The sequence below is a fragment of the Aquitalea sp. FG25 genome, assembly GCF_057809375.1.
Window position 1 is genome coordinate 111337 of sequence record NZ_JBMDJV010000007.1, and the last position, 55178, is coordinate 166514.

Annotated in this window: 57 protein-coding genes and 1 other RNA gene (2 of these 58 only partly in view); 32 read left to right on the forward strand and 26 right to left on the reverse strand. The window is 59.9% G+C overall.

The window, feature by feature from the left end; all coding sequences use genetic code 11:
- Together ACODR9_RS08405 and ACODR9_RS08410 are read left to right on the forward strand one after the other, a co-directional pair.
- A protein-coding gene (locus ACODR9_RS08405) for a YkgJ family cysteine cluster protein (protein ID WP_488808763.1) crosses the window boundary here: on the forward strand, positions 1 to 603 show its 3' portion. It extends 54 nt beyond the left edge of the window; 603 of the gene's 657 nt are visible here — the last part of the coding sequence; the start codon falls outside the window, past its left edge; it ends in the stop codon at positions 601 to 603.
- A gap of 250 nt (positions 604 to 853) precedes the next feature.
- Positions 854 to 1279 carry an EamA family transporter gene (locus ACODR9_RS08410; RefSeq protein WP_488808765.1) on the forward strand — a complete coding sequence of 142 codons (426 nt, stop codon included), beginning with the start codon at positions 854 to 856 and terminating at the stop codon, positions 1277 to 1279.
- Positions 1280 to 1301: 22 nt separating this feature from the next.
- On the opposite strand, the gene ACODR9_RS08415 is transcribed toward ACODR9_RS08410, so the two are convergent.
- Both ACODR9_RS08415 and ACODR9_RS08420 read right to left on the reverse strand, forming a co-directional pair.
- Entirely contained in the window at positions 1302 to 1559 is a 258-nt protein-coding gene (locus tag ACODR9_RS08415; RefSeq protein ID WP_488808766.1) for a hypothetical protein, read from the reverse strand.
- A gap of 126 nt (positions 1560 to 1685) precedes the next feature.
- Positions 1686 to 2846 (reverse strand): alpha/beta fold hydrolase, encoded by a 1161-nt coding sequence (locus tag ACODR9_RS08420; protein WP_488808768.1) that lies wholly within the window; start codon positions 2844 to 2846, stop codon positions 1686 to 1688.
- 208 nt (positions 2847 to 3054) lie between these two features.
- Here ACODR9_RS08420 and ACODR9_RS08425 point away from each other — a divergent pair, with 208 nt between their 5' ends.
- Positions 3055 to 3996: a substrate-binding domain-containing protein gene (locus tag ACODR9_RS08425; RefSeq protein ID WP_488808769.1), complete on the forward strand. Its 942-nt coding sequence runs from the start codon at positions 3055 to 3057 to the stop codon at positions 3994 to 3996.
- Between the two features lie 18 nt (positions 3997 to 4014).
- Positions 4015 to 5196: a GGDEF domain-containing protein gene (locus ACODR9_RS08430; protein ID WP_488808771.1), complete on the forward strand. Its 1182-nt coding sequence runs from the start codon at positions 4015 to 4017 to the stop codon at positions 5194 to 5196.
- Between the two features lie 5 nt (positions 5197 to 5201).
- Here ACODR9_RS08430 and ACODR9_RS08435 read toward each other — a convergent pair whose 3' ends face one another.
- The 4 genes from ACODR9_RS08435 to ACODR9_RS08450 form a co-directional block, all read right to left on the reverse strand.
- Complete coding sequence (locus tag ACODR9_RS08435) at positions 5202 to 8030, reverse strand: EAL domain-containing protein (RefSeq protein WP_488808773.1); 2829 nt, start codon at positions 8028 to 8030, stop codon at positions 5202 to 5204.
- Between the two features lie 112 nt (positions 8031 to 8142).
- Positions 8143 to 9132 (reverse strand): L-threonylcarbamoyladenylate synthase, encoded by a 990-nt coding sequence (locus ACODR9_RS08440; protein ID WP_488808774.1) that lies wholly within the window; start codon positions 9130 to 9132, stop codon positions 8143 to 8145.
- A 51-nt stretch (positions 9133 to 9183) separates the two neighbouring features.
- Positions 9184 to 11541 carry a YbcC family protein gene (locus tag ACODR9_RS08445; RefSeq protein ID WP_488808775.1) on the reverse strand — a complete coding sequence of 786 codons (2358 nt, stop codon included), beginning with the start codon at positions 11539 to 11541 and terminating at the stop codon, positions 9184 to 9186.
- A complete protein-coding gene (locus tag ACODR9_RS08450; protein ID WP_488808776.1) occupies positions 11528 to 13003 on the reverse strand; it encodes an NADH-quinone oxidoreductase subunit L in 1476 nt (491 codons plus the stop codon). Before ACODR9_RS08450 ends, ACODR9_RS08445 begins: the two co-directional genes overlap by 14 nt.
- A 97-nt stretch (positions 13004 to 13100) precedes the next feature.
- Here ACODR9_RS08450 and ACODR9_RS08455 point away from each other — a divergent pair, with 97 nt between their 5' ends.
- The 10 genes from ACODR9_RS08455 to cobA all read left to right on the forward strand — a co-directional run bounded on the left by ACODR9_RS08455 (position 13101) and on the right by cobA (position 24990).
- Positions 13101 to 13991, forward strand: coding sequence for a LysR family transcriptional regulator (locus ACODR9_RS08455; protein ID WP_488808777.1), 891 nt, complete (start codon positions 13101 to 13103; stop codon positions 13989 to 13991).
- A gap of 241 nt (positions 13992 to 14232) precedes the next feature.
- Positions 14233 to 14652, forward strand: a complete 420-nt coding sequence (locus ACODR9_RS08460; RefSeq protein WP_488808779.1) for a hypothetical protein — start codon at positions 14233 to 14235, stop codon at positions 14650 to 14652.
- 266 nt (positions 14653 to 14918) lie between these two features.
- Positions 14919 to 15341, forward strand: coding sequence for a (R)-mandelonitrile lyase (locus ACODR9_RS08465; RefSeq protein ID WP_488808780.1), 423 nt, complete (start codon positions 14919 to 14921; stop codon positions 15339 to 15341).
- 150 nt (positions 15342 to 15491) lie between these two features.
- The gene (locus ACODR9_RS08470) at positions 15492 to 16082 is read left to right on the forward strand and encodes an ANTAR domain-containing response regulator (protein ID WP_488808781.1); all 591 of its coding nucleotides are present in this window, start codon (positions 15492 to 15494) and stop codon (positions 16080 to 16082) included.
- A gap of 9 nt (positions 16083 to 16091) precedes the next feature.
- Positions 16092 to 17195 (forward strand): CmpA/NrtA family ABC transporter substrate-binding protein, encoded by a 1104-nt coding sequence (locus ACODR9_RS08475; RefSeq protein ID WP_488808783.1) that lies wholly within the window; start codon positions 16092 to 16094, stop codon positions 17193 to 17195.
- 252 nt (positions 17196 to 17447) lie between these two features.
- Positions 17448 to 18650: a nitrate/nitrite transporter gene (locus tag ACODR9_RS08480; protein ID WP_488808784.1), complete on the forward strand. Its 1203-nt coding sequence runs from the start codon at positions 17448 to 17450 to the stop codon at positions 18648 to 18650.
- Between the two features lie 24 nt (positions 18651 to 18674).
- On the forward strand, positions 18675 to 21125 hold the full coding sequence (nirB, locus tag ACODR9_RS08485; protein WP_488808785.1) for a nitrite reductase large subunit NirB: 2451 nt from the start codon (positions 18675 to 18677) through the stop codon (positions 21123 to 21125).
- A 12-nt stretch (positions 21126 to 21137) separates the two neighbouring features.
- The gene (nirD, locus tag ACODR9_RS08490; protein ID WP_488808786.1) at positions 21138 to 21455 is read left to right on the forward strand and encodes a nitrite reductase small subunit NirD; all 318 of its coding nucleotides are present in this window, start codon (positions 21138 to 21140) and stop codon (positions 21453 to 21455) included.
- A gap of 48 nt (positions 21456 to 21503) precedes the next feature.
- Positions 21504 to 24212: a nitrate reductase gene (locus tag ACODR9_RS08495; protein ID WP_488808787.1), complete on the forward strand. Its 2709-nt coding sequence runs from the start codon at positions 21504 to 21506 to the stop codon at positions 24210 to 24212.
- Between the two features lie 16 nt (positions 24213 to 24228).
- Positions 24229 to 24990 (forward strand): uroporphyrinogen-III C-methyltransferase, encoded by a 762-nt coding sequence (gene cobA / locus ACODR9_RS08500; RefSeq protein ID WP_488808788.1) that lies wholly within the window; start codon positions 24229 to 24231, stop codon positions 24988 to 24990.
- 3 nt (positions 24991 to 24993) lie between these two features.
- Here the strand turns inward: cobA and ACODR9_RS08505 are convergent, their stop codons facing one another.
- On the reverse strand, positions 24994 to 25476 hold the full coding sequence (locus tag ACODR9_RS08505; RefSeq protein ID WP_488808789.1) for an OsmC family protein: 483 nt from the start codon (positions 25474 to 25476) through the stop codon (positions 24994 to 24996).
- A 12-nt stretch (positions 25477 to 25488) separates the two neighbouring features.
- Positions 25489 to 25971, reverse strand: a complete 483-nt coding sequence (locus ACODR9_RS08510) for a DinB family protein (RefSeq protein WP_488808790.1) — start codon at positions 25969 to 25971, stop codon at positions 25489 to 25491.
- A 93-nt stretch (positions 25972 to 26064) separates the two neighbouring features.
- Here ACODR9_RS08510 and ACODR9_RS08515 point away from each other — a divergent pair, with 93 nt between their 5' ends.
- Positions 26065 to 26967 (forward strand): LysR family transcriptional regulator, encoded by a 903-nt coding sequence (locus ACODR9_RS08515; protein WP_488808792.1) that lies wholly within the window; start codon positions 26065 to 26067, stop codon positions 26965 to 26967.
- Here the strand turns inward: ACODR9_RS08515 and ACODR9_RS08520 are convergent.
- Positions 26964 to 27218, reverse strand: coding sequence for a hypothetical protein (locus ACODR9_RS08520; protein WP_488808794.1), 255 nt, complete (start codon positions 27216 to 27218; stop codon positions 26964 to 26966). The genes ACODR9_RS08515 and ACODR9_RS08520 overlap by 4 nt on opposite strands.
- 175 nt (positions 27219 to 27393) lie before the next feature.
- Here ACODR9_RS08520 and ACODR9_RS08525 point away from each other — a divergent pair, with 175 nt between their 5' ends.
- Positions 27394 to 28815 carry an aminotransferase-like domain-containing protein gene (locus ACODR9_RS08525; RefSeq protein ID WP_488808795.1) on the forward strand — a complete coding sequence of 474 codons (1422 nt, stop codon included), beginning with the start codon at positions 27394 to 27396 and terminating at the stop codon, positions 28813 to 28815.
- A gap of 107 nt (positions 28816 to 28922) precedes the next feature.
- Here ACODR9_RS08525 and ACODR9_RS08530 read toward each other — a convergent pair whose 3' ends face one another.
- The gene (locus ACODR9_RS08530; RefSeq protein ID WP_488808796.1) at positions 28923 to 30197 is read right to left on the reverse strand and encodes a RidA family protein; all 1275 of its coding nucleotides are present in this window, start codon (positions 30195 to 30197) and stop codon (positions 28923 to 28925) included.
- A 463-nt stretch (positions 30198 to 30660) separates the two neighbouring features.
- On the opposite strand from ACODR9_RS08530, the gene ACODR9_RS08535 reads away from it, so the two are divergent.
- The 12 genes from ACODR9_RS08535 (at position 30661) to ACODR9_RS08590 (ending at position 39663) form a co-directional block, all read left to right on the forward strand.
- The gene (locus ACODR9_RS08535; RefSeq protein WP_488808797.1) at positions 30661 to 31197 is read left to right on the forward strand and encodes a hypothetical protein; all 537 of its coding nucleotides are present in this window, start codon (positions 30661 to 30663) and stop codon (positions 31195 to 31197) included.
- Positions 31127 to 31642 carry an AAA family ATPase gene (locus ACODR9_RS08540; protein ID WP_488808799.1) on the forward strand — a complete coding sequence of 172 codons (516 nt, stop codon included), beginning with the start codon at positions 31127 to 31129 and terminating at the stop codon, positions 31640 to 31642. Before ACODR9_RS08535 ends, ACODR9_RS08540 begins: the two co-directional genes overlap by 71 nt.
- A 58-nt stretch (positions 31643 to 31700) precedes the next feature.
- On the forward strand, positions 31701 to 32513 hold the full coding sequence (locus ACODR9_RS08545) for an ABC transporter permease (RefSeq protein WP_488808800.1): 813 nt from the start codon (positions 31701 to 31703) through the stop codon (positions 32511 to 32513).
- Positions 32510 to 33031, forward strand: coding sequence for a nitrous oxide reductase accessory protein NosL (locus tag ACODR9_RS08550; RefSeq protein WP_488808801.1), 522 nt, complete (start codon positions 32510 to 32512; stop codon positions 33029 to 33031). Before ACODR9_RS08545 ends, ACODR9_RS08550 begins: the two co-directional genes overlap by 4 nt.
- 11 nt (positions 33032 to 33042) lie before the next feature.
- Complete coding sequence (locus tag ACODR9_RS08555) at positions 33043 to 33336, forward strand: hypothetical protein (RefSeq protein ID WP_488808802.1); 294 nt, start codon at positions 33043 to 33045, stop codon at positions 33334 to 33336.
- Positions 33317 to 33670: a toxin-antitoxin system TumE family protein gene (locus tag ACODR9_RS08560; RefSeq protein ID WP_488808803.1), complete on the forward strand. Its 354-nt coding sequence runs from the start codon at positions 33317 to 33319 to the stop codon at positions 33668 to 33670. Before ACODR9_RS08555 ends, ACODR9_RS08560 begins: the two co-directional genes overlap by 20 nt.
- Positions 33671 to 33873: 203 nt before the next feature.
- Complete coding sequence (locus ACODR9_RS08565) at positions 33874 to 34275, forward strand: c-type cytochrome (protein ID WP_488808804.1); 402 nt, start codon at positions 33874 to 33876, stop codon at positions 34273 to 34275.
- 11 nt (positions 34276 to 34286) lie between these two features.
- The gene (locus tag ACODR9_RS08570; protein WP_488808805.1) at positions 34287 to 34892 is read left to right on the forward strand and encodes a hypothetical protein; all 606 of its coding nucleotides are present in this window, start codon (positions 34287 to 34289) and stop codon (positions 34890 to 34892) included.
- Between the two features lie 48 nt (positions 34893 to 34940).
- Positions 34941 to 37145 (forward strand): 4Fe-4S binding protein, encoded by a 2205-nt coding sequence (locus ACODR9_RS08575; RefSeq protein ID WP_488808806.1) that lies wholly within the window; start codon positions 34941 to 34943, stop codon positions 37143 to 37145.
- Positions 37132 to 38241, forward strand: a complete 1110-nt coding sequence (locus ACODR9_RS08580) for an FAD:protein FMN transferase (protein WP_488808807.1) — start codon at positions 37132 to 37134, stop codon at positions 38239 to 38241. Before ACODR9_RS08575 ends, ACODR9_RS08580 begins: the two co-directional genes overlap by 14 nt.
- A 1-nt stretch (position 38242) precedes the next feature.
- Positions 38243 to 38914 (forward strand): ABC transporter ATP-binding protein, encoded by a 672-nt coding sequence (locus ACODR9_RS08585; RefSeq protein WP_488808808.1) that lies wholly within the window; start codon positions 38243 to 38245, stop codon positions 38912 to 38914.
- Positions 38911 to 39663 carry an ABC transporter permease gene (locus ACODR9_RS08590; RefSeq protein WP_488808809.1) on the forward strand — a complete coding sequence of 251 codons (753 nt, stop codon included), beginning with the start codon at positions 38911 to 38913 and terminating at the stop codon, positions 39661 to 39663. The genes ACODR9_RS08585 and ACODR9_RS08590 overlap by 4 nt, the downstream gene beginning before the upstream one ends.
- A gap of 9 nt (positions 39664 to 39672) precedes the next feature.
- On the opposite strand, the gene ACODR9_RS08595 is transcribed toward ACODR9_RS08590, so the two are convergent.
- Positions 39673 to 40449 carry an amino acid ABC transporter permease gene (locus ACODR9_RS08595; RefSeq protein ID WP_488808810.1) on the reverse strand — a complete coding sequence of 259 codons (777 nt, stop codon included), beginning with the start codon at positions 40447 to 40449 and terminating at the stop codon, positions 39673 to 39675.
- A gap of 60 nt (positions 40450 to 40509) precedes the next feature.
- Positions 40510 to 41340 carry a transporter substrate-binding domain-containing protein gene (locus tag ACODR9_RS08600; protein WP_488808811.1) on the reverse strand — a complete coding sequence of 277 codons (831 nt, stop codon included), beginning with the start codon at positions 41338 to 41340 and terminating at the stop codon, positions 40510 to 40512.
- 145 nt (positions 41341 to 41485) lie between these two features.
- On the opposite strand from ACODR9_RS08600, the gene ACODR9_RS08605 reads away from it, so the two are divergent.
- Together ACODR9_RS08605 and ACODR9_RS08610 are read left to right on the forward strand one after the other, a co-directional pair.
- Positions 41486 to 42382, forward strand: a complete 897-nt coding sequence (locus ACODR9_RS08605) for a homocysteine S-methyltransferase family protein (RefSeq protein WP_488808812.1) — start codon at positions 41486 to 41488, stop codon at positions 42380 to 42382.
- Positions 42383 to 42729: 347 nt separating this feature from the next.
- Positions 42730 to 44343 (forward strand): methyl-accepting chemotaxis protein, encoded by a 1614-nt coding sequence (locus tag ACODR9_RS08610; RefSeq protein WP_488808813.1) that lies wholly within the window; start codon positions 42730 to 42732, stop codon positions 44341 to 44343.
- Positions 44344 to 44441: 98 nt separating this feature from the next.
- Here ACODR9_RS08610 and ACODR9_RS08615 read toward each other — a convergent pair whose 3' ends face one another.
- From ACODR9_RS08615 to ACODR9_RS08675, 13 genes are all read right to left on the reverse strand, one after another.
- A complete protein-coding gene (locus ACODR9_RS08615; RefSeq protein ID WP_488808814.1) occupies positions 44442 to 44966 on the reverse strand; it encodes a hypothetical protein in 525 nt (174 codons plus the stop codon).
- Between the two features lie 334 nt (positions 44967 to 45300).
- The gene (locus tag ACODR9_RS08620) at positions 45301 to 45696 is read right to left on the reverse strand and encodes a hypothetical protein (RefSeq protein ID WP_488808816.1); all 396 of its coding nucleotides are present in this window, start codon (positions 45694 to 45696) and stop codon (positions 45301 to 45303) included.
- Between the two features lie 445 nt (positions 45697 to 46141).
- Positions 46142 to 46360, reverse strand: a complete 219-nt coding sequence (locus ACODR9_RS08625) for a hypothetical protein (protein WP_488808817.1) — start codon at positions 46358 to 46360, stop codon at positions 46142 to 46144.
- A 62-nt stretch (positions 46361 to 46422) separates the two neighbouring features.
- On the reverse strand, positions 46423 to 46617 hold the full coding sequence (locus tag ACODR9_RS08630) for a hypothetical protein (protein WP_488808818.1): 195 nt from the start codon (positions 46615 to 46617) through the stop codon (positions 46423 to 46425).
- Between the two features lie 84 nt (positions 46618 to 46701).
- Positions 46702 to 47526 carry a hypothetical protein gene (locus ACODR9_RS08635; RefSeq protein ID WP_488808819.1) on the reverse strand — a complete coding sequence of 275 codons (825 nt, stop codon included), beginning with the start codon at positions 47524 to 47526 and terminating at the stop codon, positions 46702 to 46704.
- A gap of 211 nt (positions 47527 to 47737) precedes the next feature.
- The gene (locus ACODR9_RS08640; RefSeq protein WP_488808820.1) at positions 47738 to 48424 is read right to left on the reverse strand and encodes a Rha family transcriptional regulator; all 687 of its coding nucleotides are present in this window, start codon (positions 48422 to 48424) and stop codon (positions 47738 to 47740) included.
- Positions 48421 to 48741, reverse strand: coding sequence for a KilA-N domain-containing protein (locus tag ACODR9_RS08645; protein WP_488808821.1), 321 nt, complete (start codon positions 48739 to 48741; stop codon positions 48421 to 48423). The genes ACODR9_RS08640 and ACODR9_RS08645 overlap by 4 nt, the downstream gene beginning before the upstream one ends.
- Entirely contained in the window at positions 48738 to 49040 is a 303-nt protein-coding gene (locus ACODR9_RS08650) for a helix-turn-helix domain-containing protein (RefSeq protein ID WP_488808823.1), read from the reverse strand. The genes ACODR9_RS08645 and ACODR9_RS08650 overlap by 4 nt, the downstream gene beginning before the upstream one ends.
- A 9-nt stretch (positions 49041 to 49049) precedes the next feature.
- Positions 49050 to 49331 carry a helix-turn-helix transcriptional regulator gene (locus ACODR9_RS08655; RefSeq protein WP_488808824.1) on the reverse strand — a complete coding sequence of 94 codons (282 nt, stop codon included), beginning with the start codon at positions 49329 to 49331 and terminating at the stop codon, positions 49050 to 49052.
- Positions 49332 to 49661: 330 nt separating this feature from the next.
- Positions 49662 to 50516, reverse strand: a complete 855-nt coding sequence (locus ACODR9_RS08660; RefSeq protein WP_488808825.1) for a hypothetical protein — start codon at positions 50514 to 50516, stop codon at positions 49662 to 49664.
- Positions 50517 to 50624: 108 nt separating this feature from the next.
- The gene (locus ACODR9_RS08665; protein ID WP_488808827.1) at positions 50625 to 51845 is read right to left on the reverse strand and encodes a tyrosine-type recombinase/integrase; all 1221 of its coding nucleotides are present in this window, start codon (positions 51843 to 51845) and stop codon (positions 50625 to 50627) included.
- Between the two features lie 186 nt (positions 51846 to 52031).
- Positions 52032 to 52396, reverse strand: a transfer-messenger RNA (tmRNA) gene (gene ssrA, locus ACODR9_RS08670).
- 66 nt (positions 52397 to 52462) lie between these two features.
- Positions 52463 to 52921 (reverse strand): OmpA family protein, encoded by a 459-nt coding sequence (locus ACODR9_RS08675; protein WP_488808828.1) that lies wholly within the window; start codon positions 52919 to 52921, stop codon positions 52463 to 52465.
- Between the two features lie 426 nt (positions 52922 to 53347).
- Here ACODR9_RS08675 and ACODR9_RS08680 point away from each other — a divergent pair, with 426 nt between their 5' ends.
- Complete coding sequence (locus ACODR9_RS08680; RefSeq protein WP_488808829.1) at positions 53348 to 53920, forward strand: gamma-glutamylcyclotransferase family protein; 573 nt, start codon at positions 53348 to 53350, stop codon at positions 53918 to 53920.
- Between the two features lie 106 nt (positions 53921 to 54026).
- Here ACODR9_RS08680 and ACODR9_RS08685 read toward each other — a convergent pair whose 3' ends face one another.
- The gene (locus ACODR9_RS08685) at positions 54027 to 54491 is read right to left on the reverse strand and encodes a DUF2846 domain-containing protein (RefSeq protein ID WP_488808830.1); all 465 of its coding nucleotides are present in this window, start codon (positions 54489 to 54491) and stop codon (positions 54027 to 54029) included.
- Positions 54492 to 54680: 189 nt separating this feature from the next.
- On the opposite strand from ACODR9_RS08685, the gene yjjJ reads away from it, so the two are divergent.
- Positions 54681 to 55178: the beginning of a type II toxin-antitoxin system HipA family toxin YjjJ gene (gene yjjJ, locus ACODR9_RS08690; RefSeq protein ID WP_488808831.1), read on the forward strand. Its footprint extends 807 nt past the window's final position; the window shows 498 of its 1305 coding nt (coding positions 1–498); its start codon is at positions 54681 to 54683; its stop codon lies off the right edge, out of view.

Genomic DNA, 55178 nt, shown 5'->3' on the forward strand with positions numbered 1-55178 from the left:
GTCAGTCAGCGGGTGGAGGCCGAGCTGCAGGCCAGGCCGGGCGTGCAGCATGCCTTGCATTTCATCAGCCATCTGCACGCCGGCATCGACAAGATTGTGATGCAAGCGGAGCAGCGCGGTGTGGCACCTGCCTGTAAAGCGGCGTGCAATCGTTGTTGCTATCTGCGCGTGGAGGCCAGTCAGGCTGAAGTGCTGCTGATCGCCCGCCATCTGCGCCAGGCTACGTTGCCGCAGCTGCAGGCGGTGCGGCAGCGCCTGTTGCAGCGTCAGCAGCACATGCAGGCGGCTACTGCGCCATTTGCTCCGCTGGCTTGTGCATTCTTGCAGGATGACCTGTGCAGCATTTACCCCTTGCGCCCGGCCAGCTGTCGCAAGGCGCATTCGTTTTCTGCCCATGCATGCCACACCGGGGCCGCTGAAATCCCACAGGATTTGTCCATCACGCTGGCAGCAGAAGCCTTGCAGCGTGGTACGGCTGCCGGGTATCGCCAGGCTGGTCTGGCAGCGGACCCGCTGGAGCTGACTGTCGGTATGTTATGGGCGCTGGACGATGCCGATGCAGAGCAAGGCTGGTTGGCCGGGCAGGGGAGTCGGGCAGACTAGCGTACGCGCAGGATGTTTTTCACCAGCCGTGGCTGTGCCGGGTTGGGCAATTTGTTTTCCTGATGGTGTTCGGCCAACAGAAGCAGCATGAGCAGCAATCCCAACAGGCCGGCGATTTTTGCAGATGTCATGACAGAGGAGCGGGGAGCAGCGGTTTCTGCAAATGAGAAGCGGCTGATTGTACGCCTGATTTCATGCTAAGAGAATGCGGCCTGATCTGCCGATAGTACGCATACAAAGGAAGTCAACGATGGAAAGCTGGTTTGTCTGGGTCTTGTGTTCGGCAGTATTTGCGGCATTAACTGCGGTTCTGGCCAAGCTGGGGTTGCGCGGGGTGGATTCTGATCTGGCCACGCTGATACGTACCGGCATCATTGCCATGGTGCTGTCGCTGTTTGTCTGGCTGACCGGAAAATGGAGCAACCCACTGCAGCTTTCTGGCAAGACCTGGTTGTTTCTCGGCCTGTCCGGCCTGGCAACCGGCGCCTCCTGGACCTGCTATTTCCGCGCCCTGCAACTGGGCGAAGCCAGCAAGGTGGCACCGGTGGACAAGCTTAGCCTGGTACTGGTGGCGGTGTTTGCCGTGCTGTTTCTGGGTGAGCGTCCGGCCCCGCGCGAATGGCTGGGCATTACGCTGGTGGCGGTGGGTGTGCTGGTGCTGGCTATTCGTCGCTAGCAGCCACATGACCGGTGCTGGTTCAGGCCGGCTGACAGGCGCGGCAAGGCTGCGCAGGCTGGGCCTGCTGCTCTTGCAGCCATTCGTAGAAGGCCTGATCCAGCAACCAGGCATCGTTGCCATGACGCAGAACCCACATCGGTCCGCCACAGGGGCCGGTGCAACGACCGGCAATATCGTAAACACCAGCAGGCAGTCGTCTGACGGATTCGAACTCGGGCAAGGCCAGCCCAGGCAGGCTATTGCAGGCGTGTATGGTAAGTACGGGCATCGTGGACAAAGAAAACCCACGCCAAGCGTGGGAAAAGAGTCGTCTACAAAGGAGGAACGGCCACCTTACGCTGTTTGCATTGCGCTTGCCATCGGGGCTTCTACTTAGCTTGTGACTGGCTGCTTGGCCTGGTGATTACGGGCTGGGGCTGTTACCCAGCAGATGGCGCAATACCTGTTCGGCCACGTCTTGCCATTTGCTGCTGGAAATCACGGCATGGCCAGCATCTTCTATCATCACCGGTGTTGTGTCATAGGAGCGGGCCGTGGCGGCAACAACTTCTGGTGGAATCAGCTTGTCACGGCTGCCACCGATCACCTGCACCTGCGCGCTGACATTGTCCGGGTTGACGTAGGCCGGCTTGCCTTCCGCCGCCTGAATGGCAATGGCTTTGCCCAGGGGGTCGCCCATGAACTCCACTACCGTATCCAGCGTTCCAGGCAGCAGACCCCACGGCGGTACCGAACAGATCAGGCTGGCGCGCTGTAGCGCGTCATTGCCTTCCAGTACGCGCTGCGTCAGAAAGCCGCCCATGGAGTGGCCGACGATAAGACCGGGCTTGCCGGGCAGAGCGGCCAGTACCTGTTGAACATCTTCCTCGTAACCGCGCAGTGTCTGGTTTTGCCGCGCTGCGCTGCCGCCGTGACCGCGCAGTGACAGGGCGGAGCCGCTTAAACCGTGTGCAGCAAACCAGGGCAGGATGTTTTCCCGCCATTGCCAGCCATCGCCGGCCACGCCATGAATGAACAGCACATGGCCGTGGGGTTGGCGGGCATCGGCGTGAAACACTTCGATGCCATCCAGCATTTCGTAGCGGCAGGCATTGGCCGGATCGTCCTCGGCCAGGGTGATCTGGCAGGCGGTTTCTGCGCCTTCCTGCGCAAAATACGTGCTCAGTCCACGGCAGAGCGAGGCCATGCGGCCATTGCGGCGTAAATACTGGATGCGCAGCCGGTTTACCTTGCGGCGGCGGGCGTGTTCCAGCGCCTGTTCAAACAACAGGCGGCCAATACCCTTGCCCTGACAAAAGCTGTCCACGCTGATGCCCAGCTCACCGCAAGGGTAGGCTTCATGTTGAAAAACAGCGATGTGGACCACGCCGATCAGTAATGCCCGGTAATGCGCGCCAATCACGATGTCGCGGTTGAAGTTGATGCTGTCGACGTAGCTGGATAGTGCCGGTGGGGTCAGCTCCAGCCCAAAGCGGGTGAAGCGGTCATCCGCACTCAGTTCCGTCAGGTGTTCCAGGATGGCCGGTCTGGCAGTGGCCTGCAGACGGCTGAAAGTCAGTGTCATGATGCCTTCTTTATTGTGCAGTGCACAATAAGAGTGTAGCCCTTGTAACGGCAGACGCAAGGGGAAGCGCTGCTAAAACCGTCAGCATGACGAGAAAATATCAGCTATCAAACAGGATGAGCCGTATTGCACGGCCCGCACCGGGATGCTGCTGCAATGTGTGCAAGACAAGCAGGCGGGATAAACAATCACTAGGCACAGGAGTCTTGTGTTTAACCATCATCATGCATTTGGGCGTTTGCCGAAGGGGTGTGGCCTGCTGGGTATCGTGCTGCTTGGTGTGCTTACGTTGGCACAAGCGCGCGAATGTCTGTCATTTATCTATGCCAGCGGCGGGCGCGATTACTGGGCAAATTTGCAGGCAAACGTGGCCAAGGAGGGGGAGCGGCGGGGGTATTTCATCTATGACCGTGGCGCGGTGGATAGCGAGCATCTGATTGATGCTGCGCAGATCCAGCTGCTTAATATCGCCATTGCCCGGCGTTGCCGCGCCATCATTCTGGCCCCTAGCGCCACCATCGATAACTACAATGAAATCCTGCGTTTTCTGCCGGTGCCGGTGGTGCTGATCGACCGTAATCCTGGGCTGACCAGCCAGTACGGCTCGGTGGCGTCCGATAATGCCGCCATTGGCAGGCTGGCCTGGCGGCAGCTGAAAAAAAACAATCCGGCCATTCGCCGCATTCTGGTGTTCCCCAATCATGGCCACGTGCCATCCACCGAGCAGCGCATGGCGAGCTTTGCAGACGCTGCGCGCAAGGATGGTGCCACCTTGTTGTATGGCCCGGCAGTCGACCAGGCCATTGGTCAGGGGCGGCGGACAGTGATGGCTTATCTGGGCGGCAAGCCGCTCGTCTTTGATGCCATTTTCACCCCCAATGAATCCTCGACCACCGCCACCGTGCTGGCACTACGCCAGTTGCAACGCGCCGGGCGGTATGACTTTGTCGGTGTAGACCGCAACCCGGTGATTGTGGAGGCCGTGCGTAACGGTGAAATGCTGGCCACCCTGGTGCAGGATAGTGAAAAAATGGCAGCGCTGGCGGTGGAGATGGCTGATGCCGCCATCAAGGCCCCGGCAAGCACCGGCAGGAATATTTTGTTGCCGCCTTTTGTGATGGACCGGGAGGTGCTGCACCATGCCCGCTGAGCCAAAAAGAATCAGCGCATGAAAACGGCCAATGTTCGCCTGTGTCAGTACTATTTCGAACAGGAGCGCATGTCGATCCGGCTGTCGCTGGCTGTTGCACTGGCCGTCTACCTGGCGCACTGGAACAGCCATCCGGGCTGGACCGGCTTTTGCTGGCTGTTGTTGATAGCGGGCATTCAGCTAATGCGGCTGTGGCATCTGGGAAAAATGCGCAGCCTGCTGACTGACCCGGCCCGGCTGCAAAAATATTTCAGCACTTTTTATGTATCGGTATTTGCGGCGGCAGTTGCCTGGGGCGGCATGCTGTTTGCGTTTCCGCATCGCCAGTTTGATTTTCTCTACATGTTCAAGATCATTGCCCTGGCAGCCATCAACAGCGTCACCATCCTGTCGCACGGGCTGATTTTCCGCTTGTACGCACTGTTCAGTACGGTGATTACGGTGATGGTATTCATCCAGCTGCATGGCTTTGACCAGGCGATGTCCGCATCCGATCGTTATGCCTTTTCCGTGATTGCCTTGCTGTATCTGCTGTTTCTGTTATTGACCGACTGCAAATACGCCAGGCGCAATTTCGATTTTTTCGAGCAGCAAGTTGCCATGGAGTCGCTGGTGAGCAAGCTCAAGCGGCTGCATCACGAGGAAGTGGACCTGCGCTCCAGCCTGGAGGCCAAGTCTGCCGGGCTGGAAGAGGCGCGTAATGCGCTGCTGGTGATTGCCGCCACCGACAGCCTTACGCAAACCCTGAACCGGCGGGCCATTCTGGAACACCTGAATGCGCAGGTGGATAGGGTAAGTCATGCCGAAGGCTCGTTCTGCGTCATTACCTTTGATGTCGACAACTTCAAGCAAATCAACGATGTATTCGGCCACAATGTGGGCGATATCGTGTTGCGGGTACTGGCGGATGAAGTGAAATCGGTGCTGCGGGCGGATGATCTGTTCGGCCGCACCGGCGGCGAGGAATTTCTGGTGATTCTGCCCGGCCTTACCCTGAGCCGTGGGGTGGAGTGCGGCGAGCGTATCCGCCTGAAACTGATGCACAGCACGCGCATGCAGCAAGAAGCCGGCTTTGGGGTCACGTTATCGCTGGGCTGTTGTCTGGCATTTCCCGGTGAGTCGGCCATCGACATTCTGGGCAAGGCGGACAAGCTGATGTACGTCGCCAAGCGTGATGGCAAGAACCGTCTGTGCTACTAAGCGCTTCAGCCTACCGTGGTTTCGTCGGCGCTCCAGTCGGCAATCGGCACGGGTTTGCCAAACAGATAACCCTGATAGACATAGCAGCCGTAGCTTTCCAGATAATCACGCTGGGCGTGTGTTTCCACCCCTTCGGCAATCACCTCCAGCCCCAGCGAACGTGACATGGCCAGAATCGCCTTGACGATGGCGGTGGTACTGACGTCTTTGCCCAGTTCGCGGGTGAAGGATTGATCGATCTTGATCTGATCCAGCGGCAGGCGCTTGAGATAAGACAGCGAAGAGTAGCCGGTACCAAAGTCATCCAGCGAGAAACGTATGCCCAGCCTGCTGAGTTGGTGCATGCGCGCCACCACCAGGTCTACATTTTCCAGCACGATGCTTTCCGTCAGCTCCAGCTTGAGCCGGGCCGGGTTGGCACCGCTTTGCTGCAGGCTGTTTTGTACCGATGCCACAAAATCCGGCTGGTGAAACTGGCGTGCGCTGACGTTTACCGCGATATCCAGCATACGAAAATCCGGGTGTTGCTCCCATTCCTTCAGTTGCTGGCACGCGCTGTCTATCACCCAGCGCCCCAGTTCGATGATCAGCCCCATTTCCTCAGCCACCGGGATGAACTGGGCTGGCGACACCATGCCACGCTCGGCAGAGCACCAGCGCAGCAGCGCCTCGGCACCGATGCGGCTGCCATCCTGCCCAACCTGCGGCTGGTAGTAGAGCACAAATTCCTCGCGGGCAAATCCCAGTCGCAGTGCGTTTTCCAGCAGGCTGCGCGCTTCGATGCTGGCTTGCATGGTGGGGCTGAAGAAGCGCACCCGGTTGCGACCGGCATCCTTGGACTGGTACAGCGCAACATCAGCCTGTTTGAGCAGGTTTTCCATCGACGTTCCCAGGCCACGGAATAAAGTCAGTCCGATGCTGGTGGTGTAGACATGTTCGGTATCCTGATCCCCTTCCAGACAGTAGGGGCGGGATAGCTGGTCACGGATGTTCTCGGCAATCTGTTCGGCACGCTTGGCGGCAATGGTTTCATCGGGGCCCAGGTTTTCGATGATGGCGACAAATTCGTCCCCGCCAAGCCGGGCCACGGTATCAGCTTCGCCAATGGTGTCGCGCAGACGGCGGCCCACCTGAACCAGCAGCTTGTCACCCATTTCGTGGCCCAGGGTGTCGTTGAGCTTTTTGAACTGGTCCAGATCCAGCATCATCAGCACGCCATGTTCGCGCGAGCGTTCGCTGATTTTTTGTGCCTGCTGCAGACGGTCGAACAGCAGGCGGCGGTTGGGCAGCCAGGTAAGCGGGTCGTAGTGCGCCAGTTGGCGGATTTCGTCTTCCGCCTCCTTGCGCTCGGTGATGTCGTGCAGGGTGGCACGCTGGCCCAGATAGCTGCCATCCTCGCCGTAAATGGGGCGGCAGGTATAGTTTACCCAGCGGATATCGCCATCTTTGCGGCAGATGCGCAAATCCAGGCCCACCGTTTCCATTGCACTATCGTGCGTGTGTCGCCGGGCCAGCCATTGCTCACGGTCTTCCGGGTGGATGATGGCGTCCAGCAGGGCCGGATTGCGCTCGAACTCACTGGCGCGATAAGCGCTGACTTTTTCCGCAGACGGGGTCATGTAGTGGAATTGGCCGTCAGGCTTGATCCAGTACACCCAGTCGCTGGCCCAGTCCATCATGGTGTGGAATTTCAGCTCACTCTGGCGGATGGCCTCGATGGCGGCTTTCTTGTCGGTAATGTCATCCTTGATGGCTACATAGTGGCTAATCTTGCCATCCTGCTGGCGTAGCGGGGCAATCACCACGGCTTCGACATATTCGCTGCCATCCTTGCGCCGGTTGACGAATTCGCCTTCCCATACCTTGCCGGCCATCAGGGTGGACCACAAATCGGCATAGGTTGCCGCAGCGGTTTTACCGGCATGCAGAATACGCGGGTTCTGTCCCAGCACTTCATCCGGGCTGTAGCCGGTGTTCTTCAGGAACGCCTCGTTCACATATTCGATGCGGGCATCCATATTGGTAATGACGATGCTGGCTGGGCTTTGCTGTATCACCAGCGAAAACTTCTTTAGCTGCTCCTCGCGGCTGAGCAGTTCGGCTGTGCGTTTTTCGATTTCGGCTTCCAGCCGCAGCTGGTGGGATTGCAGATCCTGCTGATGGCGCTCCTGGGCTTGAATCACCCGGCGCATTTGGCGGGCAAAGGGCACAAAGATGAGCAGCGCCTCGCTCAGCAACAGCACAAGGGCCGCCAGCCAGGCAATGTTTTCTACCGTTTGCAGCTGATCGACGGCCGCTTCACCTTCCAACTGATAGCGTTGGACTGCGGCATCCAGTGCGTGCAGCAGGTTGCCCTCTGCCAGTGCCAGCAGTTGCTGCAGGGCCGGGTCTGCCATGTTCAGCCTGCCATCCGGCTGCGCCAGGATGTGTCTGGCCAGGGCCAGATAACGGTTTTCCAGGAAATGAATGGCTTGCGGATTGCCAAAGTACAGCGCATGCACCGCTGGTGACATTGTCTGCGGCAAGTGCAGCTGCGGCGCACCATTGATCAGGGCTTGATGACTGCTTGCCATCAGGCTGACCGCCTGCTGCAATTGCTGACGCAGACGGGCGGAACCACTCTGGGTTGTGGCCAGTTGCTGGCTGAACAGGGCGATGCGCTGGCTGAGCATGCGCTGGCGACCACTGACATTGACCAGGGCGGCTGTGCTTTGCTGCGCGGCAATCGCCAGCTTTTGCGACACAAAGGCGCTGGTTGCCAGTATTGCCATCAGGGATAGCGCAATGATGTAACGCAGCTTGAAGGAACGGAGCATTCGGTGTTCACGCGTCATGCCGGTATTTCCTGACAGATTCTGCAGGACATCATGCATGACAACGGGCTTTTGTGAAAAGCCCGTTTCTGCGTTGCCAGGTAAAAATGCAGTGGATTTACATCGGCTTGGCTCAGCGGTGACAGGCTTGGTCTGCAACGGGTGTGCTGGCACGCAACAGACGGTCACGCACATGCAACCAGGCGGGCGTATCCGGTGGCAGCTCGATCAGAATGCGGCTGCAGCCGCTGGCCTCAGCCTGATGCAGCACGGCATAGATCTGGCTGGCATAGGCAGCCGGATCGGCCGGCAGCAAATAGCTTTGTGTAACCGGCAGCGGGGTGGCCGGGCTGCCTGCCATGCTGATGAAGGCCAAGCCCTCCGCCCACATCTGCACCGGCAGTCTGCTGCGGTGTGCGGCTTCAACACGATGGCAGGGAATCCGGGGGGCATAGTGTGAAGCCAGTGCACCGGGCACACGCGGTACCTGGTGATGCTGGCCCTGATCCAGCGGCAGCACGCCAGCCAGCTGGGCGGCGCTGATGCTGCCAGGGCGCAGGATGCGCGCCTGCGGGCCGGACAGGTCGACAATGGTGGACTCCAGCCCGAAGCGGCAGTCCCCGCCGTCCAGCACTGCTTCGATACGGCCTTCCATCTGGCGCACCACATGGGCGGCACTGGTGGGGCTGATGTGACCGAAAGGGTTGGCCGACGGCGCAACCACGGCATGGCCCAGTTGGTCGAGCACGGCCTGGAATAGCGGGTGGGCCGGCCAACGCACGGCAACGGTATCCTGCCCGCCGGTAATCAGGCGTGATACTGCCGGTGCCGCTGGCAGCACCATGGTCAGCGGGCCGGGCCAGAAGGCTGCGGCCAGTTGCTGAGCGTGGGCGGGTATCTGGCTGACCCAGTGCTGCAGATGGGACAGGTTTGGCAGATGCACGATCAGCGGGTGATCGGCCGGCCTGCCCTTGGCGCTGAAAACCCGGCGGATGGCGGCAGGGTTCTGCGCACTGGCGGCCAGGCCGTACACGGTTTCGGTAGGCAGTGCCACCAACTGGCCATTTCCCAGCAGGCTGGCCGCGCGCTGGATGTCTGCGGTGTGCGGTTTTAGGTATTCCATCGGTGCTTTCTGTGGGGTGGCTCAGGCGTCATGCGGCAATCCGGCTGCCAGCTAGTTGCCGTTACGCCAGTATTCCATGCCGGTTTCGGCAAAACGGTACAGGTGCAGCCAGCGGCGCTTTACCAGCATGGCAACTTCCGGCTGTTGTTCCAGCGCCAGGCTGATCAGCCGGGCGGGTGCGTCGATGCAGGCAGCCAGCCGCAGCGGTGCATGACGCCATTGGCTGCCGTCATGCACAGACTGCTTGGACAGGCCGATGCGCAAATCACCGCTATTGCCCTCGAACACGCCAATGCGTCCACCTACTACGTTGTGCAGCAGCTTGTTGCCGCTGCCATAGCGCGCGGGGTCGGCAACGGCGGCGAAATACTGCATGTTGATCCAGTGCGCCACTACCAGCGGGCCGCCGAAAATGGCTGCCAGATGGTTGGCTTGCGGGTCTTGTCGCCAGTCGTATTCCTGCAGGAAGGCCCGGCCATGCAGATTGAGCGCGGCGGTGCGGCTGCGCGGTGCGGCAATGAAGCTGTGATTGCCGGCCAGCCCCCATTCGGGACGGGTTTCCGCCCAGTGATGGCCTTTTTGCCGCAGCAAGGACAGTAGCTTGTCAGGATGAATCTCTACGGGGATGCCGTCCTGGCCGGTGTGTCGGCTGCGCGCCAGGGCGGCGGCTTCCTCCAATAGCGGCTGCAGTTGCCGCCCCCGCTGTTGCAGGGCCGGGGATTGGCCATCGGCTTGCAGTACCTGCAGTTCATCACTATGGGTCAGGTGCAGCACCGGCAAAAACAGGGTGGCTGTTGGAATGACCCAGCCGCGTGCAGCCAGCCCGGCCCGTACCGCCGGGCGCTGCAGCCAGTCGCTGAGCAGCAGCACATGCAGGTGGCCGCCATGGCCGCCGCAGGCACCGCATTGTAAGGCCGATGCCTGCGGGTTGTTGCTGCTATGACTGGCATGGCCCACCAGCAATACCGTGCGGGGAAAGCGCTGCCCCAGCCCCATGGCAGGCAATAGCTGCTCCAGGCTTGCCACAATGTCATCGGTGTTCAGTTGGCGGCCAGCAGAAACCATGCTCTGGTCTTTGTCATTCAGCCAGGGGTCCAGCTCGGCCAGTGTTGCCCTGCGCTTGCCGGGAAAGGCCTTGCGCAGCAGTTTGCCCGCCTTGCCCAGCCCGGCGCTTTCCACCAGGGTGAAGGACGATAGCGGGGCGCGCTGGAAGGATCCCCACTCCTGCAGCCCCTTTTCCAGCGGCGGCATGATGGCTTCCCAGCTGGGGGCCAGCAGGCCGGGCAGGCGTGGCTGGCTGTGGTCTTCACCGGCAAAGCGGATCGCCAGCGGCAGGCCGAAGAAACCGGCAAATCCGGCGGTGGTGGCCGCAGGCAGCACTTGCTCCAGGGCGCGGCGCATCGGCTCCGAGCGCACATCAATACAGAAGACGGCATGAATGTCGGCTCCGGCAAGCTGTGTGGCGGCGGGCTGGGCGCTCAAGTGGGAGAGCAATGGGGCGTGGCTGGCCAGTTCGGCGGCGCGTTGCCAGATCAGACCGCGTGCGTTGACGGGGGGGGTGGCGGATTGTGCGTCCCATGCCGCCTGCCAGTGTTGCCAGTGGCTGTCTGCGGTGCGGTCGCCATTGTCCAGCAGACACTCCCAGGCCAGCTGCATGGCCAGTAATTCTGCGGGCAGGCTGCAGGCGGTGCCGGTAAGTTCGGCTTGCCATTGCTGGTATCGGCACCATGCGGCCCAGCCGCTATTGCGTTGCAGCAGCACGTAAAACCAGTCGCTCAGCCAGCTTGGCTTGGCTTGCAAGCGCTGCTGGGCGTGGCGGAACAGCGCATGGTGATCCTGGGGCAGTGCCGCAATAGCACTGCGCAGGCGTTCGCGTGCGGCGGCGTCCGGGCTGGGAGGAGGTTGCAGCGCCATTTCGGCCAGCCAGTTTTGATAGAGCTGGCCATGGCGATCCGGCTGCCATTCTGCCTGGTCGTGATCGAACCATGCTGCGCAGCATTGACTGATTTGCTGGGTAATGACCTGCTGCCAGCTTTGCTGCCCGGCGTGGCCGGCAGCGTCCTGCCGCCAGTTGCTTTGCAGCAGCCTTGCTGGCGTAGCGTGGCGTTTGGCTGGCCCCTGCTGCAGCCACTGCACGGCAGATTGCTTGATGCCTGCTTCCTGCAGCGCGGCATTCAGGTCGGCATTGCTGATCTGACCTGCAGCGTACTGCTGGCGGTAATCGGCTTCGTCCAGATGCAGGCGGCTGTCTGCCAGGTTTTGCAGGGTATGGTGGGCTTGCTCGAACGATTGGCTGCGCAAGCCCCAGTAAGGCGAGCTGGCCAGCAGGCTGTCCAGCGGCCAACTGGGTGCAATGCGGCTGGCCGCAGCCTGGGCAGCAGAGGGCCAAAGCGTGTCAGTGGATGTCATGGGCAGTGGCTCCGTTGCGGGTAAGAGGGGGGCGTCGTCCCAGCCGGTGCAGGCGGGTGCGCATGGTGGTACGCAGCCACCATTCGTCCAGATAGAGGCCGCCAAAAGCGCGTGCGTACAGGCGCTGGCTGAGCGGGTGGCCGGGGTGTCTGTCTATCCAGCCTTGCAGCAGGAACAGCCCGCCAAAGAACAGCGCCAGCAGTAACTGACAGGTCAGTGGAACCCCGGCGTGATCAGCCTGCATCCGGGCAAACAGGGTGTGCAGCAGCAGGTAGATCTGGCATAGCAGCAGCGCCAGCGCATAGCCGCGCATGCTGCGCTGGCAGAGCGGGGCCAGGCCCAGGCCGATGATCACGATCAGCAGCAGCGGCGGTTGCAGGGCGTGACCCAGCGCCAGCTGCCAGCCTTGCAGGCTGGCCAGCAGCAGGGCAATGCCAGCCACGCCGCTGGCCAGATGCCAGCCTTTGCCCTTGGCTGGCGTGCTGGCCGACTGGCGGATGGTGGCGCGCACCTGGTTGCCCGAACTGAGAAAAGCATGTGCCTTATAGATGGAGTGGGTGATCAGATGCAGCAGGGCCAGCGAGTACTGCCCCAGCCCGCACTCCATCAGCATAAAGCCCATCTGGGCGCAGGTAGACCAGGCCAGGCGCAGCTTGATGCTGATGCGGGTTTGCATCACCCAGCAGGCCAGACCGGCAGTCACGCCACCCCATACCACCAGTAGCCAGGCGGTCAGTGGTACTGCCGTCCACAGCGCGGCCAGCTTGATCAGCACCATGCCGCCCAGATTCACCACCCCAGCATGCAGCAGGGCCGAAATCGGGGTTGGGGCTTCCATCACCTGGGTCAGCCAGCCGTGAAACGGCAATTGCGCGGTTTTCAGCAGCACGCAGCACACCAGCAGCAGCGCACCGGCATCGCGGGCCAGCACGGCGGCAGGCGCTGTCAGCGGGCGGGCGATATCGGCAAAGGCAGGCGAGGCTACCGCCCAGGCAATCAGGCCCGCCCCCAGCAACAGGCACAGTTCGGCCAACCGGCTGGCCACGGCTTCGCGCCGGGCGGCAATGCGGGCCTGTGGCCGCTCGGGGTAAAAGGTCAGCAGGCTTTGCAGAGCCGGACTGGTCAGCAGCCAGCCCGCCAGCAGGGTGGGCCAGTCCTGGCTGGCCACCACCAGGGTGGCACCGGCCAGCAGCCAGCCCACCGCACGCAGAAAACGGGCCTGGCCTGCTTCGCCACTGAAATAGCGCACCGAAAAGCGCAGGATCACCCAGGCCAGCAGTTGAATAAGCAACTGGAATAGCAGGGCAGGCTGCAGGCCTTGCCACAGCATCAGCAGCAAGGCCGCCGCCGCGCCAGCAGCGGCGCTAGCCTGGGCCAGTTGCCAGTGACGCTGCTGGCTGGTGCGCAGCAGTGCCGTCAGCAACCAGGGCAGGGCCAGCAATGTGTGAAAAGAGAGATCCATGAGATGGCTGGCTAATGAGTGAAAACACCGGCACTATGCCCGCCATCGCTTGTTCGGTAAAATACATTAATATTCACAAATCAATCTATTAAACAGAATGATAAATCGCCTCAACTATCATCACCTGTATTATTTCTGGCGCGTGGCGGCAGAAGGCCACCTGACGCGCACCGCCGAACGGCTGCATATATCGCAGTCGGCGCTGTCGGCGCAAATCCGCCAGCTGGAAGAACAACTGGGCACGCCCTTGTTTCTGCGCGAAGGCAAAAAACTGCTGCTAACCGAAATGGGCGCATCGGTACTGCGCTATGCCGAAGCTATTTTTGCGCTGGGCAATGAGCTGCTGGCCACCACCACCAGCACGGATGCCGGGCAGGGCGGCCAGCTGCGCATTGGCAGCGTATCCACCTTGTCACGCAATTTTCTGGAAAGCTTTTTGCACCCAGTACTGGGGCGGCAGTCGGTAAAACTTAATCTGGAGGCTGGCGGGCTGGAGGAGCTGCTGAGCCGGTTGGCGGCCTTTGAGCTGGATGTGGTGCTGAGTAATCGCCCGGTGATTGCCGATGACAAGCACCCGTGGCGCTGTCGCACGCTGGCGCGGCAGGAGGTGTGCCTGATCGGGCCGCCCGGACTGGTGCAGGGGCCGTTCGACCTGACGCAGATACTGCGTCAGCAGTGGCTGATGGTGCCCAGTGCCAAAAGCGAAATCCGTGTGCGCTTTGACCTCTTGTGCGAAAAACTGGGGATAGAACCGCGCATCCGTGCCGAGGTGGACGATATGGCCACCCTGCGTTTGCTGGCGCGTGATGCCGGTGCGGTGGCGCTGATTCCGGCCATTGTGGTGAAGGACGAACTGGGCAAGGGGCTGCTGGAAAAATACGGCTCGGTGCAGGGGGTGGAAGAAACCTTCTACGCCATTACCGTACGCCGCCGGTTTGAAGCGCCGCATCTGAAGGAACTGTTCCAGCTGTTTGCCATGCCAAGCTGAGCGGCAGGTGCGGCCCATTCAACTGGTGAATGATGGTGGATGCAAAATGCCATTCATGGGCTGGCGGATTCGCCAGGGCAGGGCGAGGCAGGGTGCGGTTGCCGGCTGTGTAAGATTGGGTAAATAAAGTTATTGCTGTTTAAATTTGCCATTACATTGCTAATCAATTTCCATGCAGGCAGTGCAGATAAACTGCCTGTTAACACCGTGAATCAACCCCGCTTTTCAGCTGCCCATCCTCATGCGTCACTTGAAGACTGCACGCCTGCTTGTTTGTTGTCTTGCCCTGAATGATGGCCTGGCCACCGCTGTGCGGGCGCAGGCCGCGCCACTGTACTGGCAATGTAGCGACCAGTGCGAACAACATGCCGAAATGGAAAACAAGCCAGTGCACAAGGAAAAGAACGGTAATCTTTCCGTCTGGTGGCGCGTTAATTTTGCCCTTGGCGGTAGCGCGGTGCACAGCGCAGAAGTAATGACCGAGCTGGATTGCCTGGCTGGTTTTGGCCGGGACCGGGCGATTGTCTATTTTGAGCAGCCCAGGCTGGCAGGCGGGGTGAAGGGCTTCAGCATCGATAATGGCTGGTACACCCTGAATACACAGCGTTTCAATGACTTCCTGCTCAAAGTGTGCAGCACGTACACGGCAGCGGCGGATTGACCATGTGACGCGTCGTGCCGCTCAGCCCGGCCCCCGCAGCAGTGTCAAAGAAGGTTTGCCGGGTGTTGTCGTCGGCGCGGGCCATGCATGCCCCCCTTATGCCGCTGGGCGGTTTGGGCAAAACATCAGCAAGACTGATGAGCCGCATTCAGCAAGGTATGTTGTGCAAGAGACCTACCGCCAGCGGGCGGCTGGGCCTAAAGTGATAATGCCGCTGGCAAGGAAATCAACAGCGGCATGATGCTAACTTGCCAAGGAGCAGCGCCATGGAATTGCACATCAGCCGTGCGGGCAGCCAGCCCGCCATGCGTGGGCCAGAAGAGTGGTTTACCGGCCAGGTCCGGGTGGATATGTTGTTCCAGCCGCAGGAGCCCGCGCGGGCATCCGGTGCCAGCGTCACCTTCGAGCCGGGTGCACGTACTGCCTGGCACACCCACCCACGGGGACAGACCTTGCTGGTGACTGCCGGCTGTGGCCTGATCTGCCGCTGGGGTGGAGAGGTTCAGATCATCCGGCCCGGTGATGTGGTATGGATACCTGCTGGCCTCAAACACTGGCATGGTGCCACCACCAGCACCGCCATGACGCATATTGCGATTCAGGAGCAGGAAAACGGTGTTGCCGCCCACTGGGCGGAACCGGTCAGTGACAGCCAGTATCAGCAAGCGCAGCCAGCGACGCTGTCGTAAAAACCACCCCATAAGCGGCATCCTTACCCGCTTGCGCGGCAGCCTTGGCGATTCGCCGCTTGTCCGCGCCCAGCGCTATCGCCACGATGCGCTGGCATGTGCAGGCACGAATATTGCACTTGTTGATGGCAACCACTTCCAGATGCTGCCATGACTGCTTCCACTCCATTACGACTGCTGCTGGTCAACGATACCGACCGCCCGATGGCACAGCTGCATGCGGCGCTGACGGCGGCGGGCTATCTGGTGATTGCCCAGGCCCAGGGTGCAGCCGAGCTGCTGCAACTGGTGGACAGCCAGGCACCGGACATCATCATCATCGATACCGAATCCCCCTCGCGTGACACGCTGGAACAACTGGCACTGATGGGCCATGCCGCACCGCGCCCGGTGGTGATGTTTGCCGAACAGGGCGGCCTGAGCACCATTCAGGCTGCGGTCAGCGCCGGGGTTACCGCCTATGTGGTGGACCAGGTGGCCGCCAGCCGGCTGGCCCCCATCATCGACATGGCGCGGGTGAAGTTTGAAGAAGACGCGCGGCTGAAAAAACGGCTGGCCGAGGTGGAAGAACAACTGGCCGACCGCAAGCTGATCGAACGTGCCAAGGGCATCCTGATGGAGCGCCGCCAGTTGTCCGAAGCCGAAGCCTATGCGCTGCTGCGCAGCCAGGCCATGCAAAGCGGCCTGCGCCTGGCCGAACTGTCCCGCCAATTGATCAATTCCAGCAAGTTGCTGGGCTGAAAGCCTTTCATGACTGCTCCTGCATCCCCGTACAAACTCAAGCTGGGCTTTGTGGCCCTGACAGACTGCGCCGCACTGGTGGCTGCCCACAAGCTGGGGCTGGACCGGGAGCTGGGCCTGCAGTTTTGCCTGCAGCGCCAGCCGTCCTGGTCTGCCGTGCGCGACAAGCTGAGCAGCGGGCAGCTGGATGCCGCGCATGCCTTGTATTGCCTGGTGTATGGCATGCAACTGGGCATGGGCAGCCCGCAATGCGATATGGCCATCCTGATGACGCTGAACCAGAACGGGCAGGGCATCAGCCTGGCTCCAGCCCTGGCGCAGCAATACCGCCAGGGCACCAGCCTGAGCCAGATCAGCCAGCAACTGGGCCGTCCACTGACGCTGGCGCATACCTTTCCCACCGGCACCCATGCCATGTGGCTGTACTACTGGCTGGCGGCGCAGGGCATACACCCCTTGCGTGACGCCCGCTGTGTGGTAATTCCCCCGGCACAGATGGGCGATGCGATGCAGGGCGGCATGCTGGATGGCTTTTGTGCTGGCCAGCCCTGGCATGCGCTGGCACAGCAGCACGGCGTGGCCAGCCTGGTGGCTGACAGCGCCGCCATCTGGCCGGATCATCCGGAGAAAGTGCTGGCCTGCCGTCGCGAGCTGGCGCAGCAGCAGCCGGATCTGGCCGGGCGTATGGTGCAGGCGCTGTTATTGGCCAGCCACTGGCTGGACCAGCCGGAAAACCATGCCCAGGCCGCCGCCTGGCTGGCGGAAGACGACTATCTGGCCATGCCGGCGGAGCTGATTCTGCAGCATTGGGAAAGCACTGATGTCAGCCCGCTGCGCTTTTGCGCTGATGGCCAGGTCAATTACCCCTATCTGTCGGATGGCTTGTGGTTTCTGCAGCAATACCGCCGCTGGGGCATGTGGCAGGGCGATGGCGAGCAAGCAGTGGTGGCCGCAGTCAACCAGACCGCGCTGTACGAGCAGGCGGCCAGAAACTGCGGCCTGCCGCTGCCCGTCCCGGCTGGCCGCCACAGCGTACTGATGGACGGCTGCCACTGGCCAGCACCCGCCGATGCCGCGCCCATTGTCGGTGCGATGCTGAATTTTACGCACTGATGCGGTGCAACATAGGGCTAAAAACAGCGTAATCCGGTCGCTAACAGGCTTTTTGCAGCTGGCACGCTATTTGCAATGATTACCTCGCAGCGGCGCAATGGCGTGCCACTGCACCAGACATCACGGCAGTGGCCAACGGCGGCCGCTACCGACACGGACAACGGCGTCCTCTCCTGATTTCACCATCAGGGAGGACGCCGTTTTTGTTTTGGCCATTTGGCGGGAAGCTCGCTTCCCCGACAGGAGCACTACATGGACCGCACTTTCTGGCAAGCCGGACACAAGCCCACCCTGTTTTCAGCCTTTCTGTATTTCGACCTCAGTTTCATGGTGTGGTATCTGCTGGGGCCCTTGCAGGTGCCTATTGCCAGCGCACTGCACCTGTCCACCCAGCAGCGCGGCCTGATGGTAGCCACGCCGATTCTGGCCGGGGCCATCCTGCGCCTGCTGATGGGCGTGCTGGTGGACCGCATCGGCGCACGCGGAGCCGGCATCATCGGCCAGCTGATCGTGATTGCCGCCTTGCTGGGGGCCTGGCAGATCGGCATTGCCAGCCTGGGCGGTGCGCTGCTGCTGGGCCTGTTCCTGGGCGTGGCCGGGGCCTCGTTTGCGGTGTCGCTGCCGCTGGCTTCGCGCTGGTATCCGCCGCAGCATCAGGGCACGGCCATGGGTATTGCCGGGGCGGGGAACTCCGGCACCGTGCTGGCCGCCTTGTTTGCCCCGGCGCTGGCGCTGGCCTTTGGCTGGCAAAACGTGTTCGGCCTGGCCTGCATTCCGCTCATTGCTGCGCTGGCTATCTTCACCTGCTGTGCCAAGGACGCACCGAATGCGCCACCGGCCAAGAAGCTGGCCGACTATCTGGCCGTGTTGAAGGAAAAAGACGCCTGGTGGTTCATGTTTTTCTATTCGATGACCTTTGGCGGCTTCTCCGGCTTTGCCAGCGCGCTGCCGGGCTACTTCCACGACCAATTCGCTTTTGATGCCAAAACCGCAGGCATGTATACCGCCGCCTGTGTGTTTGCCGGTTCGGTGATGCGTCCGCTGGGCGGCATGCTGGCCGACCGTCTGGGTGGTACCCGCTCGCTGCTGGCGGTGTACCTGTGCTGCGCGCTGCTGATTGGCGCAGCCGGTTTCAATGTGGGTGGTTCTTCGGTGGCGCTGGTGCTGTTCATCCTGGCCATGCTGTGCCTGGGTGCCGGTAACGGCGCGGTGTTTCAACTGGTGCCGCAGCGCTTTGGCAAGGAAATCGGCGTGATGACCGGCCTGGTGGGTATGGCGGGCGGGGTGGGCGGTTTTGCCCTGGCCGCCAGCCTGGGTGCCATCAAGCAGGCTACCGGTGGCTATGCCGCTGGCCTGTGGCTGTTTGCCTGCCTGTGCTGCCTGGCCTGGTTGAGCCTGGCTGGGGTGAAACAACGCTGGCGCAGTGGCTGGACCGTTGCCGCAGCCCGCGTCTAAGAAGCAAAGGAGAGCATGATGGACATGGCAGAACTGCAGGGCAAAACCCGGCAAAAGCTGGTGGTGGTGGGCAACGGCATGGCTGGTATCCGCACCGTGGAAGAGTTGCTGGGCCTGGCACCGGACTTGTATGACATCACTGTGTTTGGTGCCGAGCCGCACCCCAACTACAACCGCATCCTGCTGTCGCCGGTATTGGCCGGGGAACAGGACTTCAAAGACATCATTCTCAACAGCGAGCAGTGGTATGCCGAACACGGCATCACCCTGCACATGGGCAAGAATGTGGCCACCATCGACCGGGTGCGCCGCAAAGTCATCGCCGAGGATGGCACCGAAGCGGCTTACGACCGCCTGCTGCTGGCCACCGGCTCCACGCCTTTCATGCTGCCGGTGCCGGGCAAGGAACTGGACGGGGTGATCAGCTACCGCGACATCCGTGATACCGAACTGATGATGGAAGCCGCCAAGACCAAGCGTCAGGCGGTGGTGATTGGCGGTGGCCTGCTGGGGCTGGAAGCCGCCAACGGCCTGAAGCTGCGCGGCATGGAGGTGACGGTGGTGCATCTGGGCGACTGGCTGCTGGACCGCCAGCTGGACGATGTGGCCGGAGACTTGCTGCGCCGGGCGCTGGAGGAACGCGGCATCGGCTTTTTGCTGGGCAAGCAGACCGCCGCCATTCTGGATGACGGTGCGGGCGGCGTGGCCGGGGTGCGTTTCAGCGATGGCGAGCAGGTAGCAGCGCAACTGGTGGTAATGGCGGTGGGCATTCGCCCCAATACTGCGCTGGCGGAATCCTGCGGCCTGCATTGCGAGCGCGGCATCGTGGTGAGCGATGCCCTGCAAACCTACGACCCGCGTGTATATGCGGTGGGTGAGTGCGTCAGCCATCGTGGCGTGGCCTACGGTCTGGTAGCCCCGCTGTTTGAGCAGGCCAAGGTATGCGCCAACCATCTGGCCCAACTGGGCATTGGCCGCTATCAGGGCTCGGTGCTGTCCACCAAGCTGAAAGTCACCGGGATTGATTTGTTCTCGGCTGGCGACTTCATGGGCGGCGAGGGCATGGAAGACATCGTGCTGTCCGACCCGGCTGGCGGCGTGTATAAAAAGCTGGTGCTCAAGGACGACAAGCTGGCCGGGGTCTGCCTGTATGGCGACACCGCCGACGGCGCCTGGTATTTCAAGCTGCTGCGCGAGGGCCGTTCAGTGGCCGAGTTGCGTGACACGCTGATGTTTGGCGAATCCACCATTGGCGATTCCGGTGTGCAGGGCCAAAGCAAGGCCGCCGGGATGAAGGACAGCGACGAAGTGTGCGGCTGCAACGGCGTGTGCAAGGGCAGCATCGTCAAAACCATCAAGGACAAGGGCCTGTTTACCCTGGACGAGGTGAAAAAGCACACCAAGGCGGCCAGCTCCTGTGGCTCCTGCTCCGGGCTGGTGGAGCAGATTCTGATGAGCGTGGTGGGGACGGATTTCCAGGAAACGCCCAAAACCAAGGCCGTGTGCGGCTGTACCGAACGTAGCCATGGCGAAGTGCGCAAGGCTATCCGCGAACAGCACCTGCTGACTCATGCCGAGGTATTCCACTTTCTGGAATGGCGCACCCCCAACGGCTGTGCCACCTGCCGCCCGGCCATCAACTACTACCTGTTGTCCAGCTGGCCGCACGAGGCGGTGGACGACCCGCAAAGCCGCTTCGTCAACGAGCGGGTGCACGCCAATATCCAGAAGGACGGCACCTTCTCGGTGATTCCGCAAATGAAAGGCGGCGTTACCACCGCCAGCGAGCTGCGCCGCATTGCCGACGTGGCCGACAAATACCAGGTGCCGATGGTGAAAGTCACCGGCGGCCAGCGTATCGACCTGCTGGGGGTGAAAAAGGAAGACCTGGTCAATGTCTGGCAGGACCTGGGCATGCAGTCCGGCCACGCTTACGGCAAATCCATCCGCACGGTGAAAACCTGCGTTGGCAGCGAGTTCTGCCGCTTTGGCACCCAGAACAGCACCCAGATGGGCATTGATCTGGAAACCATGCTGGCCAATATGTGGTCGCCGCACAAGGTGAAACTGGCGGTGTCCGGCTGCCCGCGTAACTGTGCCGAGGCAGGCATCAAGGACGTGGGGGTGATTGCGGTGGATTCCGGCTGGGAGCTGTATGTCGGCGGCAACGGCGGCATCAAGACCGAAGTGGCGCAGTTTCTGTGCAAGGTAAAAACCGCCGAGGAAGTAAAGGAATACAGCGGGGCCTTTTTGCAGCTGTACCGCGAGGAAGCCTACTACCTGGACCGCAGCGTGCATTACATCGCCCGTGTCGGCCTGGAATATATCAAGGCTAAGGTGGTGGCCGATGCCGCCAACCGCCAGGCCTTGTACCAGCGCTTGCTGTTTTCCCTGCAAGGTCTGCCCGACCCATGGGCGGCGCGCATTGCCGGGGCGCAGAAAAACGAATTCATCCCGATCAAGCTGCACGCCTGAGGAGCGCACACCATGACAGACAGCCAACACTGGGTACACATCTGCGCCCTGACTGACATTCCGCCGCAAGGCAGCCGGGTGGTGGAACGCGCCAGCGGCAATGTGGCGGTGTTTCGCACCCACGACGACCAGGTATTTGCCTTGCTGGACCGTTGTCCGCACAAGGGCGGGCCGCTTAGCCAGGGCATCGTGCACGGCCACGGCGTCACCTGCCCGCTGCACAGTTGGCAGATTGATTTGGCCACCGGGGCAGCACGTGCGCCGGATGAAGGCTGCGCCCGTCATTTTCCGGTGAAGCTGGAACAGGGCATGGTGCTGCTGGCGTTATGAACAAGGTGGATTGCAACGGGACCTTGTCATCAGAAAAGGATGGGCAAAATGGGCAAAACTGAAACCCGCTCCACCTGCTGCTATTGCGGCACAGGCTGTGGCGTGCTGATTGCCAGCGAAGATGGACGCATTACCGGTGTGCGCGGCGACCCTGAGCATCCGGCCAATTTTGGCCGGATGTGCAGCAAGGGGCTGAATCTGGCGGCCAGCGCCGCCAGCGACAGTGGCCGCGCACTGTACCCGGAAATGCGGCCCACCCGCGATGCGCCGCGCCAGCGCGTCGACTGGGACTGTGCGCTGGACAGCGTGGCGGAAGGTTTTGCCCGCATCATCCAGCAGCACGGGCCGGACGCGGTGGCTTTTTACGTGTCCGGCCAGTTGCTGACCGAGGACTACTATTTGTTCAACAAGCTGGCCAAGGGCGTGGTGGGGACCAACAATATCGACACCAATTCCCGCCTGTGCATGTCCAGCGCCGTCACCGCCTATAAAAAGGCTTTCGGGGCCGATGGCCCGCCCACCTGTTATGCCGATCTGGAACAGGCCGACTGCGTGCTGTTTGCCGGTAGCAATCTGGCCTATGCCCATCCGGTACTGCTGCGCCGTCTGGAAGAAGCACGCGCCGCACGGCCTGACACGCGCTGGATTGTCATCGACCCGCGCCGCACCGACACTGCCGCCATGGCCGACCTGCACTTGCAGATTCAGCCCGGCACCGATGTGGCGCTGTTCAACGGCATGCTGCATCACCTGATCTGGGAAGGGCTGGTGGCCGAGGATTACATCAGCGCCCACACCGCAGGCTTTGCCGAACTCAAGCAGATGGTGCGCAACACCACGCCCAAAATGGCGGCGGAAATCTGCGGCATCCGCGAGGAAGACCTGATCCAGGCCGCCGAGTGGTTTGGCCACAGCCCGGCCAGCCTGTCGCTGTACTGCATGGGGCTGAACCAGTCCAGGCACGGCACTGACAAGAACCTGGCGCTGATCAATCTGCATCTGGCGACAGGGCAGATCGGCAAGCCCGGTGCCGGGCCGTTTTCGCTCACCGGCCAGCCCAATGCCATGGGCGGGCGCGAGGTGGGCGGCATGGCCACCATGCTGGCGGCGCATCGCGATATCGACAATGTCGAACACCGCGCAGAAGTAGCCGCCCACTGGGGCGTGCCAGCCGAGCGCCTGTCGGCCACGCCCGGCTTGCCCGCTATTGCCATGTTCGAAGCGCTGCAGCAGGGGCGTATCAAGGCCATCTGGATTGCCTGCAGCAACCCGGCGCACTCGCTGCCCAATCTGCCGCAGGTGCGCGCAGCACTGGCGCAGGCCGAGCTGGTGGTGGTGCAGGACGCCTTTGCCCATACCGATACCACCGCGCTGGCCGACATCCTGCTGCCCGCCGCCACCTGGGGCGAAAAGGAAGGCACGGTCACCAATTCCGAACGCCGCATCAGCCGGGTGCGCGCCGCCGTGCTGCCACCGGGCGCGGCGCAAAGCGATAGCTGGATTGTCAGCCAGATTGCCCGCCGCCTGGAGGCGCTGCTGTACCCCGGCGCGGCCAGCCTGTTTGGCAATACTGAAGTCGCCAGCGTGTTCGACCAACACCGCGCCCTCACCAGCGGGCGCGATCTGGACATCAGCGGACTGGACTATGCCTTGCTGGATAAGGCCGGGCCGCAGCAATGGCCGCTACCGGCCGGGGCCGCGCAAGGCCAGGCGCGGCGCTATGTCGACGGGGTGTTTGCCACTACCGATGGCCGGGCGCGTTTTCATGCGCTGCGCTATCAGCCACCGGCAGAAAATGTATCGGCACATTACCCCTTCCGCCTGCTGACCGGCAGGTTGCGTGACCAGTGGCATGGCATGAGCCGCACTGGCCGCCTGCCACAGCTGTTTGCCCATCGCCCGGAACCGGCGCTGGAGATGCACCCGGACGATGCCGAGCGCCGTGGCCTGCATGCGGGCGATCTGGTACGCATCAGCAGCAAGCGCGGCCAGCTGGTGCTGCCGCTGGCGCTTAGTCGCGAACTGCCCGGCGGCACGGTATTTGCCGCCATGCACTGGAATGGCCAGTTCCTCAATAGTGGCGGCATCAACGAAACCAGCCAGCCGCAGGTGGATGGCCAGTCTTTCCAGCCAGAACTCAAACATGCGGCAGTGAAGGTGGAAAAAGTCAGCCTGCCATGGCGGGTAACGGCGGCGCTGCGTTGTGACGATCTGCCTGCCATGCAGGCGCGGCTGGCGCCGCTGCTGCGCCAGTGCCGTTATGCCGCCATTGCGCTGCACAGCCCGGATGTTTTATTGTTGCGCGCCGCGCACGAGCAGGCACTGGATGGCTGGCTGCAACACCTGCTGGATGGGTTGGGCTTGCAGCCGGGGCCAGATGTACTTGAATACCGCGACGACCGCCGTGGCGTGGTTAAGCGCGTGGCCTGTGCCGATGGCCGTCTGGCGGCCTTTGTGTTTGCCAGCAGTAGCGCCAGCGATGGAGTGGCAGCGGACAGCCTGCTGCAGCAATTGCAAGCCGGTGAAGCATGGCAGGGCGCGCGGCTGGCGGTGTTTGCCCCGGCAGGCCAGCGTGCCGTAGTGCGGGAAAAAGTCATCTGCCAGTGCAAGCAGGTGGGAGAAAACGCCATCCGCCAGTGTCTGGCGCGGGGCGATAGCGTGGAATACCTCAAGGGCACATTGGGCTGCGGCAGCGTTTGCGGCTCCTGCGTGCCGGAAATCAAACGCATGGCCGCCAGCGTGGCGCAGCCTGCCTGACAACAGGAGTGACAGCATGAAACGTGAAACAGGCAAGGTGGTGCTGCTGGGGGCTGGCCCCGGCGATCTGGAACTGCTTACCCTCAAGGCGGTGCGCCAGTTGCAGGCGGCCCAGGTGCTGCTGCTGGACGAACTGGTCAACCCGGATATCGTCAGCCTGGCCCCGCAGGCGCAGGTGGTGCGGGTGGGCAAGCGCGGTGGCTGCAAGTCCACCCCGCAGGATTTCATCCAGCGCCTGATGCGCCGCTATGCCATGCAGGGCAGGCAGGTGGTGCGGGTGAAGGGCGGCGAGGTGCTGCTGTTTGGCCGCGCTGGCGAGGAAATCCGCTATCTGCAACAACACGGCATTGCCGTGGAAGTGGTGAACGGCATCAGTTCGGCCCTGGCCGCTGCCGCCAGCCTGAGCGTGTCGCTCACCCATCGCCAGCATTGCCGTGGCGTAACACTGGTGACGGCCCATGCGCAGGATCACAGCGAGCCGGACTGGCAGGCACTGGCCGCCACCGGCACCACGCTGGCCATCTATATGGGCATGAGCCGCATTGCCAGCCTGAATCAGGCGCTATTACAGCACCTGCCAGCCACTACGCCGGTGGCCGTAGTGCAGTGGGCCAGCACGCCGCAGGAGCGGCGCCTGCTCAGCACCCTGGCCACACTGGAGGCCGACGCTATTGCCGCAGGCATGGGCAGCCCGGCCATCATCCTGGTGGGCGAAGCCATGGCCGAAGCCAGCCTGCCCGCCATGCCGGGCACCATGCCAGCGCAAAGCTGTGCCTGATGGCTAGACCGGCGTGTCGTCCAGCCCCACTGGCTGACACAGCACGGTGGATGTCACGGAATTGGCGATGAAACAGTTGCTGTGTGCCTGATGGTGCAGCTGGGCATGCTGGGCTGCGCTGGGCGGGTTGGCGCTGCCAAATTGCACATCCGGCCGCAGCGTAACGCGGGTAATGGCCAGTTGCCCGGCAGCATTCTTGCCCATTTCACCACTGGCCCGGTCCAGGTAACGCTCCACGGTGAAACCGGCGCGGGCGGCCAGATCCAGAAACCACAGCATGTGGCAGCTGGACAGCGCCGCCACAAAGGCTTCTTCCGGGTCCACCGCGCTGGGGTCCGACATCGGTACGGGAACAACAGCGGGCGAGGATGAACCCGCCACCTCGGCCCCGCCATCAAAACGCAGCACATGTTTGCGGCTGTAGCGCCGGTTCAGAAAATCCTGCCCGTTGCGTTGCCATTCCACTTCCACGCCAAATTGCGCCATGGTGTTTTCCCTTCAGGCTGTTTGATGCAGAAAAATGGTGAGGCTGTCCTTGGGCGGGCGGATATCCGCCTCGGCCAGCATGCGGCCCACCATGCCGCGATGGTAGCTGCCGTGGGTAATCAGGTGCAGCAGCATCTGGCTGCGCTGCATTTTTCCCGGCTTGCCATCGACAAAGCGGAAATCCACCGCCTGTGTCAGTGCGGCGTTATCCAGTGATTCCAGATAGGCGCGATACCAGTCATCGCTGGCCTGCTGGCGTGCCTGTAGCGCGGCCAGCGTGGGCGTGTCCGGCGTATTCAGGGCGTCAAAGCCATGTGGCTGCTGCTGCAGATTAGCCTGGAAAATCTGCTCCACCAGCCACACATGGTTCAGCATGCGCACTGCGGCGGTCTGGGTGTCTTCAGATAGTGTCTGCAGTTGCTGCTCCAGCAGGGTAAACAATTGCCGGTTGGCCCAGGCCTTGGCTTGAAACAGGGTGTGCAACATGGTGTGCATTGGGTGTCCTCCGTGAAAAACCTAGCTTATTAGGTATTGCGGGTTTTAGAATCTGCCAATGAGGAAAATCATTGCTGAAACAGATTCATCAATATGATAGAAACGCAAACCACCGAGTTGCTGGCGGTGCTGTATCTGAGCGAAACCGCCAGCTTCACCCGTGCGGCAGAACGGCTGGGCCTGACGGCCTCGGCCTTGTCCAAAGCCATCGACCGGCTGGAAAAGCGCCTGGGCTGCCGCCTGTTTGCCCGCAGTACGCGCCGGGTGGTGGCCACGGCAGATGGCGAGCGCTTTATCGCCCATGCCCGGCGTATTGTGGATGATCTGGCCAGCGCCGAGGCCGATCTGCGCTTTGGCCGCAATATTCCGCAAGGCACGCTGCGCATTACCGTGGGCACCGCCTTTGGCAATCAGCAGTTATTACCCGCGCTGCCACGCTTCATGGACATGTACCCGCAAGTGCGGCTGGCCTTGTCGGTAAGCGACCATCTGGTGGACATTGCTGCCGATGGCTTTGACTTGGGCTTGCGGCTGGGGCCGCTGGGCCCGGTGGATAATCTGGTGGCGCGGCCCATTGCCAGTCTGCCACGCAAAGTGTGTGCCGCACCGGCTTATCTGCGTCAGTACGGCAGCCCGCAACATCCGCACCAACTGGCGCAGCACCAGTGCCTGGTGGTGGCAGATGTGGAGCAGGCCGACCAGTGGCCTTTTCTGGTGGATGGTCAGCTGCAACAGGTGGACGTCAGCGCCCGGCTGAGTGTGGACAGTGCCGAATCCTTGCTCAGCCTGGCGCTGGCCGGGGCGGGCATCATCCGCCAGTCGGCCTTTTTGCTGGAACCAGCACTACAGGACGGGCGGCTGGTGGAAATCCTGCAGCCGTGGCGGGTGGATGACAGCATGCCGCTTACCGCCTTGTATCCGCCGGGCCGCCAGCATCAGGCCAAGCTCACCGCCATGCTGGACTTTTTGCAGGAAACCTTCGGTCAGCCCGCTTAAGCACAGCTGACCAGTTGCAGCGGCGCGTGCTGCCCGGCCATTTGCAGGGACAGGGTGGCAGGGCCGCCCACGGCTTCCACCAGCAGAATCTCGCCACGGGCTTTGCCCGGCTGCCAGCAGGCACCACGGCCCAGAATCACATCCTGTCCGCAGTAGCTGATCCATACGCGGCCATGTTCAAGCTGAAATGCGTGTGGCAATTGGCCGTTCAGGCGGATCACTTCGCCGGTATTCAGTATCAGTGTGGTCATCTTGCATGCTCCCCTGCTGTTGATGACTCACAGCTTAGAGGGCGAGCCTGCCGCCCGGTAGCCACACAGTTGCAGATAATCAGCCATGACAGTTGCCATTTTGCGGTAACTGTACTGGTGATTTTTGTGCACAACTGTCTGTGGTGGCGCTCAGGCAATCCCTTATCATGAGGCAATGGACACTCAGCCCCTCTATCTGCAACTGGCGGATGACATCGCCGCCCAGATCACTGCCCGCGTGCTGCACGCCGGTGAACGCCTGCCTTCGCTGCGTGAAATGAAACTGCGCCGTGGCCTTAGCCTGAGTACGGTGCAGCAGGCTTTTCGCCGCCTGGAAGACCTGGGGCTGGTGGAAGCCAGGCCACAGTCTGGCTACTTTGTGCGCTACCGCAGCGAGGCTGGCCATGCCTTGCGGCTGGCCGCGCCAACCGAGGTGGCGGTAGACCCGCTGCTGTGGAGTTATGTCGAGGATCAGTCAGAACAGCACACCGAGCGCATACAAGGCTTTCGCAGCGCCGTAGCGCCGCACGAGCTGCTGCCCACCGCTCAGTTGCAACGCATGACGCTGGATTGCATGCGCCGCCATCCGGATTTGCTGTCCGACTATGGCCGCCCCAGCGGTTATCTGGACTTCAAACGCCAGATTGCCCGGCTGGCAATGGAGTGGGGCGGCCAGTTGCATCCCGAACAGCTGATCGTCACCCAGGGCACTATCGAGGCGCTCAATCTGGCCTTGCGCGCACTCACCCAGCCGGGCGATGTGGTGGCGGTGGAATCCCCGGCCTATTTTTCCCTGCTGTATACCTTGAAGGCGCTGGGCCTGCGCGTGGTGGAGATTCCTACCGATCCGGTGAGCGGCATTTCGGTGGATGCACTGGAGCTGGCCACGCGTGATGCCGCCATCAAGGCGGTAATTCTGGTGCCCAATTTTTCCAATCCGCTGGGGGCGCTGATGCCTGACGCCGCCAAGGAAAAAGTGGCCGACATGCTGGCCGCGCGCGGTATTCCGTTGATCGAGGATGATGTTTACGGCGAGTTTTATTATGGCCGCCACCGGCCACGCCCCATCAAGGCCTTCGACCGCAGCGGCAATGTGCTGTACTGCGCCTCGCTCACCAAGGATGTGGCCCCCGGCCTGCGCATCGGCTGGATAGACCCGGGCCGTTATCGCAGCCAGGTGGAGGTGCAAAAATACCTGAGCACCCATTCCACGCCCACGCTGAATCAGGCGGTGCTGGCACGCTTTCTGGAAAGCGGTGCCTATCCGCGCCACATGCGGCGCCTGCGCCGGGCCATTGCCAGCCAGATGCAGGGCCTGCTGGATGGGCTGGTGCGCTATTTTCCGGCGGATGTGCGTTATACGCAGCCAGATGGCGGCTTTGTGCTATGGCTGGAGTTTCCACCGGAATTCGACAGTCTGGCCCTGCACCGGCTGGCGCGGCAGGAAGGCATCGGGCTGGCACCCGGCCCCTTGTTTTCCCCGCGTGGCGAATATCGCCATTGCGTGCGCCTGTCCTGCGCCGAGCCATGGACCGAGGCGCAGCAGGCCAGGCTGGCGCGCCTGGGCCAACTGGTGCAGCAGCAATACGCTGGCTGAGCCTGACAGATTGCCGATTCCGCGCTGCAGATAGCAAAACGCCCAACCACCACCACGGTAAGGTTGGGCGTTTTGTTGTTGCCGGGCAGCCTGCCCGGCATTCCGCCTTAGCGGGCCTTGGGCGCAGTGCCTTCAGCGTGGGCAAGTACAGCGTCAATCTGAATCAGCGCATCTTGCGGCAATGCAGCCACGCCAACAGTCCGGCGTGCCGGCGTGCCAGTGGGGAAGAAGCTGGCGTACACGCGGTCCACGGCGGCGATGTCGTCGATGTTCTTCAGGTAGATATTCACCTTCACCACATCGGCCAGCGAATGCTTGATGCTTTCCGCAATGGTCTTGATGTGTTGCAGGCACAGCGTGGCCTGCTGGCTGATATCACCGGCCACCAGTTTGCCGCTGCCGGCTTCCAGCGGCAGTTGGGCCGAAATGTGGTTGTAGTGCGAGAAGGCCACGGTCTGGCTGGCAATGCGGCTTTGCGGGGCATCGCTGGTATTGGCTGCCTGGATCACGATGCCGTGGCGGTCTTCCACTGCTTGCGGCGGCGTGCCGTCACCATGGGATACCACAGCTTCAATCTGCACCAGTGCATCCAGCGGCAGGCCGGCAACGGCAACGGTGGTGCGTGCCGGGAAATAAGCGGCGGCACGGGCAATGGCGGAATCCGGGAAGAAGGTGGTGTATACCGCGTCCACGGCAGCGGTATCGGCCAGGTCTTTCAGGAAGACATTGATTTTCACGATGTCATCAAAGGGGACATCAATGCTGTTCAGAATGGTCTTGATGTTCTTCAGGCATTGCGCGGCCTGTTCTTTCACGCCGCCAGCCACCAGGGTGCCGGTTTGCGGGTCGATCGGCAGTTGGGCGGAAATATTGTTGTAGTGAGAAAAGGCTACGGTCTGGGTGGACAGCACGCTGCAGGGCGCTTGCTGGCTATTGCGCGACAGCTTGATCAGGTCGCCCGCTTGCGGTGCATTCGGGATGGTGCCTTCGCCATTGGACAGCAGCGCTTCCACCTGTACCAGCGCTTGCAGGGGCAGGGCGTCTACTGCCACGGTGGTGAGTGCCGGTACGTGGCCGGTAAAGAAGGAAGCATAAACCTGGTTTACCACCTCGATATCGCGGATATCTTTCAGGAAGATGGAGATGCGTACCACGTCGTTCATATCATGGCCAATGCTGTCGATCACGGCCTTGAGGTTACTAAAGCACTGCTGCGCCTGCGCCTGGATTCCGCCTGCCACCAGCTTGCCGGTTGCCGGGTCTTGCGGCAGTTGTGCCGACAGATTGTTGTAGTGGGAAAAGGCCACGGTTTGGGAATAGGGGCCGATTGCCTGCGGCGCTTTGTCGGTATTGCGTGCCAGGACTGCGTTGAAGTTGCTCATTGATACTCACCTTGTACTGGAAATGGATTGCGACGGTTTTACCTGGCAGTTTTCCTTGCCGCATGGCAGGGGCTGACAAGCCGGGCGCGACGTCCTGATTGATCAGTGGTGAATATAAGCGTGTACTTATTCTTTGTAAATTAGCAAAAGTTGATATATGTCAACAATGTCATCAGATGGTAAAAATCAGCCAGTAAACAGCTGATTTCATGCAATGACAGCTAAATATCAAGCTTGCTCACCGCAAAGCATGTCAGCCGGGGTAAGGACCTGCTTGATATTCAAATCAGATTTTCTTGGTTCGTCATGGCCGCTTGATGCCATATCGAGCTGCTTCATCACGATTCGGATTAGCCAGATTGCGCAGCAGCACCAAGCGACCAGCAAGGGCGAGGGAAGTCAGCTACCATGACAACGCCATTGGTGGCGGCGTAGCTTGGTTTGGCACATGAAAGGAGTAAGCATGGGGATGCCCCGCAAGATGCTGTGGATGTGCTGGTTGCTGGCCGGACAGCTGCTGACCAATGCCCAGGCTGGCCAGCCCCGTAGTGAGGGCGACCTGCGCCGTTTCATGCATGGGGTGGCTGCCGTGCCGGCGGAAGAACCCGGCAGCTACAATGTATTTTTTAGCAGTTCCGGCCTGCCGCCACGCGGGCCGGACCGGCAAGGCAACTGGACGCATGATGTCTATGTGTTGCAGTGGCGGGCGGATAGCGGGGTCACCCGCCTGCCTCGGGTATTTATTGCCAGACCAGAAGCGCAGGAACCGGTATCGGCCGCGCGCAACAGCAGCGGTCAGGTGATGCTGACATTTGAGGACGGCTGGCAGGCGAGCGAGGAAGTCACCCAGCGCTACGGCATTTACGATGCCGCACTGCGCCCGGTAAAACCGTATCCACAAACAGTAGAAGCTGGCACGCACTCCGGCCATGTGGCTGCGGCAGCGGCTGGGCTTTGCCCAGGCCCTGCTGGGCAATCCGCAACTGCTGTTTCTGGATGAGCCCACCAACGGGCTGGACCCGGAAGGCGTGCGCGAGTTTTACCAGATTCTGCGCGAACAGCAGGACAGGGGCGTCACCATTGTCATTACCTCCCACCTGTTGTCGGAAATTCAGGAGCGGGTCAGCCGCCTTGCCATCTTGCGGGCCGGTCGCCTGCAGGCGGTGGGCAGCCTGGAAAAATTGCGCGAAGGCTGCAGCCTGCCGCTGACCTTTGATATCCGGCTCAGCCATCCGGCCAGCGACGCTGTGCGCCATACCCTGCAGGCCTTGCCGGTGGATGCGCTGGACATCAGTGGCGACCGTGCGCGGCTGGCCTGCCAGCGCGGTGCCAAGATGACGGTGCTGGGTGCGCTGTCCGCGCTGGGGGCGCAAGTCAGCGATTTGCAGATTCGCGAGCCCTCACTGGAAGACGTGTTCCTGGGTTACAGCGGAGAAGGCCGGTGAACGCCGCCCACCGCATGTGCCTGGCGTGCTGGTGCAACTGCACAACAAGGATGATGAAATGAACAGCCCAGTCTTTACCATCGCTGGCAAGGAATTCCGTGACCGGCTGCGCAACCGCTGGGTGGTGGCGGTGACGCTGGTATTTGCCGCCTTTGCCTTCACCATCAGCTACTTCGGTGCGGCCACGCAGGGCAGTGTGGGGGTGCAAGGTACCGAAGCCACCATTCAGAGCCTGGTTAGCCTGGTGATTTATCTGGTGCCGCTGATTGCGCTGATTCTGGGCTTTGACGCCGTGGTGGGTGAGCGCGAACGCGGTTCGCTGGACCTGCTGCTGGCCTTGCCGGTCAGCCGCATGGAATTGCTGCTGGGCAAGTATCTGGGGCTGGCCTCCACGCTCACCGTGGCCACCATGCTGGGTTTTGGTGCCGCCGGGGTTCTTATTCTCACCCAGCTGCCGGCCAGTGCATGGTTTCACTACGTTGGTTTCATGCTGAGCACCTTATTGCTGGGGCTGGTGTTTCTCAGTGTGGCGGTGGCCATTTCGGTTGTGGCACAGGATCGCGCCCAGGCCAGCGGCATCGCCATTTTTGTGTGGTTCCTGTTTGTGCTGGTGTACGACCTGCTGCTGCTGGGTTTGCTGGTAATGAGCGGCGGTGATATCGCCGGCCCGGCCTTTCCCTATCTGATGCTGCTGAACCCGGCAGACGTTTTCCGCATTCTCAACATCTTTGGCCCGGACGATCTGCGGCTGATGTTCGGTCTTACCAGCCTGTTTCCACCAGCACTGGCCAACCCCCTGGTACTGGGGGCGGTGATGCTGGGCTGGATGTCCGCACCGCTTTGTCTGGCTATCTGGAGGTTCCGTCGATGAAACCCATCACCCGCCGTTGCTGCCTGGGCATGTTGCTGGCAACGCCGCTGCTGGCCGCCTGCAGCCACGAAACTCCGCCGACAAGCAAAACCGCGCTGGAGCCGGATCGCAATACGGCCTGCAGTCTGGATGGCATGAGCCTGGCGGATTACCCCGGCCCCAAAGGGCAGCTGCAGTATGCGCAGGGCGCGCCTGATTTTTTCTGCGACACCATCGAACTGTTTGCCGTGTATCTGAAACCCGAGCAGCAGCGCATGGTGGCGGCGGTGTATGTGCAGGACATGAGCCAGGCCGACTGGGAGCACCCGGTGGGTCACTGGATTGATGCCCGCAACGCATTCTACGTGGTGGGCTCGCGTCTGAAAGGCTCGATGGGACCCACCTTTGCCAGCTACGGCAGCGAGGCAGCCGCCCGTACCGTTGCCACGCGCGAAGGCGGCAAGGTTTATCGCTTCAACGACATCACGCCGGCCATGGCCGAGCTGGATGGCGGTGTGCTCAAAGACAAATCCATGTAAGGGAGTCGCAAATGACCCAGTTTTACGACCAGCTCCCGCTGGACACGGCGCAGCAAATCGAGCCGCTCAGCTGGCTGTCCTATCAGCTGCGGGAAAACCGCAAGGCCCTGCTGGGCCATTACGGGGTGAGCAGTGCGCAGGACTTGCTGGCCCGCATCGAAAGCGGCGAGCTGGATGAGCACCCGGCTTATGAACACTATCTGTCGATTTTTATCCTGGAACAGCAAAGGGACGCCACGCGCGAACAACTCCGGTTGGTTCTGGCCGGTAATGAGGAGGAAGCTCATGCTGCATCTGCATCTTAAGGAAGTGATCGAGGATGATCTGTTCGACATCCTGCGCGAGGAAGTGACCATTCATCAGGATGCGCTGATCGTAGCCCTGAAGAATGGCGTGGATATCGAACTGCGCTTCCGTGACGATCATGCCTATTCCATCAACTGGCGCTGGGGCGATGCCAGCTGCCGCATCGATACCGCGCCGCTGCATCGGGATCTGGCCACCTTTCCCAACCATCTGCACGACGACGCAGGTTGCCTGCGTGCTGATCCCGTTACTCGGCCTGGTGACAGTGCCTGGAGCAATGTGCAGCGCCTGCTGCAAAAACTGACGCAGGACCCCTTGCTGCAAGCGGTCTGACTTGCGCCAGCGGGTTTGCGCCCGGCATTTTCATCTGCACATCAGCGTGGCTGCCATCTGGTTTGCCGCGCTTTTTCATTTGTCATGAAAAGGTGAAATAGGCTATTTCGTGCCATCTTTTTTTGATTGATTGGTATCAATTTAGAGTGACAAGGCCGGGTGCTAAGCTGCAAATCACCAAATCCTGATGCACAGAGGTTCTCATGCTTAAACAATTCGTACTCCTTGGAAGTTGTGTATTGATGCTGGCCGCCTGCGGCAAGAGCGAAACCGCCGCACCGGCCGAGCAGCCTGCTTCGGCTCCGGCTGCCGCACCGGCACCGGCAGCGCAAGCCGCTACCGAGGTCAGCAATCCGGTTGGCGAAAAAACCTTCAAGTCGGTTTGCTCCATGTGCCACCAGAGCGGTGCCGCCGGTGCGCCTATCGTGGGCAACAAGGATGACTGGTCGCCGCGTATCGCCCAGGGCAAGGACACGCTGTACAAGCATGCGCTGGAAGGTTTCTCCGGCCAGAAAGGCGCCATGCCGGCCAAGGGCGGCAGCCCGTCGCTGTCTGATGCCGACGTGAAGGCCGCAGTGGACTTCATGGTGGCCAAGGCCAGCTAAAGGGAAAGCACATGGCCGCGCGCCTGATGCAGGCCTTGTTGCTGCCTGCCGTGCTGGGCCTGTTGTCCATGACAGCGCCCATGCAGCTTTTACCAGCCCTGCCGGTACGCTCTCCGGACACCGGCAGGGTGCTGCTGTCGATGCCGCTTGGGGCGCAGGCAAGGGCTGTCGCAGCGCAGTCGTCCGGGCAGGACGGTCTGCACCAGATCATGATGGCCGCGCCGCCATTTGCGCAGCTGCGTGATGGTGACTGGCAGGTTGCCCTGGAGCGTCCGGCCGCCACACTGAAACTACAGTCCGATCAGCGCCTGCTGTACGCCTGGCGCGCTCCGCGCATCATCATTCCGCGCCCGCCTGCCGCACAGGCGGTTGCCGTCATTCTGGATAAGACACTGCCGTCTGCCGACCTGGGGCGGCTATTGCTGGACGCTGGCCACATGGGTGCATTCCAGGTGGGCATTACACACGGCATCAGCCGCATCTTGCTGCTGGACGGCGAGGGTGGCAGCTGGGTTACCCCGCGCATGCTGCCTGCTGTGCACTGGCAGGGCGGCATGGCATCTTTTCAGATCCTGCAACGGGTTTGCCAGATGGGGCAGCTGAAAGCCGGACTGTAAGCCAAGCCGGCAACCGCGCTGCCGGGACAACAAGACAAGGAAATCAAGGTGCTATCCGCATGTATTAGCAGACTGTCCGCCAGTCACGGTTTGTGGCGTCGTTGTGCCACATTGTTGCGCATTGTCTGGCTGGGCTTGCTGTGCTGTCTGGCGTACAGCCCGGCGGCGCAGGCTTCCAGCTATGAGCGCGAGCTGCCCAAGGCATTGTCTACCGATCCGGACATGTGCCGCTGGGTGGACTGTGCGGCAGTATTGCCCGGCGCAAGGTCCTTTTCGGTGCGCAAGGGTGCACCGCCGTATGTGGAAGGCTATGGCGCGGACAAAAAGCTGAAGGGCTATGTATTTTTGTCCACGGACATCGTGGATACCCAGGGTTATTCCGGCAAGCCGATTGTCACGCTTATCGGCATGGATGGCAGCGGGCGCATCAGTGGTGTGCGGGTATTGAAGCACAGCGAACCCATCCTGCTGGTGGGCATTCCGGAAAACAAGCTTACTGATTTTCTCAACCAGTATCTGGGCCGCTTTGCCGGTTCGCGCATGGAAATTGGCGGCAGTGGCAAGGACAGGCTGGACGCCATCTCCGGTGCCACGGTAACCGTGATTGCGGAAAACCAGCTGATTTCGCGCTGTGCGCAGGCCGTGGCCTATCAGACCGGCATCATGAAGCAGGCGGTACGCCCGCCGGCACGCTTTATCGATAGCAAGCAGCCCGCCAGCTGGCAGGCATTGCTGACCGATGGCAGTGTGCAACATCTGACAGTAACGCCCGCCGATATCGGCACGAGCGGTAGCGAAGCGTATCTGGACCTGTACTACGGCTATCTGAATGCACCCGGCATCGGCCGCAGCGTGCTGGGGGATGAGGACTATGCCAAGTTGATGAAAACGCTGAAACCGGGCGAGCATGCCCTGTTTATCGTCAACAATGGCAGCGGTTCGTTCAAGGGGTCCGGCTTTGTGCGTGGCGGCTTGTACGACCGTATCCAGGTACGGCAGGATCTGTCGGCCTACACCTTCCGCGATACCGATTACCTCAACCTGTACGCCTTGCGGGCAGCCGGTGCGCCGGAATTCCGCGAAAGCGGCATCTTCATTCTGCGTGACCCGCATTTTGCCGCTGCCTGGCCGTGGCGCTTTGCCTTTTTGGCCAATAAGGAAGATCAGCAAACCGGTGCCAAGCAATTCACCTCTTTCGAAAGCAATTACTGGCTGCCGGACAATCAACTGCAAGGTGGCCGGCCTGCCGTAGAGCTGCCGCAGGCTGCCTGGAAAAAAGCCTGGCAGGACAAGCAACTGGAAATCGTGCTGTTTGCTGCCTGGATGGCGGCGGTGCTGGTTTTCTTCATCAGCCGCGACCGCTGGGTGCGCCGTTCGCGCCGTGGCAGCAAACGCTGGGTATCCTGGCCCAAGACCATCAGCTGGCTGATTGCCATTGCGTTTGCCGGTGGCCTGGAAATGGCCCAGCCCTCCATCACCCAGGTGCTGACGGTATTCCATGCGCTGTCGGATGGCTGGAACTGGTCACTGTTTTTGAGCGACCCCTTCATCTTCATGTTCTGGCTGCTGATTGTACCCACCACCCTGATCTGGGGCCGTGGCCTGTTTTGCGGCTGGATGTGCCCGTTCGGCTCGCTGTCGGAACTGCTGTACAAGATAGGCCGCGTGCTGCATTTGCCGGCAGGCAAGGTGCCCATGGCCTGGCATAACCGCCTTAAGTGGCTGAAGTACGCCATTTTCTTCCTGCTGCTGGCAGTGTCCTTCTTCTCCATGCCATTGGCAGAGAAACTGGCTGAAGTAGAACCGTTCAAAACCACCTTCCTGGTGGGTGTGCTCAATCGCAGCTGGCCGTTTGCGCTGTTTCTGGCGCTGCTGCTGGGGCTGTCGCTGTTTGTCGAGCGGCCCTTCTGCAAATACCTGTGTCCGCTGGGGGCATCGCTGGGGCTGCCATCGCGTTTCAACGTGCTGAAGCTGCGCCGCAAGGACGCTTGTACCAGTTGCAAGGCATGTGCCGTGGGTTGTGGTTCGCTGTCCATTGATGCGGCAGGTCGCATCGACTCGCGTGAATGCCTGATGTGCCTGGACTGCATGGTGATGTATTACGACGGCCACAGCTGTCCGCCACTGGCCCAGGAGCGCAAGCGCCGGGAAAAAGCCGGCCAGCCGCTGACGCCGGTAGGCCGCGACGGGCTGTATATTCCGATCAAACCGGTGGCCACACCGGCCAAGGACACGCTGCGTGCCAAAGACTGAGGTACTGGCGGCCACCGCAGTCAGCAAGCCGGCGTGCAGGCGGCGCCTGCTGGTCTGGCTGTTGCCGCTGGCCCTGCTGACGCTGGTGCTGGGCCTGGCCCTGCGCCAGCCGGAGCTACACTCGCAGGGCAGTTATGTGTTTGGCACCCGCGTACAGCTATCCATCTCCGGGGTGTCGGCAGAACAGGCGCGGCAGGCTGAAAATGCCGTGTTCAGCCTGTTTGAAGACATGCACCACAGTTTGCATGCCTGGCAGCCCTCGGAGCTGATGCGGATGAATGCGGCACTGGCCGAGGGCAAGCCATTTACGGCTTCACCACGGCTGGTGGAAATCCTGCGCGCGGCCCAGGCGCTGTCGCGCGAAAGCCAGGGCCTGTTTGATCCGGGTATTGGCCGGTTGATTCAGCTATGGGGCTTTCAGGACGATCAGTTCAATGACAGCCACTTTCCCACCGATGCCGCCGTGCAGGCGCTGATGGCGCAGCATCCCAGTATTGCGGATTTGCAGATTGCGGCCGACGGCACGGTCAGCAGTCGCAAGCGCGTGGTGGCGGTGGATTTGGGTGGCTATGCCAAGGGCTGGGCGCTGGATCTGGCGGCAGCCCGTTTACGCCAGATGGGGGTCAGCAATGCGCTGATCGACGTGGGTGGCAATTTGCTGGCGCTGGGTAGCAAGGGCGGCGAGCCGTGGCAGGTGGGCATCCAGCATCCGCGTACATCCGGCCTGCTGGCCACGCTGGAATTGCAGGATGGCGAAGCCATTGGTACCAGCGGTGACTACTACCGCTATTTCAGTCATGGCGGCATTCGTTACTGCCATATTCTCGATCCACGCAGCGGCTATCCGTCCCGGCAAAGCCAAACCGTAACCGTGCTGGCTGACCCCGCCGCACATGCGGGAGCCATGTCCGATGGTGCCAGCAAGGCCCCGTTCATTGGCGGGCCTGCGCATGCACTCACCCTGTCGCGCGCCACCGGTGTCAACAAGGTGTTGATGGTGGATGCCGCCGGGCAGGTATGGCTGACGCATGCCATGGCAGCGCGGCTGCACTGGCCCGGCCCACGGCCAGTCATTCACTGGCTGGATGGAGGCTGATATGGACGCAGTAAGCATTGCTGGCGTGTATCTGCGCCGTGGGCGGCAGCAGGTGCTGGAGGATGTCAATCTGCATATCGCCACCGGCGGACTGTGCGCCTTGGTGGGCGCCAATGGTGCCGGAAAAAGCACCTTGCTGGCCTTGCTGGCCACCATGCTGCAGCCCGATCGGGGCAGCATCCAGCTATTGGGGCTGGATGCGCAGCGTCAGGCGGCGCAGATTCGCCGCCAATTGGGGGTGGTGTTTCAGGACAGTGCTTTGGAACCACGCTTGTCGGTATGGGACAACCTGTTGCTGATTGCCTGTTGCTATGGTTATTCCGGCGCGGCGGCGCGCAGCCGCTGTAGCGCACAGCTGGCGGCAGCCGGTTGGGAAGGCAGGGCTGGTCAGGCGGTGGAAACCCTGTCCGGTGGTCAGCGTCGGCAACTGGAACTGATGCGGGCCAGCCTGGCTGCGCCACGCCTGTTGCTGCTGGATGAGCCAACCCAAGGGCTGGATGAGGCCGCCAGTGCGGCGTTCTGGCAGCAGATTGCCCGGCAGCGCCAGCAAGGGGTTACCGTGTTGTTTAGTACTCACCGGCAGGAAGAGGCAGAGGCTGCCGAACAGTGCGTACGGCTGCAGCAGGGCAGGCTGCTGTCACAGCATGCCGCTGGCCGTGGGGTGGCGACATGATGTGGCGGGTGTTGTTGCCGCTGCTTGGGCTGGAGCTGAAGCGCTACTGGCTGAATCCGCTGCGCATTGTGCTGAGCCTGGCGCAGCCGCTGATGTACCTGTTTATTTTGGGTGCCGGGCTGGCGGGCGGTACTTATGCGCTGGATAGCAGTTACCAGGCTTATATCTATCCCGGCATTGTGGCGATGGCGCTGATGTTTGCCGCCGCATCAGCCGCTGTGGGCGTGGTGCACGACCGTCAGGTGGGGGTGTTCAAGGCGCTGCTGGTTTCCCCTTTACCGCGCAGCACGCTGGCGCTGGCACGCATTCTGTCCGGTGCCGTACTGGCACTGGTGCAGTCGGTATTGCTGCTGCCATTTGCGCCGCTGCTGGGGCTGGCTTTTTCGCCGTTGTCCTTGCTGTATTTTCTACTGGCCATGAGCTTGTGCGCCCTGGTGTTTTCCGCGCTGGGGCTGGTGATGGCGCTGCCGTTTCGCTCGGTGATGGTGTTTCCCGTTGTGTCCAATACCCTGACCCTGCCCATGTTTCTGCTATCCGGCGCCTTGTATCCGCTGGAGCTGGCCCCGCGCTGGCTGCAGCTGCTGGCGCGGGGCAACCCTGCCGCCTACGCAGTGGATCTGCTGCGCGGCGTGCAGAGCGGCCATTTTCAGTACGGGCTGGCCACGGCGGTGGGCGTGTTGCTGCTGATCGGCCTGCTGGCTATCGGCTGGGTGGTGCGCTCGCTGCATGGCCGGGGCGGACGGGTGTGAGGTGGCTGTTCAGCGGCGGCCAGAGGCGGATAGCCTGACTTCCAGCCGGTGCTGGAACAGCTCCAGCACGATGGACAGCAGCCAGTACAGGATGGCTGCGGTAAGCAGCATCTCCATATAACGGTATGCCGAACGGCCATAGCTTTGCGCCAGGAACATCAGCTCCCACAAGCCCATTACCGATACCAATGAGGAGTCCTTCAGCATGGAAATAAACATGCTGAAGGTGGGTGGCACGGCCACTTTCATGGCCTGCGGCAAAATGATGTGGCGCATGATGGCCTGCGGCTTCAGCCCCAATGCTTTGCCGGCATCCCACTGGCCTCGGTGGATGGACAAAATGGCAGAGCGGAACACTTCGCTCAGGTAAGCGCCATAGCACAGCGCCAGCGCTGCCACCCCAGACGGAATGGCGGTGGGTACCACCCCTAGCTGCGGCAAACCCAGATAAATCAGCAGAATCTGCACCAAGAGCGGCGTGCCCTTGAAGAAGGAGTTGTAAAAGGTGGCCAGGCCGTACAGCACCGGGTTGCTGGACAGTCGCCCCAGTGCCGACAGCATGCCAATGGCCACCGCCAGCACGGTGGACAGCAGGCACAGCAACAGGGTAAGCGGAATGCCCTGGATAAAGCCTTCCGGGCTTAGCTCCAGCCCGGCCAGTAAGGGCAGCTTGCTCAGGGCAAAGCGGTAGTCCAGCTCAAAGGCATTGACGAACCAGGCAAAGCCGCCCAGCAGACACAACATGACCAGGCCGACTTGCAGCCTGAATCGATTTTCCAGTTTCATGATGCGAACAGACAAAAGCAGAAAGCCCCCGGCGGCTGCATGCCGCCAGGGGGCCGGTTCTTAGTTGGTGATATCGCTGCCAATCCACTTTTTGGAAATGGCGCTGAGCGTGCCGTCTTTCTTCAGCTCGGTAATGATCTGTTTGACACGGGCATTCCATTGCGCATCACCCTTGTCCACCGCCACCCAGTTGGGTTCCTGGTACAGCGGGCGGCCCACAATGCGGAACTTGCCGGTCTTGCTGATGCGTTCACGCGCGGTAACCAGGTTGGAAATCACCGCATCCACGCGCTTGCCCGCGCCCAGTGCCAGGTCCTGATAGGCCAGCTCTTCGTTGTCGTAAGGTGCAATGATGACCTTGTTGAAGCCATAGGTGGGCTGCACGGCATTCGGTGCTTCGATAATCAGCTTCTTCTGCAGATAGCTTTCATACGACGCGCCTTGCTGTACGCCAATTTTCTTGCCTTCCAGATCCTTGATGCTGCTGGTTTTCTTGTCGGCCACATTGGCAATCAGCACCGCCGGCGAGTTGTAGTAGAACACCGGGAAGTCCAGTACCTGGGCTCTTTCCTTATTGGGTGTCATCGAGCAGATGCAGATATCCCAGCGCGCGCCCCATTTGCCAGCGGCAATCACTTCCCAGGATGGGGTGTCCAGTTTCAGTTTGACGCCCAGTTTTTTCGCCACGGCCTTGGCAACATCCACATCAAAGCCATCCAGCTGGTTTTTGTTGTTAAGGAAGGAGTAGGGCGGATAGCTTTCCAGCAGCACGCCGCGCAGTACGCCGCTTTTCTGAACGTGATCCAGGGTGGCACCGGCATGGCTCTGGCTGGCGGCCAGCAGGGCAAGGGCGGTGAGGGTCTTGGTGATCTTGGTTTGTCGTTGGAACATTTTTATGGTCTGAATGCTGTTTGGGTGTTAATCTATATATCAAACTATTATAATAATTACCAGCTTGATTGAATATAAATATATAACATTTCCCGTTCGTCATGGGTGCGCGGCACCCTGATGCCGTGATTGCATGGATAAGCATATGAGCCAAACCCTGATTCTCGATGGCGGCATGGGCCGCGAACTCAAACGTATCGGTGCGCCGTTCCAGCAGCCGGAATGGTCGGCACTGGCATTGCTGGAAGGCCCGCATTTTGTCGAGCAGGCACACGATGCCTTCGTCAATGCCGGTGCCCGCGTGATTACTACCAACAGCTATGCGGTGGTGCCTTTTCACATCGGTCAGCAGCGCTTTGAACAACATGGCGAACAGCTGGCCGCACTGGCTGGCCAACTGGCCCGCCGCAGCGCGGACAAGGCAGCGCACAAGGTGCTGGTGGCCGGTTCGCTGCCGCCGGCGCTGGGTTCCTATCGGCCGGATCTGTTCAACGAGGCCGACTCGCTGGCGATTCACCGTGTGCTGATTGCCGGGCTTGCTGCGCATGTGGACGTATGGCTGGCCGAAACCCAAAGCTCGCTGGCCGAGGTGCGTGCCGTGCGTCAGGCATTGGGCGAGCAGGACAAGCCGCTGTGGCTGTCCTTCACCCTGCAGGATGAAGATGTCGACAGTGTGGCGCGGCTGCGCTCCGGCGAAACCGTCAGCGCGGCGGTGGCCGAAGCCATCACGCTGGGCGCGGCGGCCGTGCTGTTCAACTGCAGCCAGCCCGAGGTAATGGAAGCAGCGCTGGATGCCGCCAGTGCGGTACTGCAACAGCAAGGCAAGAGCCTGCAACTAGGCGTGTATGCCAATGCCTTCCCGCCCACGCCGAAAGACGCCAAGGCCAATGCCACGCTGGACGAAATCCGTGCCGACCTGACCCCGCAAAACTATCTGGGCTGGGCTGAGCGCTGGGTAGGCAAGGGTGCGGGCATTGTGGGCGGCTGCTGCGGCATCACGCCGGAACATATCGCCAGACTGGCGCAACAGCTGGGCGAGTAAGAATCGCGGGTCGCACGGCAGGCAATGCGCTTGCCAAGTGGCCCGCAGTACCTCCCGCCACCGGTTCTGGCGGCCACCCTATGGCAGCCATCATGGCTGCCCGCCCTAGCTGCGCACGGGCTGCTCACCGTTAATGGCCATTGCACTGTCAATTCTGGCTTCCCCCAGCCAGCAGCCGGATGACGGAAACCCGTTCATTTCCACCAGGCTTGCTTACGGTATGCCGTCGGTCTATGTCAGGTAGCAAAAATAATTTAGTTTAAAATCAATGGGTTTATTTTAAATTCAACATGGCATGGATATTGCGCTCTGGGTAAACAATATGCACGTATACCCATGAGAACATGATGAAAATCACAAACCGCATCATCCTGACCTTGTCGGTCGGCTTGCTAGCCATGCTAAGTGTTGGTTGCTACGGGCTATGGCAATTGCATCAGGCACAGCAGCGCTTCCAGTTGGTGGCCTTCGATACGGCAGCCAGCATTGCCGCCATCACCGAGGCGCAGCACAGCACAGCGGAAATGCGGCTGGCAACGTTGAAGTTTCTGGTGGCACCAGATGCAGAAATACGCCAGGCAGCGGCGCAAGCCATGGCAAACAGTGATAGAAAACTGGATGAGTTTCTGACTGACTACCGTGCTCACCATCTGTTGGACGAAACCGACCAGCGCCTATTGGTGGCGGATCAACAAGCACTGCAACACTACCGCACGGTACGTGACCAGGTTGTCCGCCAGAGCGCAACCGACCGCGACGGCGCATTCCGTTCTCTGGTGGTGGATGCACGTGCGATGAGCACAGCGCTGGGCCTGCGCTTCAAGGAACATGTTGCCTATATCTTCCAGCAGATACGCGCTCTGGATAAGCAGAACCAGGATAGCTATACGGCCTCGATGCAAATGGCCATCGGCCTGATGGCCCTGTCATTGGTAGTGTCCGGGCTGCTGGGGGCGCAATTGTTCCGCACCATACGCAGCGGACTGGCGGGCATTCAAGGCAGCATGCTGGCGGTAAGCCGCAGCCTGGACTTTACCCAGCGGGCCAGCGTGTTGCAGCAGGATGAAATCGGCAGCACCGCCACCGCGTTCAACCATCTGCTGAAGGTATTGCAGGCAAATCTGAGCAGCATTCTGCAAGGCGCACAGCAGGTAGCCCAGGCGTCATCGCTGATGTCCGAAACCGCCGGGCAAGTGTCCGGTGCATCGTCCGAACAAAGCCAGGCTGCCGCCAGCATGGCGGCCACCATCGAAGAGATGACCGTCAGCATCAATCACATCGCCAGCCGAGCCCGCGAGGCCAATGCACTGTCCGGTGATGCCGGCCAGTTGCTTGAACAGTGCTCGGACATCGTCGGGCAGACCATCACCGACATTCGCGAGATTGCCAGCATGGTGGAAACGGCATCCGGCAGCATACGCGCACTGGAAGACGATAGTGGCAAGGTCAGCATGGTGGTGATGGTGATCCGGGATATTGCCGATCAAACCAATCTGCTGGCATTGAACGCAGCCATTGAAGCCGCACGTGCCGGTGAGCAGGGGCGCGGCTTTGCCGTGGTGGCCGACGAAGTGCGCAAACTGGCGGAGCGTACCGCGCGCTCCACCCAGGAAATTGCCGAAACCATCGCCACCATGATCGCCCGCGCACAGCAGGCATGTGCGCAGATGCAGTCTGCAGAACAACGAGTAGCCAGCGGCGTGGCCCGGGCGGATCTGGCAGATCATGCCATCAAGCAAATCGGTACCGCCTCGGCCAATGCCGGCAACCTGGTTGACGAAATCAGCGCAGCCATCAGTCAGCAAGGGGTGGCCAGCGACAATATTGCCGGCGAGGTGGAGCGTACCGCGCAAATGGCAGAGCAAGCCCACGCGGCAGCGCACACAACAGCAGATACCGCAAGCCACCTGGCGGAGCTGGCAGAAAAGCAAATTACCACCTTGAATGCCTATCGGTTGTGAGGCTTTCCGCTTTGCCGCACTGTTCAGCCCAAGATTTGGCTAGCGGCTGCGTGGGCAAGGCATGAAAAAAGCCATTGATAAGCAGTAAATACGGATCATCAATGGCTTTTTTTGATAAATATTTTCTTCTTGCGGAGTTGGGTATCGGTAAACGTGATATCGATATAGTTAGCCACCTCGACAAAGGTTTTTAAGTGGCACAACTCCCCGTAGCCCACAATGCGATTAATATCGTTGAGGGCAAAATACAAATTCCCTCTGAATTCGCCAAAATCATTAACAATGTGCGAAATGATATCTTGCGGGTAGATAAGCGCTGACGGCAAGCCAATTCTGTTGGCAACGCAATCCCTGATGTATAAGCCTATACAAATTGCACGCGCACTGCGAAACCCTTCAGTTTCTTTGCCCCAGGCGGGATATGGTTTTCTGCTTTTATACTGCAGATAAAATTTTTCTCTCCGAATGCGCTGCTCTTTGAGTGTAATTTTGCAATTAATGTAGATGGCAAGGATTGAGCCTGATATGGCAAACACCACCAATGGAATCGACAGGGTGATGCTAATTGCCGCGTAGACAAAAAACAGGACAATTGTCCCGGTAATAATCTTTAACAGCCTCATGATCTGCCCTTGAATCCGTCTTTCAACATCAAGCTCAGCAAAAACCTGATGCCGGAAATGTAGTGTAGCTGCCGTCCGGCAGCAAAGCGAAGGCAGCGTAATTGCGGGACAAATATGAGGAACCGGTATTGATTCAGGACAAGGGAGTGGTCATGGTGGATGGACGGTATGCAGAGAGGCCGCAATACTGACAGCGTTCTCACACCTCTATTGATGTTGTTGATATCGCTCACCTTCACCTGGGTGGGCGATTTTTTTCATATCCACCATGCGGCTGCCGCCTTTGGCAAGGGCCGATGCTTTTAGCCCCGCCCGGCCAGGTGTCGGCGAAGCACTATTGAGAAACTGCATCATCCTTATGTTTCAAGGCAAACGGCATGGCCAATTCACAGTATCTCTGCGCATCGTTAAGAGTCACTGCTTTTGCTGCCGGTATTTTAAGCACGTTGCGTACCCCATTCTCTTCTTCCCATATCCCCAAAAGTGATTTTTCCTTTTTGGACAATATGCCGTCAAGTGTGGATTGAAGTGGACTGTTATAGTCATAGCTTGGCACTACCGCACAGACGGTTGCATTGTCCTTGCTGATTATATTGTTTACGCTGTTTGTAAACGAACCGATAGTTTCTCTACTGTCGATAACGGTTTGTGGTGCAAGCTGCTCCGTGCCGGACAGCGTGTATTGGACTTGGCCTGTGCCAAACAAAAGAGTGAGGATAAGTATTTTCATTTCACATTAATCCCAAAAAGAAATGACTACCGGACTTCATGCTGCAGTCTGGCAAATTGGCGTCACAACAGCGAGTGATAGTATGTCAATCCATGGTATGACAGGGCGTGACACAATAAAAAAACCCCGAGAAGTTTATTTCTCGGGGTTCTTGGCACACCATGACACGGTGTGAAATGCTAATTTGGGGTGGCGTCTACCGAATTGTGGCTTGAAAGCTACATCTGGCAATGAGTGTGACAATTTGAAATTAAATTATGCCCCCAAATATGCCCCCAGATGAGGGCGGCTGCTCCATTTTGTGGCTTACTCAGACGCAAAGAATAGTTCTCCTGTGCTCAACAAGACAAAGCCCCTCGCAAGGAGGGGCTCAGCTGGCCGGTTGGTTTTTATCCGATGAAGGGATGCCGGCCGGGGTCAAGTGTGGGCTTGCGCCCTGGGCGAGTCAACAATCCGCTGACTTGCTCCTGATCCAGTCCAAGAAAGTACTTTCCACCAGGTAGGTCACTTCATCTTTCATCAGGGCGACCATTGGTTCACCGTCCTCTGACTGACAGTCACCGGTGATCTCGTAGATGCCGGCCGGGATCTTGGTGATGAACTCGTTTGTGTGCGCGATGATCGCGGGTGGACGGAATTGCTGTGTGATGGTGAGGTGTTGCATGCTGGTGCTATGAGTGGTTATGCAAGAAAAAGCCCACCAAAGCGAGTGGTTCACATAGGCCGTTATGGCAACTTCACGTACCGCCACGTCTTCAGCCCAAGTGACTGAGCTATCCTTTTCGCATCTTCCTTTGTGCCTAACTGCGGCACCTTGTGCAGGTCCAACTCTGTTACAAGCTCAAACCCCTCTTTGCTACCCGCAGGATCGAACACGTACCAGCGCACGACGTTTTCAGTGGTTGCCAAGACATAGCTCATAGCTTCTCCTCTCGAATCTGAGCTTACCATGGTGAGTGGGTTATATACGCTGCCGCTAGTCAAGAAAAAACCCGCCGGAGCGGGTTAGGCACTAAGAAGCGATGACTTATTCCTAAGTCGGGTGCTCCATGCTGGGCTGGCGCTAAACCGTAATACGGTAGCAGATTCAGCCAATGCAGTTGTTGCTTGTCCGAGACTATTCGGATCGGCATCAATGTCGTCTATCACAACTAGTCGTTGACTATCTTCATAGCCAGCTAAGCGGAGATCAGAGCAGCGTCCAGCTGTACTGTAGACAGTGGACCAGTCAAATGAGTTGTCTTTCTTTTTGCTGACATATTGCATTAGCAATGGCTTTCCTTCTTCCAAGGTCAGAAGAAAGGGAATCTCAATAGAATGGCCGCTTGCGCCATAGACTCTGGTCCGCTTCTGTATGTGTTCGCGGCCAAGATTGGCTTCCAGCAAGTTACCCAGCGTATTTTCAAAACGCTCTCGGAGGGATCTGCCAGCATTCGCAATCGCGTGCGAAAGAACAAGCTGGCCGCTTAAGTGCCTCGTAGCGTATTGATCGAGGCACTTCTGACTGACTGGCTCAATGACTAGCTCACCGGCAGCATTGAGAGTTACGCCTGAAGGTAGCGATTTTGCAAGAGTGTCTATCCGACGCGCATCCAACCGCGCTCCATGCGTCGAAGCATGGAAAAAAACTGAAGCCCCATCTGTAAGACGCCAGTACCCATCCGAAATGGGCTGAGCGATGACGCGAGCAAGCTCACCATCATCGGCCAGCTCCAGATCAGACCAGAGCCAGAGCACACCATTCGGTCGTCGCTCAATTTCAAAGGTATTAGGCATAGTGTCAGTCAAACAGGTTCTGCTGGATTTCTTCTGAAGGCCATGAAAATCCATGGTTCATGGTCATATTAGCGCACGTGGCAAAGTATGCGAACACACTTTTCTCATCGGGGTTTACGTTTACTGGTTCAGCATAGTGGTGGCTGTGAACGTTATGCCACTGGTGATGATGTACTGGGTATTCTCCCGATCATGAAGCCAGTTAGCAGGATGGCGGCGTCAACAAGGTACGGTGCCAGGCTTGTGTAGATCCGATAAAGGCGGTTCATGCTGTCAGCCTCCCTTGTGCCGGACCAAACAGGCGGGCAAAGTCGTTCACACGGCGCTTTGCTTCGTCGTAGGCTTGCCGGTGGTCCTTGCCTTCGGCCAGGGCATCAGCAATGGCGGCATTCACCAGTTGATAGGCGGTGCTGACGGCATTGCGTTGAGCTGCGTTCAAGCTGTCACGCTGGCCGGCCTCGATGCCCAAGGCCTTGTTGATCATCTTTTCCACGTTGCTGTGGAAGATTTCTTCCGGCACAGCACTGCCATGGTTGGCGGCGCTGATTGCCATCTGCCGGGTGGCGTCATGGGCGAGATGGTAGAAGGGCAGGTACTGTCCACCCTTTGCTTCTTGGGCTTTTCTGGCCTCACTGAATGCCTTTACCAGCCGGAATTTCACGTCCACTGCACGGGCAGTGTTCCGCGACAGCGTGGCGGCCAAATAGGCTTGGTCTTCATTGAGTAGGGCATAGCGGACCGGCATACCGCCCCTGGAGCCTTTCGGGGGTTTCTCCATTTGAAATGTGACTACCCCAAACGCTTCAAAGTGCGTGGCGTGGTTCTCTATGTTCTGCAGCAGGGCGCGGTTTTCAATGTCCAGTTCGGCGGCAATGACACGGCTATCAATGCGCGGGCCGTCTTTGGCCAGTACCAGCGGCAGGCCATCGGCCTGAATGATTGGCTTGCTCATGCGTAGTACCCTCCAGCGTCCACTATCTGGCCATCGCACCAAACACCAAAGGTCGGATTGGCCCAGCGGGCAAAGCACACGTACAGGGAAGGGTGCAGCCAGATTCCGTCAGGTCTGCTGATATACAGGTCCGCTGGTCCGCGCATGTTGAGATGCCCAGCCATTGCGGCTAGGTACTCTTGCGTCTCAACCAGGGTCAGCCATTGCGTGGTGGCCTTGTCTTTGCCGCCAACATGCTCGGCTAGTTCGTCGCCATGCAGCCAGCCCTTGCGAGGCGCATGATCAGTATTGCAGGGGAAGGTCAGTACGTTGTTCATGCAACACTCCCTTCGCGGATAAGCACGTATTTGGCGACACCGCTATGACGATGGCCGTTCTGGTCCACCAGCTGGATGCGAATAGTGTCTATTTTGTAGCCAGACGAGCGGAGCTCTTTCACCTGGGCGGCCGGCATGAGGATATTCATGCGGTCGCGGGCATCGAAGGTCGTTACCGGCCCCTGGCGCAGTGCCGTGAGTAGTCGATAGCGTTGTGCGTCGGCGCTGGTATCAGTAGAATTTGCCTTGGTGATGGCGCTCGTTACTGCTTCGGCGGTGCGGGCGTTTTTGTTTTCCATGTCCGCCCCTTATGCCGCATCAGCCTGATAGTTGACCGGATCGGCAAGGAATTTCCTGATGTCCACCACGTTCCAAGCAGTCACGCGCTCAGATAACTTCAGGGGTTTTGGGAAGGTTCCAGCTTTTACTCTTCGCCAAATGGAAGAGTCAGACAGCGGGATAATCTGGCGCAGATCAGCAAGCCGGACAAAACCGGTTGCAGGCAGCGCGCCATAGGGGGCGAGGATGCCGGCTTGTGCGTCGGCAATCTTGATGGTTTTGCCAGTATTGGCAGTCGAGTGGTGTCGCATGTTATTTCCTTTTGCGGCTTACAAAAAAGAAATGACATGGCGGACATTCATAATGTCGCCGTTCGTGGATTGCAGTGTCAATACCATATCGACCTCGGTTGGCAACTTACAATTATGGCGGTATACGAAACTGTGTGATTGCTGCGACATGGCCAGATTTCCTATCTGTCAGGCGCAAAAAAAGCGCCACGTTTTGAAATGTGACGCTTGTTGCTACGTCACGGCTCTCTGTGACGTAAATGTAAAAGCCCCGAGATAGAGCCGTAAGATCGCGTGCTAGCTAACGGAGTGGGTTTGCAAGCTGACGAGGGTGGTTTGCTAGTAAACGACCTATTCGGGCAAATTTTCCCGAAGATCAGCAACCCATCCAGTTGCAGTCTTGATGAACTGATCGTGGCTCAGTATCTTCCCATTTGCTTGAGCGTAAGTGATAACTCTGTCACGGATGGCCTTTAGCTTGGTCTGGTGCTTTTTCCCAGATGGCTGTTCGAGATACAAATTGCGGCAGAAGTCACGAACTGGTTGCAATTTATCGGCTCTTGCATTTCCCCCATTTCTTGCAACATCAGCTTTCCCATCTTTTTTACCAACTTTTCTTTTAATTTCAGCCCTTTTGTTGCCCTCAGCTATTAAAGCAAATGCAGCCTGAAGTGAATAGTAAAGAACCATGTCATGGTTATCTGTCTTTAGGTATTGTCGAATCTTGATGAAATACAAAAGAGCTAAAAGTCCATAGCATGCCCTAAAGCTTGACCGAGGGCGATCTTCCTCCTGCCACACATACTTTGCCCATCCAGGATTTTTAAAAATCGCACTAACTATCTTTAGGTCATCCACCGATGAATCGCAAACTTGTGACTCCTGCGTCAGGGCAATGCTTTTCCCTCTGCCGCTTCTATAAATTTCCATTAAAATATGGAGGTTTATGATGGCCTCTTTAAGTTTGAAATCCATCACATCGGTATCATTCCCCTTGAATGGCTCATTGGCATAGCTAAAGCTACGTGAAAATAGCTTATATAGTCCAAATGGCTCTTTTTTTTCTGTCAATCCAAGCCATTCTCTACGCTCCGGCTCTGGTCGAGTCCCGTAAAAACTGTTTATAGCGTCAGTAAATTCTTTGTCTAACGTGATTCTTTTCTTATATATAGGGATTAGACTGTCAATTCTTTCAAAAATATTCATCACGCCCCCTTCGGCGTCCCTTGTTGGGTTTGCCAACACCAGGCGGCAAGGGTTTCCGCTTTTCGCCCCGTCGGGCTAGGTGTCGGCAAAGCTGGTGTAAATTCAGCGTCAGGCTGACTTAAACAGCGGCGTCACTTTCGCGCCAGCCTTCAAGCCGTCCAGGTAGTCCGCCCAGGACTGCATCATCCTGGTTCGTTCTGGCAGGTATTCGGCATAGTTGTAGGTTGCCCGGATGCTATTGCGCTCGGCATGGGCCATCTGGCGTTCGATGGCATCCCGGTTCCATCCCTGTTCATTGAGCAGGGTGGATGCCATGTGGCGGAAGCCGTGGCCGGTCATGTCCTCTTTGCTGTAGCCAAGGCGGCGCAGGGCAGCATTGACGGTGTTGTCACTCATTGGCCGGCCGTTGGTGCGTGCACCAGGGAAAGCAAACTGTCGGGTGCCGGTCAGGGCCTGCAGCTCGGTCAGGATGGCGACGGCCTGCTGTGACAACGGCACAAAGTGCTTTTCCCGCATCTTCATGCGCTCGGCCGGTATCGTCCAAAGCTGGTGTTCCAGGTCAAACTCCGACCATTCCGCCTTGCGCAGCTCACCTGGTCGTACAAACACCAGCGGTGCCAGCTTGAGGGCGCACTGGGTGATGAAGCTGCCCTTGTAGCCATCGATGGCGCGCAGCAGCTCGGCAATCTTGCTAGGGTCAGTAATGGTGGGGAACGATGTTTTGACCGCAGGGGCGATTGCGCCCACCAGGTCGGCAGCCGGGTTGCGCTCGGCCCGGCCAGTGGCCACGGCATAGCGGAAGACCTGGCCACAGTTCTGCATGGCGCGGTGGGCCGTCTCGATGGCGTCGCGCTTCTCAATGCGCTGCAGGCTGGCCAGCAGCTCCGGGGCGGTGATTTCAGCAATAGGGCGGTTGCCAAGCCAAGGGAAAATGTCGCGCTCCAGGCGGCGGATGATGCGGGTGGCGTGGCCTTCGCTCCAAGTGGGCTGGTACTTGGTAAACCACTCGCGGGCGACAGCCTCGAAGCTGTTTTCCGCGCTCAGCTTGCTGGTTGCCTTGGTGACTTTGCGCAGTTCGCCCGGGTCGATACCTTCTGCCAGCAGGCGGCGGGCTTCGTCGCGCTTCTCCCTGGCATCGGCAAGGCCAACTTCAGGAAACACCCCCAAGGCCAGACGCTTCTCTTTGCCATTGAAGCGGTACTTCACGCGCCAGTACTTTGCACCATTCGGCATGACCTCCAGGTACATGCCTTTTTCGTCGCTGAGGCGCAGGGGCTTGCCATCCTCACGCGGCTTGGCGTTCTTGCAGGCGGTGGCGGTCAGGGGCATAGGGGGCATCTTTCAGGGGCTTGGGGGCATCGATTTGTGCCCCCGTTGCTTATGCCCCCTTTTATGCCCCCTGAGGTGGGGGCATGTCAAGACACGTCATGACACGATAAAAAGCCATAAAAAAACCCCAAGAGGCTTATTTCTCGGGGTTCTTGGCACACCATGACACGGTGTGAAATGCTAATTTGGTGGAGGCGGCGGGAATCGAACCCGCGTCCGAAAGTCCTCTACAGTGAGTTCTACATACTTAGTCGTGTCATTTGGATTTAACCTCCACTACGCCGACGGACAGGCTGAGCTTTGGCGAGTTACCTTGAGTTTCGCACCAGACCAAGTAACCCGGCATGGCACTAGCAGATGTAGAGTGACACTACAGGGTTTTGACGCCCCCGGCCCATCTGCGAACCGTTGTAGTGTCTAGCCGGCCGTTAGGCTGCTAGAGCGTAAGTTTCGTCGTTTGCGACTAAAAAAATTCAGCGTTTTACGGGGTGACTGAAATCCCGGTATGCCCTCATCTGCTTCGCAACCCCCGTCGAAACCAGGTCGCCCCCAGATAGGATTGGTAATTATATAGACAAACACCCGCCAGCGCCAGCCTGCTGGTATTGGCAGCGGCCTTATTTGCTGGCGATCTGTACGCCCTGGGCGTCCTTGTCGGTGTTGATGCGCAGGGTAATGTGCTTGGCCGGTACACCGGATGCCACCAGGTATTGCTTCACGGCTACGGCGCGGGCATGGGCCACGGCGCGGGCGTTGCTGCTGCCACGGTGGCAGTAGCCGCGCACGATCAGCTTTTTACTGGCCTGGAAGCTGGCCAGCTGGCGCTGGATCTGGCCTTTGCCCACTTCATCCAGTGTGCGGCTGTTGGCGGCAAACGGAACAAAGTCCGGGTTGGCGGCGATATTGGCATCAATCTGTTTGTTGAGTGCAGCCTTGGCCAGTGCTGCGCTGTCTACTACCGGCTGGGCAGCCGGTGCGGTCGCTACCGGTGCGCTGGCAGGGGCCTGCGGTGCCTTGCTGCTGGAACAGGCAGACAGGGCAAGGGTAGCAAGACAGCAAAGCAGAATGCGTTTCATGATAAGGGTTTCCAGTCAGGGGAAAGTAAAGTGCGCCAGGGCTGGCCTTGGCGCATGAAAGGTTCGGCCTGGTAATCGGGCTCTCTTTTTTTAACGCAGCAGCGGCCGATGGGATGACAAGCGCCTGGATAGCTGCCCTTTAACGCGCCTGATGCTGACTGATAACCGCACTCATCCTTCAGCCAGCCAAATCCATGCCAGCCGGGTTCTGCTGCATCTCAAGCTGGCCGCCGCACTCAGGCAATGCGGCGATACCGGCTTGGCCGGGCCGACAAGGGCTGCGGACGAGGCGACGGGTAGTTATCCGGGTAAGCCGGAAGGTGATGGAATGTGATGCGTGGTGACAATGTCATGAAATGTGGCGCAGTATAAATGCGTCCAGCTGGCAGCGCCCTGTACAACTACGCCGCCTAACAGGCAGCCGCCATGGGCGGGCAGTTGAATCTGGATGTTAAAGGCCATCGCGTGTCTGATTTTGCGCATGCCATTTACCAATCTGGGGATCTGGAAGATGTTGCCGCCTGCCCGGAAGCCGGGCTGTGGATTCTGGAAATCCAGATCCGTCATCTCACCCTGCCATACGGGGCCCTCTACGAGGCCCTGCAGGTGGGGCAAACCCAAGGCCAAGCCATGAACAGCAAACAAGAAGTTACCGATCAATACCTGTTTTCCTACGGCACCCTGCAGTTGCCGCAGGTGCAATTGGCCACATTTGGCCGACTGCTGGATGGAGTGGCCGACCGCCTGCCCGGTTTCAGCCTGTCCATGCTGGAAATTACCGACCCGCACGTGATTGCCACCAGTGGTAAAACCCATCACCCCATCATTGCTTACACTGGCGCGGCTAGCGATGGCGTGGACGGCATGGCCTTGTTGTTGACGCAGCAGGAGCTGGAACAGGCCGATGGTTACGAAGTGGCTGACTATCAGCGTCAGTCCGTGCTGCTGGCATCAGACCATCAGGCGTGGGTGTATGTTGCGGCAGAGCAGGGCCGTTAGTGCAAGGGTGAGAAAGCCTGGTGGCGCCGGATGGATGCAAAACGCCGACAGTTGTCGGCGTGGGGTGTTTCACTACAGGCGGGCTGGTGCGCTCCCGCAAGCTTGATCAGGGCTTGCGGTCGCAATGCCCGTTTTTGGCCATGTCCAGCTTCAGGATATCGGCCTTGCCTTCTTCCTCTGTCATCTGTTCCAGCCCGGCACCGCCTACAAACACACCCAGCTTGATGTACTGGCGCACAAAGTAGTTTTTGCCGGCTTCGGCCATCAGGCTGATGGAGTTGGCCGAAAATTCAGACTCGGTATCCAGTTTGTGCAGCTTGCCACCCGCTACCTCGGTACGGAAGAACACATCCGGGGCGCTTTCGCCCACGCATTGGCCATCTACGAAGATGTCTTTTTTCAAGGCCTTGCCCACCAGGCTGTTGCGATAGATATACAAGCCGGCATTGCCTGCGGAGGGAGCGGCAAAGGTTTTGGCCTTGGCGGAATCTTCCTTGGAAGCCATGTCAACCGAGGCGCAGCCGGTCAGCAGTAGGGCAGTTACAAGGGCGGCAGCGGTAAAAATCTTCACAAAAATCTCCAGCGTGACGTTAACAAAGATTTACATTTTAGCGTTTTATCTGATTGTCATCATGACTAATGACAAATAATTTTACGCCTGCCGCATACCTGGCAGCCTTGCTCGCTGGGCCGATTGAATCTGCCGCCGCTAGATATTAGAATTACTATTCATTTATCTATTCATAAATCAATTCAAACCATGTCACGTCACGCCGATTCCATCCGCCAACAACTGGGGGCCGGGCCATGCACTGCCCGGCAACTGGTTGAAAAAACAGGCTTAAGCCAGCCGACGATATCGCGCGCACTGGCGGCGCTGGGCGATGAGGTGCTGCGTTTGGGGGCTGGGCCAGCTATTCACTACGCACTGCGCGATACCAGCCGTGGCGCGTTGGCCGTGCCGGTATACCGGGTGAGCGACGCCGGACAAATCCGCCAACTGGGCCGTTTGCTGCCAGTACGGCCAGAAGGCTATGTCATGCAGCAGGCAGATGGCGTCAGCCTGCACAGCGCCGGGCTGCCGTGGTGGCTGTACGATATGCGGCCGCAAGGTTATCTGGGCCGTGCCTATGCCTCAGCCCATGCTGACAGCCTGGGTCTGCCAGCCAATCCGGAACACTGGGGCGATGCCGAAGTACTGCGGGCATTGCAGGCGCACGGGCATGATGTCATCGGCAATCTGCTGATTGGCGATGCC

Excerpts from the sequence above, each read along its gene's own strand:
- ACODR9_RS08410 (WP_488808765.1), top strand. The coding sequence starts at position 854 with ATGGAAAGCTGGTTTGTCTGGGTCTTGTGTTCGGCAGTATTTGCGGCA.
- ACODR9_RS08420 (WP_488808768.1), bottom strand. The coding sequence starts at position 2,846 with ATGACACTGACTTTCAGCCGTCTGCAGGCCACTGCCAGACCGGCCATC.
- ACODR9_RS08430 (WP_488808771.1), top strand. The coding sequence starts at position 4,015 with ATGAAAACGGCCAATGTTCGCCTGTGTCAGTACTATTTCGAACAGGAG.
- ACODR9_RS08435 (WP_488808773.1), bottom strand. The coding sequence starts at position 8,030 with ATGACGCGTGAACACCGAATGCTCCGTTCCTTCAAGCTGCGTTACATC.
- ACODR9_RS08440 (WP_488808774.1), bottom strand. The coding sequence starts at position 9,132 with ATGGAATACCTAAAACCGCACACCGCAGACATCCAGCGCGCGGCCAGC.
- ACODR9_RS08445 (WP_488808775.1), bottom strand. The coding sequence starts at position 11,541 with ATGACATCCACTGACACGCTTTGGCCCTCTGCTGCCCAGGCTGCGGCC.
- ACODR9_RS08450 (WP_488808776.1), bottom strand. The coding sequence starts at position 13,003 with ATGGATCTCTCTTTTCACACATTGCTGGCCCTGCCCTGGTTGCTGACG.
- ACODR9_RS08455 (WP_488808777.1), top strand. The coding sequence starts at position 13,101 with ATGATAAATCGCCTCAACTATCATCACCTGTATTATTTCTGGCGCGTG.
- ACODR9_RS08460 (WP_488808779.1), top strand. The coding sequence starts at position 14,233 with ATGCGTCACTTGAAGACTGCACGCCTGCTTGTTTGTTGTCTTGCCCTG.
- ACODR9_RS08465 (WP_488808780.1), top strand. The coding sequence starts at position 14,919 with ATGGAATTGCACATCAGCCGTGCGGGCAGCCAGCCCGCCATGCGTGGG.
- ACODR9_RS08470 (WP_488808781.1), top strand. The coding sequence starts at position 15,492 with ATGACTGCTTCCACTCCATTACGACTGCTGCTGGTCAACGATACCGAC.
- ACODR9_RS08475 (WP_488808783.1), top strand. The coding sequence starts at position 16,092 with ATGACTGCTCCTGCATCCCCGTACAAACTCAAGCTGGGCTTTGTGGCC.
- ACODR9_RS08480 (WP_488808784.1), top strand. The coding sequence starts at position 17,448 with ATGGACCGCACTTTCTGGCAAGCCGGACACAAGCCCACCCTGTTTTCA.
- nirB (WP_488808785.1), top strand. The coding sequence starts at position 18,675 with ATGGCAGAACTGCAGGGCAAAACCCGGCAAAAGCTGGTGGTGGTGGGC.
- nirD (WP_488808786.1), top strand. The coding sequence starts at position 21,138 with ATGACAGACAGCCAACACTGGGTACACATCTGCGCCCTGACTGACATT.
- ACODR9_RS08495 (WP_488808787.1), top strand. The coding sequence starts at position 21,504 with ATGGGCAAAACTGAAACCCGCTCCACCTGCTGCTATTGCGGCACAGGC.
- cobA (WP_488808788.1), top strand. The coding sequence starts at position 24,229 with ATGAAACGTGAAACAGGCAAGGTGGTGCTGCTGGGGGCTGGCCCCGGC.
- ACODR9_RS08505 (WP_488808789.1), bottom strand. The coding sequence starts at position 25,476 with ATGGCGCAATTTGGCGTGGAAGTGGAATGGCAACGCAACGGGCAGGAT.
- ACODR9_RS08510 (WP_488808790.1), bottom strand. The coding sequence starts at position 25,971 with ATGCACACCATGTTGCACACCCTGTTTCAAGCCAAGGCCTGGGCCAAC.
- ACODR9_RS08515 (WP_488808792.1), top strand. The coding sequence starts at position 26,065 with ATGATAGAAACGCAAACCACCGAGTTGCTGGCGGTGCTGTATCTGAGC.
- ACODR9_RS08520 (WP_488808794.1), bottom strand. The coding sequence starts at position 27,218 with ATGACCACACTGATACTGAATACCGGCGAAGTGATCCGCCTGAACGGC.
- ACODR9_RS08525 (WP_488808795.1), top strand. The coding sequence starts at position 27,394 with ATGGACACTCAGCCCCTCTATCTGCAACTGGCGGATGACATCGCCGCC.
- ACODR9_RS08530 (WP_488808796.1), bottom strand. The coding sequence starts at position 30,197 with ATGAGCAACTTCAACGCAGTCCTGGCACGCAATACCGACAAAGCGCCG.
- ACODR9_RS08535 (WP_488808797.1), top strand. The coding sequence starts at position 30,661 with ATGGGGATGCCCCGCAAGATGCTGTGGATGTGCTGGTTGCTGGCCGGA.
- ACODR9_RS08540 (WP_488808799.1), top strand. The coding sequence starts at position 31,127 with ATGTGGCTGCGGCAGCGGCTGGGCTTTGCCCAGGCCCTGCTGGGCAAT.
- ACODR9_RS08545 (WP_488808800.1), top strand. The coding sequence starts at position 31,701 with ATGAACAGCCCAGTCTTTACCATCGCTGGCAAGGAATTCCGTGACCGG.
- ACODR9_RS08550 (WP_488808801.1), top strand. The coding sequence starts at position 32,510 with ATGAAACCCATCACCCGCCGTTGCTGCCTGGGCATGTTGCTGGCAACG.
- ACODR9_RS08555 (WP_488808802.1), top strand. The coding sequence starts at position 33,043 with ATGACCCAGTTTTACGACCAGCTCCCGCTGGACACGGCGCAGCAAATC.
- ACODR9_RS08560 (WP_488808803.1), top strand. The coding sequence starts at position 33,317 with ATGCTGCATCTGCATCTTAAGGAAGTGATCGAGGATGATCTGTTCGAC.
- ACODR9_RS08565 (WP_488808804.1), top strand. The coding sequence starts at position 33,874 with ATGCTTAAACAATTCGTACTCCTTGGAAGTTGTGTATTGATGCTGGCC.
- ACODR9_RS08570 (WP_488808805.1), top strand. The coding sequence starts at position 34,287 with ATGGCCGCGCGCCTGATGCAGGCCTTGTTGCTGCCTGCCGTGCTGGGC.
- ACODR9_RS08585 (WP_488808808.1), top strand. The coding sequence starts at position 38,243 with ATGGACGCAGTAAGCATTGCTGGCGTGTATCTGCGCCGTGGGCGGCAG.
- ACODR9_RS08590 (WP_488808809.1), top strand. The coding sequence starts at position 38,911 with ATGATGTGGCGGGTGTTGTTGCCGCTGCTTGGGCTGGAGCTGAAGCGC.
- ACODR9_RS08595 (WP_488808810.1), bottom strand. The coding sequence starts at position 40,449 with ATGAAACTGGAAAATCGATTCAGGCTGCAAGTCGGCCTGGTCATGTTG.
- ACODR9_RS08600 (WP_488808811.1), bottom strand. The coding sequence starts at position 41,340 with ATGTTCCAACGACAAACCAAGATCACCAAGACCCTCACCGCCCTTGCC.
- ACODR9_RS08605 (WP_488808812.1), top strand. The coding sequence starts at position 41,486 with ATGAGCCAAACCCTGATTCTCGATGGCGGCATGGGCCGCGAACTCAAA.
- ACODR9_RS08610 (WP_488808813.1), top strand. The coding sequence starts at position 42,730 with ATGAAAATCACAAACCGCATCATCCTGACCTTGTCGGTCGGCTTGCTA.
- ACODR9_RS08615 (WP_488808814.1), bottom strand. The coding sequence starts at position 44,966 with ATGAGGCTGTTAAAGATTATTACCGGGACAATTGTCCTGTTTTTTGTC.
- ACODR9_RS08620 (WP_488808816.1), bottom strand. The coding sequence starts at position 45,696 with ATGAAAATACTTATCCTCACTCTTTTGTTTGGCACAGGCCAAGTCCAA.
- ACODR9_RS08625 (WP_488808817.1), bottom strand. The coding sequence starts at position 46,360 with ATGCAACACCTCACCATCACACAGCAATTCCGTCCACCCGCGATCATC.
- ACODR9_RS08630 (WP_488808818.1), bottom strand. The coding sequence starts at position 46,617 with ATGAGCTATGTCTTGGCAACCACTGAAAACGTCGTGCGCTGGTACGTG.
- ACODR9_RS08635 (WP_488808819.1), bottom strand. The coding sequence starts at position 47,526 with ATGGATTTTCATGGCCTTCAGAAGAAATCCAGCAGAACCTGTTTGACT.
- ACODR9_RS08640 (WP_488808820.1), bottom strand. The coding sequence starts at position 48,424 with ATGAGCAAGCCAATCATTCAGGCCGATGGCCTGCCGCTGGTACTGGCC.
- ACODR9_RS08645 (WP_488808821.1), bottom strand. The coding sequence starts at position 48,741 with ATGAACAACGTACTGACCTTCCCCTGCAATACTGATCATGCGCCTCGC.
- ACODR9_RS08650 (WP_488808823.1), bottom strand. The coding sequence starts at position 49,040 with ATGGAAAACAAAAACGCCCGCACCGCCGAAGCAGTAACGAGCGCCATC.
- ACODR9_RS08655 (WP_488808824.1), bottom strand. The coding sequence starts at position 49,331 with ATGCGACACCACTCGACTGCCAATACTGGCAAAACCATCAAGATTGCC.
- ACODR9_RS08660 (WP_488808825.1), bottom strand. The coding sequence starts at position 50,516 with ATGAATATTTTTGAAAGAATTGACAGTCTAATCCCTATATATAAGAAA.
- ACODR9_RS08665 (WP_488808827.1), bottom strand. The coding sequence starts at position 51,845 with ATGCCCCTGACCGCCACCGCCTGCAAGAACGCCAAGCCGCGTGAGGAT.
- ACODR9_RS08675 (WP_488808828.1), bottom strand. The coding sequence starts at position 52,921 with ATGAAACGCATTCTGCTTTGCTGTCTTGCTACCCTTGCCCTGTCTGCC.
- ACODR9_RS08680 (WP_488808829.1), top strand. The coding sequence starts at position 53,348 with ATGGGCGGGCAGTTGAATCTGGATGTTAAAGGCCATCGCGTGTCTGAT.